The sequence below is a fragment of the Acinetobacter genomosp. 15BJ genome (assembly GCF_000400715.1).
Taxonomy (GTDB): Bacteria; Pseudomonadota; Gammaproteobacteria; order Pseudomonadales; family Moraxellaceae; genus Acinetobacter.
Genome location: NZ_KE007351.1, coordinates 57,672 through 115,342, shown reverse-complemented (window position 1 = coordinate 115,342; position 57,671 = coordinate 57,672). Strand labels below are relative to the sequence as shown.

Annotated in this window: 56 protein-coding genes, 2 tRNA genes, 1 pseudogene and 1 riboswitch (1 of these 60 only partly in view); of the genes and pseudogenes, 28 read left to right on the top strand and 31 right to left on the bottom strand. The window is 41.9% G+C overall.

What is annotated here, in order from left to right; all coding sequences use genetic code 11:
• Positions 1-59: 59 nt before the first annotated feature.
• Both F896_RS01655 and F896_RS01660 read right to left on the bottom strand, forming a co-directional pair.
• A complete protein-coding gene (locus F896_RS01655) occupies positions 60-1,796 on the bottom strand; it encodes a hypothetical protein (protein ID WP_016165040.1) in 1,737 nt (578 codons plus the stop codon).
• A gap of 269 nt (positions 1,797-2,065) precedes the next feature.
• Positions 2,066-2,257, bottom strand: coding sequence for a DNA gyrase inhibitor YacG (locus tag F896_RS01660; protein ID WP_004802417.1), 192 nt, complete (start codon positions 2,255-2,257; stop codon positions 2,066-2,068).
• A 356-nt stretch (positions 2,258-2,613) separates the two neighbouring features.
• Here F896_RS01660 and F896_RS01665 point away from each other — a divergent pair, with 356 nt between their 5' ends.
• The 5 genes from F896_RS01665 to F896_RS01685 all read left to right on the top strand — a co-directional run bounded on the left by F896_RS01665 (position 2,614) and on the right by F896_RS01685 (position 6,305).
• Positions 2,614-3,258 (top strand): class I SAM-dependent methyltransferase, encoded by a 645-nt coding sequence (locus F896_RS01665; RefSeq protein WP_016165039.1) that lies wholly within the window; start codon positions 2,614-2,616, stop codon positions 3,256-3,258.
• Positions 3,251-4,438, top strand: a complete 1,188-nt coding sequence (locus tag F896_RS01670) for a TIGR03862 family flavoprotein (RefSeq protein WP_016165038.1) — start codon at positions 3,251-3,253, stop codon at positions 4,436-4,438. Before F896_RS01665 ends, F896_RS01670 begins: the two co-directional genes overlap by 8 nt.
• Before the next feature lie 58 nt (positions 4,439-4,496).
• Positions 4,497-5,156, top strand: coding sequence for a hypothetical protein (locus tag F896_RS01675; protein WP_016165037.1), 660 nt, complete (start codon positions 4,497-4,499; stop codon positions 5,154-5,156).
• A gap of 117 nt (positions 5,157-5,273) precedes the next feature.
• Positions 5,274-5,684, top strand: a complete 411-nt coding sequence (locus F896_RS01680) for a GFA family protein (protein WP_016165036.1) — start codon at positions 5,274-5,276, stop codon at positions 5,682-5,684.
• Between the two features lie 18 nt (positions 5,685-5,702).
• Positions 5,703-6,305, top strand: coding sequence for a flavin reductase family protein (locus F896_RS01685; RefSeq protein WP_016165035.1), 603 nt, complete (start codon positions 5,703-5,705; stop codon positions 6,303-6,305).
• 95 nt (positions 6,306-6,400) lie between these two features.
• Here the strand turns inward: F896_RS01685 and F896_RS01690 are convergent, their stop codons facing one another.
• The gene (locus F896_RS01690) at positions 6,401-7,015 is read right to left on the bottom strand and encodes a TetR/AcrR family transcriptional regulator (protein WP_016165034.1); all 615 of its coding nucleotides are present in this window, start codon (positions 7,013-7,015) and stop codon (positions 6,401-6,403) included.
• 209 nt (positions 7,016-7,224) lie between these two features.
• Between F896_RS01690 and F896_RS01695 the strand changes: the two genes are divergently transcribed.
• A complete protein-coding gene (locus tag F896_RS01695; protein WP_016165033.1) occupies positions 7,225-7,965 on the top strand; it encodes an SDR family NAD(P)-dependent oxidoreductase in 741 nt (246 codons plus the stop codon).
• A gap of 68 nt (positions 7,966-8,033) precedes the next feature.
• Here the strand turns inward: F896_RS01695 and F896_RS01700 are convergent, their stop codons facing one another.
• Positions 8,034-8,366: a HopJ type III effector protein gene (locus tag F896_RS01700; RefSeq protein ID WP_016165032.1), complete on the bottom strand. Its 333-nt coding sequence runs from the start codon at positions 8,364-8,366 to the stop codon at positions 8,034-8,036.
• 140 nt (positions 8,367-8,506) lie between these two features.
• On the opposite strand from F896_RS01700, the gene F896_RS21310 reads away from it, so the two are divergent.
• The 4 genes and pseudogenes from F896_RS21310 (at position 8,507) to F896_RS0120125 (ending at position 10,362) form a co-directional block, all read left to right on the top strand.
• Positions 8,507-8,662, top strand: coding sequence for a hypothetical protein (locus F896_RS21310; protein WP_228130630.1), 156 nt, complete (start codon positions 8,507-8,509; stop codon positions 8,660-8,662).
• Positions 8,663-9,358, top strand: a complete 696-nt coding sequence (locus F896_RS01705; protein WP_016165031.1) for a DUF2071 domain-containing protein — start codon at positions 8,663-8,665, stop codon at positions 9,356-9,358.
• A gap of 79 nt (positions 9,359-9,437) precedes the next feature.
• A riboswitch (Fluoride riboswitch) is annotated at positions 9,438-9,504 on the top strand.
• A gap of 132 nt (positions 9,505-9,636) precedes the next feature.
• Positions 9,637-10,017, top strand: coding sequence for a fluoride efflux transporter CrcB (gene crcB / locus F896_RS01710; RefSeq protein WP_004802433.1), 381 nt, complete (start codon positions 9,637-9,639; stop codon positions 10,015-10,017).
• A 16-nt stretch (positions 10,018-10,033) separates the two neighbouring features.
• A pseudogene (locus F896_RS0120125) lies at positions 10,034-10,362 on the top strand (DUF190 domain-containing protein).
• Positions 10,363-10,453: 91 nt separating this feature from the next.
• On the opposite strand, the gene F896_RS01715 reads toward F896_RS0120125, so the two are convergent.
• From F896_RS01715 to F896_RS01730, 4 genes are all read right to left on the bottom strand, one after another.
• On the bottom strand, positions 10,454-10,708 hold the full coding sequence (locus F896_RS01715; RefSeq protein ID WP_016165029.1) for a type B 50S ribosomal protein L31: 255 nt from the start codon (positions 10,706-10,708) through the stop codon (positions 10,454-10,456).
• Positions 10,709-10,917: 209 nt separating this feature from the next.
• A complete protein-coding gene (locus F896_RS01720) occupies positions 10,918-12,210 on the bottom strand; it encodes an ABC1 kinase family protein (protein WP_016165028.1) in 1,293 nt (430 codons plus the stop codon).
• 198 nt (positions 12,211-12,408) lie between these two features.
• Positions 12,409-13,770: an MATE family efflux transporter gene (locus tag F896_RS01725; RefSeq protein ID WP_016165027.1), complete on the bottom strand. Its 1,362-nt coding sequence runs from the start codon at positions 13,768-13,770 to the stop codon at positions 12,409-12,411.
• Positions 13,771-13,800: 30 nt separating this feature from the next.
• On the bottom strand, positions 13,801-14,262 hold the full coding sequence (locus tag F896_RS01730; RefSeq protein ID WP_016165026.1) for a DMT family transporter: 462 nt from the start codon (positions 14,260-14,262) through the stop codon (positions 13,801-13,803).
• Between the two features lie 139 nt (positions 14,263-14,401).
• On the opposite strand from F896_RS01730, the gene hemW reads away from it, so the two are divergent.
• The gene (gene hemW / locus F896_RS01735; protein ID WP_016165025.1) at positions 14,402-15,556 is read left to right on the top strand and encodes a radical SAM family heme chaperone HemW; all 1,155 of its coding nucleotides are present in this window, start codon (positions 14,402-14,404) and stop codon (positions 15,554-15,556) included.
• 125 nt (positions 15,557-15,681) lie between these two features.
• Here the strand turns inward: hemW and F896_RS01740 are convergent.
• The 4 genes from F896_RS01740 to F896_RS01755 all read right to left on the bottom strand — a co-directional run bounded on the left by F896_RS01740 (position 15,682) and on the right by F896_RS01755 (position 21,503).
• Positions 15,682-15,757 (bottom strand) — tRNA-Lys (locus tag F896_RS01740).
• A gap of 116 nt (positions 15,758-15,873) precedes the next feature.
• Positions 15,874-15,949: transfer RNA gene (locus F896_RS01745), tRNA-Lys, on the bottom strand.
• A 173-nt stretch (positions 15,950-16,122) separates the two neighbouring features.
• Positions 16,123-17,964 carry a long-chain-acyl-CoA synthetase gene (locus F896_RS01750; protein ID WP_016165024.1) on the bottom strand — a complete coding sequence of 614 codons (1,842 nt, stop codon included), beginning with the start codon at positions 17,962-17,964 and terminating at the stop codon, positions 16,123-16,125.
• Between the two features lie 194 nt (positions 17,965-18,158).
• Positions 18,159-21,503 carry an Rne/Rng family ribonuclease gene (locus tag F896_RS01755; RefSeq protein WP_016165023.1) on the bottom strand — a complete coding sequence of 1,115 codons (3,345 nt, stop codon included), beginning with the start codon at positions 21,501-21,503 and terminating at the stop codon, positions 18,159-18,161.
• Between the two features lie 788 nt (positions 21,504-22,291).
• Here F896_RS01755 and F896_RS01760 point away from each other — a divergent pair.
• The 4 genes from F896_RS01760 to F896_RS01775 all read left to right on the top strand — a co-directional run bounded on the left by F896_RS01760 (position 22,292) and on the right by F896_RS01775 (position 25,330).
• Positions 22,292-23,224 (top strand): RluA family pseudouridine synthase, encoded by a 933-nt coding sequence (locus F896_RS01760; protein ID WP_016165022.1) that lies wholly within the window; start codon positions 22,292-22,294, stop codon positions 23,222-23,224.
• Positions 23,221-23,895 carry an HAD-IA family hydrolase gene (locus tag F896_RS01765; RefSeq protein WP_016165021.1) on the top strand — a complete coding sequence of 225 codons (675 nt, stop codon included), beginning with the start codon at positions 23,221-23,223 and terminating at the stop codon, positions 23,893-23,895. The genes F896_RS01760 and F896_RS01765 overlap by 4 nt, the downstream gene beginning before the upstream one ends.
• Positions 23,896-23,970: 75 nt before the next feature.
• Positions 23,971-24,669 (top strand): helix-turn-helix transcriptional regulator, encoded by a 699-nt coding sequence (locus tag F896_RS01770; RefSeq protein ID WP_016165020.1) that lies wholly within the window; start codon positions 23,971-23,973, stop codon positions 24,667-24,669.
• A gap of 52 nt (positions 24,670-24,721) precedes the next feature.
• Positions 24,722-25,330: a glutathione S-transferase family protein gene (locus tag F896_RS01775; RefSeq protein WP_016165019.1), complete on the top strand. Its 609-nt coding sequence runs from the start codon at positions 24,722-24,724 to the stop codon at positions 25,328-25,330.
• A gap of 64 nt (positions 25,331-25,394) precedes the next feature.
• Here the strand turns inward: F896_RS01775 and F896_RS01780 are convergent, their stop codons facing one another.
• Complete coding sequence (locus F896_RS01780) at positions 25,395-26,303, bottom strand: LysR substrate-binding domain-containing protein (protein ID WP_016165018.1); 909 nt, start codon at positions 26,301-26,303, stop codon at positions 25,395-25,397.
• A 393-nt stretch (positions 26,304-26,696) separates the two neighbouring features.
• Here F896_RS01780 and F896_RS01785 point away from each other — a divergent pair, with 393 nt between their 5' ends.
• Positions 26,697-27,749 carry an MBL fold metallo-hydrolase gene (locus F896_RS01785; RefSeq protein ID WP_016165017.1) on the top strand — a complete coding sequence of 351 codons (1,053 nt, stop codon included), beginning with the start codon at positions 26,697-26,699 and terminating at the stop codon, positions 27,747-27,749.
• Here F896_RS01785 and F896_RS01790 read toward each other — a convergent pair.
• The 3 genes from F896_RS01790 to F896_RS01800 form a co-directional block, all read right to left on the bottom strand.
• Positions 27,736-28,143 (bottom strand): DoxX-like family protein, encoded by a 408-nt coding sequence (locus F896_RS01790; RefSeq protein WP_016165016.1) that lies wholly within the window; start codon positions 28,141-28,143, stop codon positions 27,736-27,738. The two genes, F896_RS01785 and F896_RS01790, sit on opposite strands and share 14 nt — an antisense overlap.
• A 2-nt stretch (positions 28,144-28,145) precedes the next feature.
• Positions 28,146-28,580 (bottom strand): thiol-disulfide oxidoreductase DCC family protein, encoded by a 435-nt coding sequence (locus F896_RS01795; protein WP_016165015.1) that lies wholly within the window; start codon positions 28,578-28,580, stop codon positions 28,146-28,148.
• Positions 28,581-28,672: 92 nt separating this feature from the next.
• Positions 28,673-30,193, bottom strand: a complete 1,521-nt coding sequence (locus F896_RS01800; RefSeq protein ID WP_016165014.1) for a catalase — start codon at positions 30,191-30,193, stop codon at positions 28,673-28,675.
• A gap of 631 nt (positions 30,194-30,824) precedes the next feature.
• Between F896_RS01800 and F896_RS01805 the strand changes: the two genes are divergently transcribed.
• A complete protein-coding gene (locus tag F896_RS01805; RefSeq protein ID WP_016165013.1) occupies positions 30,825-31,274 on the top strand; it encodes a hypothetical protein in 450 nt (149 codons plus the stop codon).
• A gap of 78 nt (positions 31,275-31,352) precedes the next feature.
• On the opposite strand, the gene ptsP is transcribed toward F896_RS01805, so the two are convergent.
• Together ptsP and F896_RS01815 are read right to left on the bottom strand one after the other, a co-directional pair.
• On the bottom strand, positions 31,353-33,647 hold the full coding sequence (gene ptsP, locus F896_RS01810) for a phosphoenolpyruvate--protein phosphotransferase (protein ID WP_016165012.1): 2,295 nt from the start codon (positions 33,645-33,647) through the stop codon (positions 31,353-31,355).
• Positions 33,648-33,740: 93 nt separating this feature from the next.
• On the bottom strand, positions 33,741-34,217 hold the full coding sequence (locus tag F896_RS01815; protein ID WP_004656060.1) for an RNA pyrophosphohydrolase: 477 nt from the start codon (positions 34,215-34,217) through the stop codon (positions 33,741-33,743).
• Between the two features lie 182 nt (positions 34,218-34,399).
• Between F896_RS01815 and F896_RS01820 the strand changes: the two genes are divergently transcribed.
• From F896_RS01820 to F896_RS01830, 3 genes are all read left to right on the top strand, one after another.
• On the top strand, positions 34,400-35,050 hold the full coding sequence (locus F896_RS01820) for an HAD family hydrolase (protein WP_016165011.1): 651 nt from the start codon (positions 34,400-34,402) through the stop codon (positions 35,048-35,050).
• Between the two features lie 140 nt (positions 35,051-35,190).
• Entirely contained in the window at positions 35,191-36,627 is a 1,437-nt protein-coding gene (locus F896_RS01825; RefSeq protein ID WP_016165010.1) for a DUF2252 domain-containing protein, read from the top strand.
• A gap of 120 nt (positions 36,628-36,747) precedes the next feature.
• On the top strand, positions 36,748-37,524 hold the full coding sequence (locus F896_RS01830; protein WP_016165009.1) for a glycine-rich domain-containing protein: 777 nt from the start codon (positions 36,748-36,750) through the stop codon (positions 37,522-37,524).
• A gap of 8 nt (positions 37,525-37,532) precedes the next feature.
• On the opposite strand, the gene F896_RS01835 is transcribed toward F896_RS01830, so the two are convergent.
• Both F896_RS01835 and F896_RS01840 read right to left on the bottom strand, forming a co-directional pair.
• Positions 37,533-38,396 carry a LysR family transcriptional regulator gene (locus tag F896_RS01835; RefSeq protein WP_016165008.1) on the bottom strand — a complete coding sequence of 288 codons (864 nt, stop codon included), beginning with the start codon at positions 38,394-38,396 and terminating at the stop codon, positions 37,533-37,535.
• A 53-nt stretch (positions 38,397-38,449) separates the two neighbouring features.
• Positions 38,450-38,656 (bottom strand): DUF2061 domain-containing protein, encoded by a 207-nt coding sequence (locus tag F896_RS01840; RefSeq protein ID WP_004656050.1) that lies wholly within the window; start codon positions 38,654-38,656, stop codon positions 38,450-38,452.
• A gap of 343 nt (positions 38,657-38,999) precedes the next feature.
• On the opposite strand from F896_RS01840, the gene leuC reads away from it, so the two are divergent.
• The 4 genes from leuC (at position 39,000) to leuB (ending at position 42,919) form a co-directional block, all read left to right on the top strand.
• A complete protein-coding gene (leuC, locus tag F896_RS01845; RefSeq protein WP_016165007.1) occupies positions 39,000-40,418 on the top strand; it encodes a 3-isopropylmalate dehydratase large subunit in 1,419 nt (472 codons plus the stop codon).
• Between the two features lie 12 nt (positions 40,419-40,430).
• Complete coding sequence (gene leuD / locus F896_RS01850; RefSeq protein WP_016165006.1) at positions 40,431-41,081, top strand: 3-isopropylmalate dehydratase small subunit; 651 nt, start codon at positions 40,431-40,433, stop codon at positions 41,079-41,081.
• A gap of 136 nt (positions 41,082-41,217) precedes the next feature.
• Positions 41,218-41,793 (top strand): hypothetical protein, encoded by a 576-nt coding sequence (locus tag F896_RS01855; RefSeq protein WP_032859189.1) that lies wholly within the window; start codon positions 41,218-41,220, stop codon positions 41,791-41,793.
• A 46-nt stretch (positions 41,794-41,839) separates the two neighbouring features.
• On the top strand, positions 41,840-42,919 hold the full coding sequence (gene leuB / locus F896_RS01860) for a 3-isopropylmalate dehydrogenase (protein ID WP_016165005.1): 1,080 nt from the start codon (positions 41,840-41,842) through the stop codon (positions 42,917-42,919).
• Between the two features lie 52 nt (positions 42,920-42,971).
• Here the strand turns inward: leuB and F896_RS01865 are convergent, their stop codons facing one another.
• Positions 42,972-43,370 (bottom strand): hypothetical protein, encoded by a 399-nt coding sequence (locus tag F896_RS01865; RefSeq protein WP_016165004.1) that lies wholly within the window; start codon positions 43,368-43,370, stop codon positions 42,972-42,974.
• A 175-nt stretch (positions 43,371-43,545) separates the two neighbouring features.
• Here F896_RS01865 and F896_RS01870 point away from each other — a divergent pair, with 175 nt between their 5' ends.
• Complete coding sequence (locus F896_RS01870) at positions 43,546-43,917, top strand: lysozyme inhibitor LprI family protein (RefSeq protein WP_004656039.1); 372 nt, start codon at positions 43,546-43,548, stop codon at positions 43,915-43,917.
• Positions 43,918-43,979: 62 nt separating this feature from the next.
• On the opposite strand, the gene infA is transcribed toward F896_RS01870, so the two are convergent.
• The gene (gene infA / locus F896_RS01875; RefSeq protein WP_001284370.1) at positions 43,980-44,201 is read right to left on the bottom strand and encodes a translation initiation factor IF-1; all 222 of its coding nucleotides are present in this window, start codon (positions 44,199-44,201) and stop codon (positions 43,980-43,982) included.
• Positions 44,202-44,430: 229 nt separating this feature from the next.
• Here infA and F896_RS01880 point away from each other — a divergent pair, with 229 nt between their 5' ends.
• Positions 44,431-45,438 carry an AraC family transcriptional regulator gene (locus tag F896_RS01880; protein ID WP_004656037.1) on the top strand — a complete coding sequence of 336 codons (1,008 nt, stop codon included), beginning with the start codon at positions 44,431-44,433 and terminating at the stop codon, positions 45,436-45,438.
• A 45-nt stretch (positions 45,439-45,483) separates the two neighbouring features.
• Here F896_RS01880 and truA read toward each other — a convergent pair whose 3' ends face one another.
• From truA to asd, 5 genes are all read right to left on the bottom strand, one after another.
• Positions 45,484-46,281 (bottom strand): tRNA pseudouridine(38-40) synthase TruA, encoded by a 798-nt coding sequence (truA, locus tag F896_RS01885; protein WP_016165003.1) that lies wholly within the window; start codon positions 46,279-46,281, stop codon positions 45,484-45,486.
• 15 nt (positions 46,282-46,296) lie between these two features.
• Positions 46,297-47,265: an asparaginase domain-containing protein gene (locus F896_RS01890; protein WP_016165002.1), complete on the bottom strand. Its 969-nt coding sequence runs from the start codon at positions 47,263-47,265 to the stop codon at positions 46,297-46,299.
• Between the two features lie 44 nt (positions 47,266-47,309).
• A complete protein-coding gene (locus F896_RS01895; protein WP_016165001.1) occupies positions 47,310-48,572 on the bottom strand; it encodes a hypothetical protein in 1,263 nt (420 codons plus the stop codon).
• 61 nt (positions 48,573-48,633) lie between these two features.
• Positions 48,634-50,100 (bottom strand): FimV/HubP-related protein, encoded by a 1,467-nt coding sequence (locus F896_RS01900; protein ID WP_016165000.1) that lies wholly within the window; start codon positions 50,098-50,100, stop codon positions 48,634-48,636.
• Positions 50,101-50,241: 141 nt separating this feature from the next.
• Complete coding sequence (asd, locus tag F896_RS01905; protein ID WP_016164999.1) at positions 50,242-51,360, bottom strand: aspartate-semialdehyde dehydrogenase; 1,119 nt, start codon at positions 51,358-51,360, stop codon at positions 50,242-50,244.
• A gap of 188 nt (positions 51,361-51,548) precedes the next feature.
• On the opposite strand from asd, the gene F896_RS01910 reads away from it, so the two are divergent.
• On the top strand, positions 51,549-52,673 hold the full coding sequence (locus F896_RS01910) for an endonuclease/exonuclease/phosphatase family protein (protein WP_016164998.1): 1,125 nt from the start codon (positions 51,549-51,551) through the stop codon (positions 52,671-52,673).
• Positions 52,674-52,980: 307 nt separating this feature from the next.
• On the opposite strand, the gene F896_RS01915 is transcribed toward F896_RS01910, so the two are convergent.
• Genes F896_RS01915 through F896_RS01925 form a run of 3 tightly spaced genes read right to left on the bottom strand, consistent with a single transcriptional unit; the run spans position 52,981 to position 55,884 of the window.
• A complete protein-coding gene (locus F896_RS01915; RefSeq protein WP_016164997.1) occupies positions 52,981-53,709 on the bottom strand; it encodes a hypothetical protein in 729 nt (242 codons plus the stop codon).
• 2 nt (positions 53,710-53,711) lie between these two features.
• Positions 53,712-54,593 carry a DUF6502 family protein gene (locus tag F896_RS01920; protein ID WP_016164996.1) on the bottom strand — a complete coding sequence of 294 codons (882 nt, stop codon included), beginning with the start codon at positions 54,591-54,593 and terminating at the stop codon, positions 53,712-53,714.
• 49 nt (positions 54,594-54,642) lie between these two features.
• A complete protein-coding gene (locus F896_RS01925) occupies positions 54,643-55,884 on the bottom strand; it encodes a cupin-like domain-containing protein (RefSeq protein WP_016164995.1) in 1,242 nt (413 codons plus the stop codon).
• Positions 55,885-56,019: 135 nt separating this feature from the next.
• On the opposite strand from F896_RS01925, the gene F896_RS01930 reads away from it, so the two are divergent.
• A complete protein-coding gene (locus tag F896_RS01930; RefSeq protein ID WP_016164994.1) occupies positions 56,020-57,582 on the top strand; it encodes a PT dipeptide repeat lipoprotein in 1,563 nt (520 codons plus the stop codon).
• Between the two features lie 59 nt (positions 57,583-57,641).
• On the opposite strand, the gene F896_RS01935 is transcribed toward F896_RS01930, so the two are convergent.
• Positions 57,642-57,671, bottom strand: partial view of an LpxL/LpxP family acyltransferase gene (locus F896_RS01935; protein WP_016164993.1) — the end only. 906 nt of this gene lie beyond the right edge of the window; the window shows 30 of its 936 coding nt (coding positions 907-936); its start codon lies off the right edge, out of view; it ends in the stop codon at positions 57,642-57,644.

Here is a 57,671-nt window from a genome sequence, read left to right as displayed (position 1 = left end):
ATTGTGGGCCTGTGTATAAATCAGTGTTTATACACAGGGCAAGCTTGTTTTATAACCGACTAAATGCTTTCTAGCCATTTTTGATTGGCTAAGTTCAAATCAAAATTCAAACTATTACAAATACTTTGTAAATCAAAAGACGCTTTATCTTCTGGAATCTGAATCAAAATCGGTAGGCGGGTAATACCATTGTCTCCTGTTGGGAAGGCATAATGCCGTTCTTTATGATTGATTGAAATCAGTGATTCAAATTCTAAATATACAATCAGTGATGGAAAGCGCCGTTGAATGCGAATAATTTCCTGATGCGCATGTCTTTTGATTCGTGAGGTTTTCTCTTTTAACTTAATAATATTATCTTTTATTTTCTGTGGTTTATTGAGCAGCTTACTGAGAAAAGACACGCTTTGTTTCAGTTGACGCTGATTCTCTTTTAACTCTGAAAATGCATCTTTATATTCTTGTAAACAACTAATACTTAAGTCTTTGAGGATATTGGTCGGCTCTAATGCTGCTGTATGATGCTTTTTCCAGTCATCATAAGAAAACACGGTAAATACATCGCTATGGCGTTTTTGCAATAAGGTGGCGTAGGATTTAAGTCGCGCGATAAATAGATTGACCTGCTTATTTAGGATAATTGAAGGTTGTGATTGAAAGGCAATAAAATGGCTAATCAGATCATCCAAAGTTTGTTTGACGCTAATGTAAAGATAATGACATTCATCACTATGATGCACTGCATGTTTTAAAGCATCTGCGATCGGTTCAAGAATATTGCGACAGAGTTTCTGTTCAAAATCAATTAGTCGTTGTTCAACCAGTTTTTCAATAAAGACGCCGTGGGGATTGAGCGGTTCCATCAAAAAGGGAATTAGAGTTTTATTGGCATAAAGCTCGATATGACGAACAATATCAGAGACATAGTGATTGACCTGTTTATCAATAGTAATGATGTGATCCATTTGCCATCGGAATTGCTGATGCTGTGATTCATCTTCGATTTGGTCTAAAGCTAAAAAAGCAGCATTGAAGTAAATATTTTCACAGGCTTCAAATTTTTCTTCTTGCAAAAAGCGTCGAATCGAAAAAGTATTTGCGATCCCTTCTTTGCTCGGTGCGAGTGCAAAAATATATTGAGACGTTTTAACAATATCGAGCTGTTTTGTTTTTTGCTGTTGGAATAAAAAATATTTAAGAATATGTGGCTTTTCTTCGCGTAACTGATGAGCACGAATAATGTTAAAGGAATATTTGAGCAGCTGTTGTTTCAAAAACACTTCAGTAATAAAGGTTTTGATGACACCCGTATTGATATGTCTTTGATTGGCAGGTAATTGAATAATTTCTTTCTGCAAAATGATTTGTGCAGAGGCATAGATGAACTCTTTTAACACCTGTTTTTTCTGTTCTTGTAGATCAAAGTCATCTTCTGTATTGATGCGGTTAATCTGACCGAGCATATTTTCTAAATAGTCGGAGATGGCATAAATATCTTGGTATTGTTTTAATTTTTCCAAAGAGTTGGCAATGGTTCTGACTAACACTTTCATCGGCGCATCTTGAATTTTTTCTGCCAATAGGTGGATGTCATGCTTGGCAAGATAAGAAAAGCTTTGCTCTTTTCGATTCCAGTGAATCTTTTTGAGTTGCAAAATCTGCTGACAGATATTTTCACGGTCTTCAGCAAGGCAGGTGGAAAAAAGTGTTTGTAAGCTTAGCTGCCAATTGGCATCTAGATTTGGATCAATTTGAGTGACTAAAACCCTGAGCTGATAAGGAATAGATTGATTCATTATTACATCCTAGTAAGTCTAAATATTTTTATTAAACAAACTGATCCCTATAAAATTTTGATTAAGGTTGGACCAGTATGAGATATAAGTTGTCGTGAGTTATTTGCTATTTTTATTCATTACAATGTTTGAATTAAGGGTTACACAAGGTCAAAAAAAAGTAAATTACTGTGATGTAATTCACATATCTAAAATATGTAAATTTTTATTAAAATGCATCAATCTGGATTGGGGAAAAACTTTCTAGTGATTGAAAAGAATGAAGATGATTAATCTTCATAATCATCTTCATTGCGTTTTTGATCTGCTTGTGGTGCATCCTGAGTCGGCAGTTTGTATTCATCACTGGCCCAAGCACCGAGATCAATCAACTTACAGCGTTCCGAACAGAAAGGACGAAATTGATTACCTTCCCAAGTGCTGGCTTCACCGCAACGCGGGCAGGGGAATGTACGTGGCATAGAAAATTCCTAAAACAAAGAGGGTTTGTTGACATTTCAACCATGCATTGCGTTATTAGCTAAAACGACATAAACAAGGCATGAAACGTAGACAATGGCGATTCCCTTGTCAAGTTTCATAACGAAGTTTAGGGAGGTTTTAGCCATAACCCTATGGGACAGGAGCATTTTTTGCTGCTACTGTGTTATGACTTATTCATTTAAAATAGCTAAACTTCATAAGTCATGCCTTGCATCAGCTAAAAAATGCTCTCTGTCGCAAGCATTTGTGAAATGTTAACAAACCCTAAATAGATTAGGCAAAAGTAAGGTGAGTTGTTAGACTTATGCCGATTTCTAGATAGTTTGATGAGATTATGTCGATTCGTCAATTTCAAGCACAACGTATGCAAGCCCCTCGTGATTTTATTGCCATTCCCAATACGCCGATCTGCGTTGAAATTGGGGCAGGAAAAGGCAAGCACGCCTTGTTGTTTACGGGGCAAAATCCGCACACCACGTTGTATGCAATTGAGCGAACCAAAGAAAAATTTGTGGCAATGCAGAAACAGCATCAATTAGAACCACGTGAACATTTAAATCCGATTCATGCGGATGCACTTCCTTGGGTGGTGCATGCCTTATTCCCTGCACAAGTCGAACAATTTTTCATTCTCTACCCGAATCCAGAACCGCATAATCCTGCGCAGCGTTGGCTGAATATGCCATTCTTTGAGTTTCTACTGTCTCGTCTTCAGCCGAATGGCACAATTACTTTGGCGAGTAACATTCCTGAATATATTGATGAAGCAGAACAGCAATTGATTGAATTGTGGAAACTGCCGTATCAAAAGCAAAAAATTGCAGCGGATTCTGCCCGAACGCATTTTGAAATTAAGTATTTAGAGCGCGGCGAGTTGTGCCAACAGTTGATCATTCGAAGACCAGAAGGCTATGCAACTCGCTTTGATGATTTTGGACCATTACAAGGTCAAAACGCTCAAGAGCAAGCTGATGCCTAAGCGTGTTGCAGTTATTGGTGCAGGTCCAGCAGGTTTGATGGCTGCTGAAGTTCTAAGCCAATATGACTATGAAATTGATGTGTTTGAACAGAAACCTTCTGCAGCACGCAAGTTTTTAATGGCGGGCAAAACAGGTTTAAACATTTCACATGCTGAGCCTGTCGATACGTTTATACAACGTTATGATCATGCAGAATGGCTGGGTCCATGGATTAAGCAATGGGACGCGCAGTGGATTCAAAACTGGATGCAAGGACTTGGGATCGAATCTTATATTGGTAGTTCTGGTCGAGTTTTTCCGATTGAAATGAAAGCTGCTCCCTTACTCCGTGCGTGGTTAAAACGATTAATGACTGATGGTGTGCGTTTTCATTATCGCCATCGTTGTGTGGATTTATCCAATAATCAACTCACGATTGAGAGCCAGACCCAGCGCTTTAGTGCAACTTATGATGCCATTATTTTGGCCTGTGGGGCGGTGTCATGGTCACAATTGGGCAGTGATGGTGCTTGGCAGCCATGGCTCTCAAAAAATGAAATTGAGCCTTTCCAAGCCAGTAATGCAGGTGTGCTGAAAACATGGTCGCCGTTCATGCAGGAGTGCTTCGGTCAGCCGCTGAAGCGTGTTAATGCATGGGTGCAATCCGAACAGCAAACTCATGGCGATATCATCATTAGTCATTACGGCTTTGAGAGTGGTGTGATTTATAAATTGGGTCGTGATCTCAGAGCACAGCTTGTCCAAGAACAGCGTTTACAATTACATCTGGACCTACTGCCTGATGTCAGCATTGATCAATTAGAAAAGAAATTACAGGGCAATAAAAAGCAGTCTCTTACCAATCTCTGGCGTAAAGCAGGTTTGGACACTGTCAAAATTAATCTACTTCGAGAAATTGTCGGAAAAAGCTTGTGGGCGGATGCCAAGCAAATGGCTCAGCAGATTAAGCAGCTGAGTATTCCTCTAGATGGCTTCCGTCCAATCGAAGAGGCCATTAGCTGTGCAGGTGGGGTAAAGCAAAGCGCTGTATCGCCACAACTGCAATTGCAATCTAATCCCTATGTCTTTTGTTGTGGTGAAATGCTGGACTGGGATGCGCCAACAGGGGGATATTTACTGACGGCTTGTTTCGCAACTGGGCGTGCGGCGGCAGAAGGCGTAAATACATTTATCAAATGATAAAATAAGCTAAAATACTGAAATAAAAATAATCTAAATTAATTTATGAAGAGGGTATATGAATATTGAGCCGACTGTGGAAACACAAAGCAATGAGATCATCAAACCATTTCAACTGAGCAACTTATTCCGCTTGTTTTTCCAACCGAAAAAGTTTTTTGCTCAGTCTAAAAATTATCATCATCAAAGTATCATTTTTGCAGCTTATCTGATTGGTATCGTTGCGGTCATGGATCGGGTTGATCAAAAATTATTAAGTGCTGAAACAGGTGAGATTAGACCACTGATCGACTGGATTACAGCATCCTGGTTGAGTTACTGGTTATGGGTGTTGGGCATAGGAATTATTTCAGCAGCGATTGCGTGGTTAGTACAAGGCTGGTGGTATAAAAAAAGATTACAGTTTTCAGGCGCAAAAGAGGCTGATCCACAACTTGCCCGACACGTGTATGTATTGCAATCCTTGGTCTTTGTATTGCCGATTGTGATTACAACGGTGATCCAAACGTTTTTATATCCAAATTATTTGGAAGCCTATAATTATTCTACCTTTTTGGGATTCATTCCAGTTCCATTTTTATTCTTATCGTGTTGGGTGAGTTACCGTGGGGCTACACAAGTGTTTCCTACCAATGGATGGGCAAAGTTTTGGTTTTTGGGATTACCTATCCTGTTCTATATTTTAATCATTGGCGTATTTACTGCCCTCATCAGTTGAGTTTAAAAGGGCTGTGTGATTTCTCTTAAATCTGGTCATATTTCTTGAGCAGATTTGCCTTGTGATCTAGCATTTAAAAATGCTAGTTTTGAGTAAATACGCATCAGGAATAGGGATATGTCTCAAGCTTCACCCGTGTATCGTGGCAGTTGTTTATGTGATGGGATTCATTATGAGATTCATGGTGAAATTGGTGAGATCATACAATGCCATTGTCAGCGCTGCCGTAAAGCCAATGGAACGGCCTATGCAACTAATGCGCCGATCCGTAGCCTAGATTTTAAAATTACTCAGGGTGAAGAACTAGTTAAAAAATTTGCTGCATCGGGCGTCTATCGCTGGTTCTGCGGCGAATGTGGTTCACCACTGATCAGTTCGCGGGATGCACAGCCAGAATTATATCGTTTAAGAATCGGGACTTTAGATACGCCATTACAACAAAAACCGAGCATGCATATTTTTGCGGCTTCTAAAGCAGAGTGGGATTGCATCGCTGATGATCTACCACAATATGCTGAACGTCCCTAAATTGGCCGTGTTGTTATCATGATTTTTGAAACGTCTGATTTAGATGCCAATGAAATCTATCGCTTGTTGGTCGGGGGAATTACCCCTCGGCCCATTGCATGGATCAGTACCCTGTCGGCAGATGGGGTTGCCAATATTGCCCCTTATTCCTTCTTTAATGTGGCCAGTTGTAATCCACCTATTCTGTGGTATTCACAAGTGAATCCAAGAAATGGTCAGGATAAAGACACCATCAGAAATTTAATTGCGACTAAAGAATGTGTGGTGCATATTGCCAATACGGCTTTATTGGAAAAGATGAATTTATCCTGTGCTTTATTGCCCCCAGAGCAAAGTGAATTTGATTTTGCTGAGATTGAGTCTGAACCCAGTCATACGGTTGCAGCGTTAGCGGTAAAGCATGCGCCTGTTCGATACGAATGCCAGTTAAGGGAAGTCATTCAACTGAGTACGCTTCCATTAGGTGGAACAGTGGCTTTGCTGGATGTCAAATCGATTTATGTTGATGATCGACTCTGGGATGGGCAGATGATTGATCAGCAGCAACTTCAGAGTGTGGGCAAAATGGGTGGAGATTTTTATAGTTTAACGACAGATTTGCGAAAATTGTCGCGCCCTTGAATCCTAAAACATTAAAGAAAAAAGGAGGTATTAAGCCTCCTTTTTATTTTTCAGTAATCGCTTTAGCTAAAGACTTAATCATGAAGTTGTCTGATTTATGATGTGGCAACGCGTGAGTCCCAGTGATGCATGATTTCTGTTACTGCTGCATCTAAAACAGCACCAGAAACTCCATCACGCGCTTGTACGGATATGCCGAGTAAAAAGCTATATATGCTAGTCGCATAAGCATCGATATTCGTATCAGCCGTTAATTCACCTGTTTCCACAGCACGTTGAACGCATTGTGTAAATCTATCGCGAGTTGTTAGGCGATGCTGGGTTAAGAATTGTTGAATGTGGAGATTTTCGGGGGAACAGGTCGCCGTTGAAAGAACCAATAAGCAGCCTTTTGGATGACTGGATTCAGTTTGCATTTTCACGGATTGGCGCAGGGTTCGTTCAATCGCTTCTCTCGGTGCAAGACTTTCATCCCAGAGACTGTTCGTGACCTGACCATGCGTTGCGATGTAATGCTCAATGACTTCTCGGAATAATTCTTCTTTGGAACCAAATGCAGCATAGAAGCTAGGAGCACTGATACCACTGCCGATATTGGCTTTGAGCAGCGATAAGGATGTCGAGTCATATCCGTATTGCCAAAATAGATGCATGGCCTGTTGAATTGCTTGCTCACGTTCAAAGGTCCTAGGGCGGCCCATTTGTGCCATTTGATGCTCCTTTTTAGATATATACTATTCGATACAAAAGTCGTTGACAACCAGAAATACTAAGCCTACATTTATATCGATCGATACATATATTGGTGCTCATCAAGACTCACTAACGATCATTATTGCTTCAGCCCATTAAGTAGGCTTAGCAGAGAGTTGGAACAGCACTGAATTTCTGACTATGTTTTAAAACAGGGATTTTTATAATGAATACACTTACAGGTAGGGTTGCTCTCGTGACTGGCGGAAGTCGAGGTATTGGTGCGGCCATTGCTCGTATGCTTGCGAAACACGGTGCAGATGTGGCGATTACGTATAGCCGTTCGGAGCAACAAGCTGAGGCTGTCGCTACAGAAATTCGTGCATTGGGCCGACGTGCTGAAATTATTTTGGCAGATGCTGTCGATGCCAGCCAAGTAATCACGGCGGTAGACACAACAGTCGACCGATTTGGACAACTGGATATTTTAGTCAACAATGCGGGTAATTTTTTGACTGGACGAATTGATCAACTCACATTAGACGATTATGACCACACCATGTCTGTCAATTTACGTGCAGTGTTTGCTGCGACCATGCAGGCAAGCAAGTATTTGCCTGATGATGGACGTATTATTTCGATTGGCAGTTGTCTTGCATCAAGAACAAGTCGTGAAGGGATCAGTTTATATGCAACCAGCAAAGCTGCCTTGGTGGGTTTGACTAAGGGGGTTGCGCGAGATCTGGGCAAGCGCGGCATTACAGTCAATCTTGTCCAGCCAGGACCAACCGATACCGATATGAATCCTGCTGATGGATCACATGCCGATGCCGCACGAGAAACGTTGGCATTGGCTGATTATGGGCATCCAGATGATATTGCTGCAACTGTGCTTCATCTGGCGGGTGAAAGCGGGCGTTATATCACGGGTGCAGTGATTGATGTGGATGGTGGTTTTAATGCCTGAACAGGCGACATAGAAAGAATTTTGATAAAGCAAAATAAGAAAAAAGGAGGCATTGCACCTCCTGTTTTTTATTTTGCAGTGAGTGCTTCACCTTCAAATTTGACACCATCCCAGCCATGCTGCATAAACTGGCGGATATTTTGATGGTCGGTGGCTTCTGGTGTTGCCAATACAGACGCATAATGCTCCGCAAATAAACTGAGCGTATCCGCTTGATTCAAGCCTTCAATTTTGGCAAAGCTGAGTACTTTGGCACTGCCTTGGTTTTCAGTCGCAGCATTCGATTGTGCGCCATTCTGAAAGGCGGTTGGGGTATATTGATAACGTGCTTCGATAAATGCCAATACATCTGCAAATTTTGCCGTGCCATCTTTCAGTTGTGCCAATAAGCTTTGAGCCATTTTTAAAATTCCATGTTGATTGAATCAATGGCAAGCATCATAACATTGAAAATGCAGAATAGAAGCTGGACACGATTTGAACTGGACGTAGTGGAGTCAGCGGTTTATGCTCAAACAGAGCGTTAATCTATTGAATAATAATGAATAGACATCGTTTAAAGTTATCACTAGCCAGCGCTTTGCTTCAACTTTTAGCGCCTATTTTAAGTTGTGGTTTGCTGTTACAACTCCGCCGTATGATGATGCGACGACTGCCTTTTATACGCTTGCAGAGTCAGGTCAGCAATGTGGTGTAATTGTCTTGGTTGGTCGATATTGAGCAGGTTCGGCAGCGTTATCCAAGCCCTGTTGTTTTATGGGAAAAGCAGGGAAAAACCATCTTTACCATTTTGACTTATCAGCATCAGCATTTTGGATTCAGTTTCTTGGGGAAATTACGTCAGTTCATGCCTTCACCTCGACAAAGTAACTGGCGCTTTTATCTGGATGGTTCACAGCCCAAGACGGTGATCTTTGAGCAGGTCGTGGTTGATCAAGCACTGTATGTGTTAGGCGGCCGTCTGGCCAGCGATGTGATGCCAGCACAATATGCATCGGCGTTTCAGCATCAACGGGCAGAGCACTTGATTCATACTGAAATTAATGTTGATGAGGATTATTCCTTAAGCAGTGATGTGCAGATGATCAAGGAAAAGCAATTACCTAATGCATGGCAGCAGTTATTTCCCTCTTGGGATGATGCAGTTGAGTTTTTGGTCGATCAAGACCATGCATGGGCGGAATGGGTTGACCAACCAGCTCGGATGTCGCAGGGGGATATTCAAATGCCTGTACAGTTTCAACACATTCAAGCTGCTGAGATTCTAAGCTTACAGGCCCCTCAATTGTTGCAACAATTCGGTTTAGATCATGATGCCGAAGCTTTTGCTTTTGTGATTCCAGCACTGGATTTTGAGGTGCTTGGCGAGCAAGTTTTATTTAAAACGACATAAGTTGTGGATAAGTTTATGTTTATACACAGTTGTTTGAAGCTTAAAAACGCAGTTGAGTTGTCTAAAAATTATGTTATTTTAGAATAAAGGAGATGGCATTCCTCCTATTACAAACCGCTATTGTGGCTAATGATGCCTACGTTACCCTGAACAGGGGGCGTAGGTTCGTGCGTGCTCTGTTCTCATTTTGGAGTTCGCAAATGAAAAATAATCAAAAAAACATTGATCTATCCATGTTAAATGTCGCTTTATCTCCTGCGCGATGTGTGGAGTAACCCATGTACTATCCTTTACTCTCAATCGCGCTTGGTTCGGTACTCGGCGCATGGTTGCGTTGGTTCTTGGGTTTAAAACTCAATCCAATTTTTCCCAATATTCCTTTAGGTACGGTCACAGTTAATTTTGTTGGTGGCTTTATTATTGGTTTTGCAATTTCCTATTTTTCTCAAAGCTCACTGAGTCCAAATTACAAACTGTTTGTGATTACAGGCTTCTGCGGTGCATTAACCACATTCTCGACCTTTTCTGCCGAGATTATTGCTTTATTACAAAGTGGTAAGTTGGGGTATGCCTGCGCAGCAATTTTGATTCATGTGATTGGATCATTGCTGTTTACCATTTTAGGTATGAGCTTGCATCAATGGCTGAGTGCTGCATAGCTTTGGAGTGATGACAATGAATGGATTTTTACTGAGTTTTTATACGGCACAGAATCGGACTTATCAGGGACAAATGATAAGTGAATGGTTATTGTCTGTGGCGAAACAAATGAATTTGCGTGGAGCAACAGTGCTGGCAGGGATGGAAGGTGTGGATCATCAAGGCTTATTTCATTCGGCCAGTTTTTTGAGTTGGCCGATCGACCCATACAAATTCAGTTTGCGCTAAGCAATCAACAGGCGATGGAATTATTAGACTATTTGAATGACAAAGAAATTTCTTTGTTTTATGTCAAAACACCGATTGAATTTGGTGTGGTGGGGCAGGCCAAGCTGGATTCTTGAAAGATAGTTATAAAAAAAGAAGTCTAAGTGGAGGAGAGATAGCCTTAGACTTCTAATGCTTACAGCCTAATGTGTGAAACTTAAATGAAAATTAAGCTTTGCGGTTAAAACGTGAAAAGCGTTTGTTAAAGCTTGCGACACGACCTTCATTGCTTGCTTGGCGAACTTCGCCGGTATAAAACGGGTGTGAAGCACTGGAAATATCAAGCGTTACATAGGGATAGACCTGACCTTGATATTCTTTGGTTTGTTTGGTCTGTAGCGTGCTGCCAATTAAAAAATAGGCATCGGCATTGGTATCGTGAAACAACACTTGTTGATAAGCAGGATGGATATCTTTACGCATTTTGAATGACTCCTATTGTTGATAGAAATGTTATAACATAACAATATATGCCGTCAATCTTATTCATTTCAAGTTTTTTTGAAATTTATTTGTAAACAATGAATCCGCGAGCATGAGATATGGAACTTTGCTCAAGCCATTTGATTTGTTAAAAGTTTGAATATGAATGAAATAAAAAAGCCAATCATCTGATTGGCTTTTTATGAAGTTTAGTTCGGGACCAATTCTTCAAATAAATCATTGAGATTGTCATGCACTTTGAGGTGAATCAGGTTCCAGTAATGGCCTGAAATGGTTCGATTGACCATCAAGGTGTCTGGAGAGGGTTTAAATACATCCCAGTATTTCAGGGATTTTTTCACTAACAGCATGCCATCGTGATGCGATGAGTTCTTGGCAAAGTCATAATGGGTACTTAATGGGCGCAACAGGATTTCAATCCATTGCGTATACAGTTCGCTTGGGAATTTCTGTTTCTCAGCAATCGAATGTAGTTCAACCAGTAGGTCTTCAACCTGAGCAATATTCTCTTGGCGGGCTGCATTTACCAGTGCTTTGAAGTGCTGGATGATTTCAGGTGAAAGGGTTTTAACGCTGCCGTAATCATAAATAATCACGCTGCCATCTTCACGAAAAGCAAAATTTCCAGGATGTGGATCACAATGGAAACGTTTCAAGAAAAACATTTCCTGTCCTAAAGCACGAATCAGACGACGCCCAATTTGGTTACGGGTTTCAACCGACCATGTGCTGGCGGTTTCGATGGATTCACCTTGTTCAAGACTGAGCGTTAGCACCCGACGCGATGAATAGTCTTTATACACGGTTGGGATGATGATTTGACCATCCAGCTTTTCATGGAAGGTTTTAAAGACTTCTAAGTTTTGTGCTTCAATTTCATAATTCAGTTCGGCAGATAAACTGTCTTGGATTTCCTGAAACAGTTGATCTTGCAACTTTTTATCAATTTTTAACACGCCCATTAAGCGTAAAGCCAGACGCACCTGTTTTAAATCACTTTCACAGGCTTGATCCACCCCAGGATATTGCACTTTCACCACAACAGATTGCCCATTTGGCAGCACTGCACGATGGACTTGACCAATTGAGGCAGCAGCAAAAGGTTCTGCTTCAAAGGAACTAAAAATCTGGTTTAAAGGTTTGCCTAACTCTTTTTCAACTTGTTGCTGGATCGCTGCAAAAGGCATGGCAGGGGCTTGGCGTTGTAGTTTGGCAATGGCTTTCGCGACTTCTGGTGGGAAGATATCTTTATATTGCGAGGCAATTTGCCCGACTTTCATCACCGCACCTTTCATTTCGCCTAAGGTATCGGCAATTTGTAAGCCGATGTCTTGGAACAGTTTGCTGCGTGCAGCATTTTTTTGTTCTTCGTCTGCGGTGAGATTGCGAATGGAGTTGGCAACGCTTTTGCTGGCAATACTTGCGGTCATGCCAGCCAGTTTAAAAAAACGCTTACTGGGAGAGCTTGCATGTTTTGCCATATGGACTTGACCTCGGGTGATCCAGTTTCAAAGTGATGCTTTGATCATAGGCGACAAAACTTAAATTGCCTATACCAAAATGTTAAGTGATGTAAGTATGCGGTGAAGGGGGCAAAAATGGAGGTATTGATGAGCGCATAAATTCAAGAGCAGCATCCGTACTGCCCTGAATCTATAATGCTAAATGCGGTTTTATTTTTATGGATTGAGATTTACGCGCTGAGCCAAACGTTTATTGTTTAAATATAAACGGCCGATCAGCAACACACAGGCAATCGTTAAACCGATAATCAGGCCGAGCCAGACACCAGCAGCGCCCCACACTGTATAGCGCGCAAGGTATAGGCCGATCGGGAAGGCCACCACCCAATACGCCATTAAGGTGATCCACATTGGCGCTTGAGTGTCCTGCATGCCACGTAAGCACCCAGCGGCACTGACCTGCCATGCATCCATCAACTGATAAGCCATCGCGAACCAGAGCAGGTACATTGCCACAGGAATGACATTGATATCCGTGGTATAGATCGCCACGATATAGGGGCGCGCAAGCGCAATCAGTGTCATGGTCAAGGCAGCAAAGATCGTGGCCGTAATCAATCCCACAATTTGTACTTGACGCATTGCATGCCAGTTTTGTTCGCCGTAATACATGCCAACACGAATCGTCAAGGCAATGGCTAAGGACAGCGGGATCATAAACAGCTGAGAAGTGACTGAAATCGCAATCTGATGGGCTGCAATGGCATTTTCACCCAGTGGCCCCAATACAATCGCACCTGTACTGAAAATACTGACTTCAAAAAATACAGCAAGCCCAATGGGTAAACCCAGTTTTAAAATGCGTTTAATCCAAACTGGATCAATTCTTTCCCATTTGGTGAAGATCGGTGCCTGTTGATAGGCTTTGGCTTTGGAAATATAAATGGCTAAAGTGATAAACATCAGCCATTGCAAGATCGCCGTTGCAAAACCACAACCTGCGCTGCCTAATGCCGGAATTGGCCCAAAGCCATACATAAAGATAAAGTTCAGGGGAATTAATACCAGTAAGGCAATCAAGCTAATGGCCGTCACTGGGCGTGGATGTCCCAGCGCTTCAGAATAACTGCGTAGTGCGGCATACATCATCACTGCAGGCATACCAAAGCCAATTGCATGTAAGAACAGGCTTGCTTTGGGTATTAAGCTTTCAGGCACACCTAACAGTGGCAGAAACATTGGCATACATTGCAGAATCAACATGGCAACGATACCGAGAATGACAGCAACCCATAAGGATTGACGAGCAATGGTTGGAATTTTCTCGGGTGTTCTTGCACCACGCGCCTCAGCCACTAGAGGTGTTGTTGCCAACATAATCCCTGCAAAAAGCAGCATGACAGGAATCCATAGACCAACACCCACGGCAATCGCGGCCAAGTCCGTGGCAGACAGATGTCCCGCCATAATGGTATCAATTAAACCTAATCCAGCTTGCGCAAACTGTGTAATCAGGATTGGAAACATCAAATGAAATAGCTGTTTGAGTTCAAAGCGTTTGGTTGTGGCATGGGACACAAAAAATACTCTTATTAAAATGAGGGAGAATTAACGTTGTAGTGTTAATAGCACACCAATAAAAATTACAATACTACCGAGTAGGCGTTGCCAGTTGATCGGTGTTTTTTCTGTTCCTAACCAGCCAAAGTGGTCGATGAGCATGGAAATCATCAATTGCCCAAAAATTACTAAACCTGAGAAAGTTAGAAAACCAAGTTTAGGTGCAGTATAAATGCTCATACTGATTGCATAAACCCCAAGGCATCCACCTAACCAGAGAAACCATGGAATTTGTGAAAGTTCACTTAAATTGGGTTTATCTGCACCTTGGAAATAAACCAATAGGGCTAGAATAATCGTCCCAATCAAAAAGGAAAGTAATGCGGCTTGTAAGGGGGAGTTCAGATACTCTCGGAGTTGTGCATTGATTGCCGTTTGAAAGGCCATTGCAATTCCAATCCCTAAAGCTAGGGGCAGAATAAATAGCAATTGGCTGGAAATTTTCATCATATTATCGGTCTAATTGTTCTTTATGCTTTCAGTCTAACTGAATACGTAGGGGATGATAAGTTGTATACCGTATTGAAGCTGCAACTGTACTGAGTCGACTCATGTTAAAATAGTCAGGTTCTGTCATTGAGCTTGTATTTTGAGTCTGTTAAATCCTGCAAATATCCCACTGTCTTTGTATATCCATATGCCGTGGTGTGTACGTAAATGTCCTTATTGTGACTTTAACTCACACGCTGTCCCTGATGGGCAATTGTCACTGGATTTGGAACAGCAATATCTTGCTGCATTGGTGGCTGACTTTGAGACTCAGATTGAAATGGCGCAAGGTCGATCGATTCATAGTGTGTTTATTGGTGGTGGTACGCCGTCACTGATTTCTGCACAAGGTTATCAATGGTTGTTTGATCAACTCAAAGCACGTTTAGACTTCGAAGACGACTGTGAAATTACACTGGAAGCCAATCCTGGGACAGTTGAGCATGATCCATTTGCTGATTATCTGGCGGTGGGGATTAATCGTTTATCACTGGGCGTGCAAAGTTTTGATCCTGAACATTTACAGCGCTTAGGTCGTATCCACTCAGCCAATAATGCATTGGATGCAATTCAGCAGGCGCGTCAGGCAGGCTTTGAGCGCGTTAATGTTGATCTTATGCATGGTTTACCACAACAGACTGAGGAACAGGCCTTAACCGACCTAAAATTAGCTGTGGAGCAGGGTGCAACACATATTAGTTGGTACCAACTTACCATTGAGCCAAATACTGTTTTTTTCCGCACTCAGCCGGTATTACCACAAGACGAAGTTTTAGAACATATTCAAGAACAAGGTGAGGCGTATTTAAAAGCCAATGGTTATGTGAATTATGAAGTTTCAGCATGGCGTAAAGAACAGCCATCTGCACATAACTTAAATTATTGGCAATTTGGTGATTATCTGGCGATTGGTGCAGGTGCACATGGCAAAGTCACCCGACCAGATGGAATTTATCGTTTTCAGAAAACTCGTTTGCCAAAAGACTATTTAGCCAAAGTTCCTGCTGAACATGTACAGATGAAACGGATTGAAGCCGATGAATTGCCATTTGAGTTTATGATGAACGCTTTGCGCTTAAATGAAGGCGTTGCTGCTGAATTTTATCCGCAGCGTACTGGGTTAGATTTGAATGAACTGAATGAAACACTGAATCAGTTACGTGAGAAAAAACTATTACTGGCCGATATGAATCGAATTGCATGTACAGAGCAGGGACATATTTTTTTAAATTCAGTCCTAGAAAAATTTTTATAATTAAATGTCCGTAATGCTTTAAGCATGGATGCTTAAAGCAATTCAAATAGGTCTGTCATTTTTTTGAAAGAAATTGGGCAGACAATAAAAAAGCCTCATCAATCGTGATGAGGCTTTTTAGAATTTGGTGGGTCGTCCGCGATTCGAACGCGGGACCAACGGATTAAAAGTCCGCTGCTCTACCAGCTGAGCTAACGACCCTGAAAGAATTTTAGAGTAACACTCTAAAATTGTTGCAAGACAAGCAAAGCGCGTAGTCTTACAAATCTTGATAACTTTCGGTTATCAATCCTTTTCAGGATTATCAAAACATAAGATGGTGGGTCGTCCGCGATTCGAACGCGGGACCAACGGATTAAAAGTCCGCTGCTCTACCAGCTGAGCTAACGACCCTAAGCAAGTGTTTAAACAAGCTTCGCAAGAAAAACTAATTCGTTCTAAATGCGTCTTCGTTTTGATGTTGCGTATTCTAGCAACTTATTCAGCTAACACAAGAGGAAATTTAAAAACATGTGCATGATTGTTTATAAAAAGCACGATTTCCTCTTGTTTAGCTAAAAAATAAACTAGAAACGGTATTGATAGCTTTGAATATTATCAAAGATTTCAGTATTTACATCACTATAGCTGCTTGCACCTGGTAATAAAACAAGTAAACGTTCAGAAGTTTTGCTTGGATTAAAGCCGTCTTCTTTCAGTTTATTCTTCTGGTATTTAAATGTACCTGTGGTTTCAACTTTCTCTTGAACACGTAAGAAAACAGGAATGGCATAAGATGGTAAGCATTTTTTAAACACATTGACCATGTCGCTTAAATCCGCTTCATTGAGTTCTGCACCATCAACCAAAGTAATCGCTGCCATACCTGCGCGACCATTGGTATTTGGAATTTCCACGCCGTAGACCACGGCCTCTACGATCTTTTCATACTCGCAGACCATGTTTTCAACTTCTGTGGTTGAAACGTTTTCACCTTTCCAACGGAAAGTATCTCCCAGACGGTCCACAAACTGCGCATGGCGGAAACCAATATCACGAACCAAGTCACCAGTGTTGAAATATGAATCACCTTGAGTAAACACATCTTTCAAGATCACAGATTTATTCTTCTCAGGATCGGTATAGCCATCGAATGGTGAACGGCTGGTGATCTTACCAATCAGTAGACCGACTTCACCTGTTTTCACTTTCTTACAGTGACCTTTCTTATCGCGGACTAATTCATTCTTTTCTTTGTCGAATTCAACGATCGCATATGGCGTTGGAGAGAAGCCTACGGTGTTGTCAAAGTTGAAGATATTGCTAAAACCAACGTTACCCTCGCTAGATGCGTAAAGTTCAAGTACTTCTTCAACACCAAAGCGTTCTTTAAATTTGCCCCAGATATTCGGACGCATGCCATTACCGATCATCTTGGTCACGCGGTGTGCACGATCTTCTTCTGTTGCAGGCGCATCGATGAGATAACGACACAGTTCACCGACATAACCAATTGCAGAGGCATTGAATTTTTGTACATCTTTCCAGAATGCACTGGTTGAATATTTACGACGTACCGCAAGTGTTGCACTGCCAGCAATCACGCCACACCAGCACACGACTACACCTGTAGCATGGTAAAGCGGAAGGGTGACATACATCACATCATCTTTACCTAGATTAAGGATATGACCATAAGTGCCATATGCCAGCGTCCAGCGGCTATGTGTGAAAATAACGGCTTTTGGTAAACCTGTTGTACCTGAGGTATATATATAGAACAGTCCATCTTTACCTGTCACGGTACGTGTGGTTGATGGGTTGAATTTCGGGAACTGGTCAATTTGTAGCGCTAGATTGACGTAGCCTTCTGGTGCCGTTCCTGCATGTTTACGCGTTTCTTGGTCAGCAAACCAGTGGAAACGATCTTGAGCTACCTTTAAATCTTGGCGTGCTTCATCAATTGCAGCGCGGACTTCTTCCCCTGCAATTACGGCAATTGGATTGACCAAGTTAATACTGTGTGCGAGCACTTTCCCGACTTGTGAGGTATTCACAAGTGCAATTGTGACTCCAATTTTTGCTAAAGCAACGATGCTGACAATCAGCTCAGGACGGTTTTCAACCATCACTGCAATGACATCACCTTTCTTTGCCCCAAGCGATAAATAGTAATGGGCAATCTGGTTTGCCCATTCATTGAGTGCTTGATAGCTATAGCTTTGATCTTCAAATAACAGTGCGATGCCTTGAGGGTTACGCTTGACTGCTTTTTCAAAGGCAATACCTAAACCAGCAGGTGATGTTGGCGTTCGCAAATATGCTTGTTTAAGACCATTGAGGATATGAGGTACTTTAGTGATGAAGTTAGGAAGTCGAGTAGCGACATCACCAAGGGTAATAATATCGGTCTGCGTAGTTTGGCTCATATCAATCCTATTTATTTTTCGATCAATCCAAGAAATGGCTATCCGTTAGAACACAACCATTCACACCATTTTGTTAATGCTGTTTTGTAATGGTAAGTGCCTAGAGCAATCAACCTAATTTGACAAAATAACAAAAAAGCCTAGTCATCGAAATGACTAGGCTTCGCCTTATTGAGTGCAATTTAGCAAATTACTCACTCAGCTGTGGTCTTTTTTGGCGGACGTCCGCGTGGACGGCGAGGAGGGCGGTTCGATTTCTCTTTTTCCGCTTTCGCTGCTTCATCATCCAATTCTGCTTCTGTTGCAGTTGTCGCATCTTCAGCTTTTTCAACAGCTTGAGCAGGTTCAGTAACTTCTGCAACAGTTTCGGTCACGGTTTCAACTTCAGCAATTACAGCAGGTTCGACTGCTTCAGCCTCAACTGGTGCAACTTCAGCTACAGCCTCTGTACTGGCAAGTTCTAAAGGTTGTTGCTCTGGTGCAGTTGCTGCTGCTTCTGCGACAACCGCATCGTCTGCTTGTTTCACTTCTTCTTTCGACTCAGTCGTTTCTACAGCAGCTGGCGTCACATTTGAGGCAACATGTGCTTCTTTTGCCTGCTCCGCAGCCATTTTCGCTAAACGACGACGTTCACGCGGGTCATTGGCAACACGAACTGCCGCTGCATCCGGCGGTGTTAATGCTAACACTGGTGCTGGTTCAGCTTCTTCAGTTGGCTTCTGAGTTGGAAGTTCAGCATCACGTGTGACAGGACGTTTGTCTTCTTTAACTACGGTTTCAGTCACTAAACTACTTGCATATTGTTCAGCGAACTTTTGTAAAGCGCGGTTGAAGGTTGTCACTAAGCCAAATTGCTCAATCAGAATGGTGCAATCATCACCATAGACATGACGAATCAAGCTACCCAGCGTATATTGCCCCAACGTAGGTGTCTGCGATAGTGCAATTTTTACTGTAGCCGTTTTCGGTGCAGTTTGGTGATTACGCTGACGACGACGTGAACGTGGATCATTGCTGGCACGTTGCGCAGGTGCTTGTGCAGTTTCTTCAACTGGTGCCTTTTCAGTAGTCGCTTGTTCTACTTGAGCTGGCGCAGGTGTTTCAACTTTTTCTACAACAGGTTTTGCTTTTTCTGCTTTAGCAGCTGGCGCTGTTGCCTGTTGTGGATTTAATGCAACAATTTCACTTTGACCTTGATCAATATTCACAACGAGCGCTGTGTTCATTGGTTCGCTGCGAGGTGCGTCGACCACATCCACTTTGACTTGTTGTGGATTTGCCACAGCTTCAGGTGCAGCCGTCGGTGTTTCATTTAACACACTCTGGTCACGATGGCGGTTTGGTCGATTTGGACGTTGTTGGTTACGGTCACGACGTGGTAAAGGCGCAGACTCATTACCTTGAGCAGCATCATGATGCTGTTGCTGGTTTTGAGATTCTTGTGGCTGCTGACGTTTTTGTTGACGTTTTAGCTCACGTTGCTCATGGCGCTGTTCTTGACGTGACAGTTGAACGACTTCTTCATGCACTTGATTTTGTTGTTCATGCGCATGTGCATGTTGCTCACGTTGTTCTTTGTGCTTGCGTTTCTTCTGGTTTTGATTTGGACGATGCGATTTTTCGTCTTTCTCAAATGTTTCACGCGCTTCTTGTTTCACAGGGCTTTGTGAAATATAAGCATTGTTTGCAGTTGGCGCAGTAACTTCAGCGATTGCTGGTGTATTTACTTGACCAAACTGACCACGGCTCACTGCACCGTTATTCACCATTTGTTCAATCGCGGCTGCTGCATTTTGCGCAGAACGAGATTGATCAGTGGTTTGCGCTTGTTTTTGAACAAATAAGTTCTCTAACCAAGCACAAGGACTCGCTGACTTTTGTGCCGTTGCTTGAGTCTGTTTTGCTTGCGCAGCGTGTTGCTGGGTTACTTTCTTCTGTGGTGACGCTGCCTGATTTTGTGCAGGTGCAGCATGATGGTGCTCTGCATCTTCTAAATGCCAGTCAGAAGATTCATAACCCAATTCTTTTTCGCTTGAACGAGTTGCTTCTGTACGTTCATAACTAGAAGGGGCAAAACCATCTGGATTGAACTGGATCTGGTAATGTGGTGTTTCTAAGTGAGGGTGAGGCAATACCGTCACACGAACATTCGAAGTTTGCTCAAGGTAAACCAGGCTGTGACGCTTTTCATTCAATAAGAATGCCGCAATTTCCACAGGGACTTCGACTTGAACTTCACCTTGACGTTCACGTAAAGCAATTTCTTCAACCTTACGCATAATCGAAAGTGATAGTGAACGTAAGTCACGTACCATACCCGTGCCATGACAGCGTGGGCAAACGTAGCCAGTCGCTTCTTCTAACGAAGGACGTAAACGTTGACGGCTCATTTCCATCAGACCAAAACGTGAAAGTTGACCGAACTGAATACGTGCGCGATCGCTTTGCGTTGCTTCACGTAATTTCGCTTCAACCATACGCTGGTTACGGTCTTTGGTCATGTCGATGAAGTCGATTACCACTAAGCCACCAATATCGCGTAAACGAAGTTGACGTGCGATTTCTTCGGCTGCTTCTAAGTTGGTATTTAAAGCTGTTTCTTCAACATCATGACCGCGGGTTGATTTCGCCGAGTTAATATCGATTGAAACCAAAGCTTCAGTTTGGTCGATGACGATTGAACCACCAGAAGGAAGTTTTACTTCACGTTCATAAGCCGTTTGGATTTGGCTTTCAATCCCAAAATGAGCAAATAGTGGCTCATTTAAAGTATAGGTTTTGAGTTTGTCCAGTTGACGCGGCATCACTGCTTTTACGAAGTTATACGCTTCGTTATAGGCTTGCTCGCTATCAATCAGGATTTCAGCCACGTCATCACGTAAATAATCACGGATGGCGCGTGTCACTACACCAGCTTCTTGGTGAACCAGCATTGGTGATGGACCAGAACCTGCTGAACCTTGGATTTGAGCCCAAAGATCGAGTAAGTGTTGTAAGTCGAGTTGTAACTCTTCTTGTGTACGACCAATACCCGCAGTACGAACGATCACGCTCATGCCTCGCGGTACATTTAAAGAGGCTAAAATTTCTTTCAGCTCTTCACGGACTGAACCCGAAATTTGACGGCTGATACCACCACCTTTTGGATTATTTGGCATGAGGACCAAATAACGACCTGCAAGTGAGATAAAAGTAGAAAGGGCAGCACCTTTGTTGCCGCGTTCTTCTTTTTCAACTTGAACCAGTAATTCAGTGCCTTCAGTGATGAGTTCACGAATATTTGAGGTTTGACGAGGGTCAGCTTTGAAATACGAGTTTGCAATTTCTCGCATAGACAAAAAGCCTTGACGCTGTGCGCCGTACTCAACGAAAACCGCTTCTAAAGACGGTTCAACGCGAGTGACATGACCTTTATAGATATTTGATTTTTTTTGTTCGCGAGTACGATTCTCTAAATCGAAATCGTAAAGACGATTACCAGTGATAAGTGCAACGCGAACTTCTTCGGCGTGGGTTGCATTAATCAACATACGTTTCATGGGTGTGACACCTAATAGTGATGCACACAAACAACAAGCCCAATATTTTTGAGCAAACATCAAATTGGCGCGATCAAGACTCAGAAGCAACTTTGTGTAGGAAGCTCTGAAACCACTGACTGTAAATATCCAGCTGGGGTTTTGATACGGTTATTTCGATGTCGGCAATACTGCTTCAATCTTGAATCCGTTGATATTTCATGTATGTCTTACATCTGTGAAATATCACTAGATCCGACATAATCAAAGTTTCCTGTACGCTTCACTGGCGGGTGAGCGGTGCATTGGATGGTGACTTTCACTGTCATTAAGCATTGAAGTCGATCCATCTGGAAGTCTTGATACGGAATGATCATCGTATCTCTGCTTAGCAGTTCCAATGCATCAACGCTTTAGCCTGAATGCGACATCAGGGAGCAAATTGTCTGATGTGGATCAGTTTACGTTTAATAACCAGCAAATTGCTGGCGACATATTTTTTCTGAACAAACTGTATGTGCATATGCACAATTAAACGCAACAGTTTGCCATTTTGCCGATATAATAAGCCTTCGGCGTCGGCATAATTCTTTAGGACCTATCCGAGTTGTTGGTGAATATCTCATCGATTAAAAATTTTATCTAAATAAAATTTCTGATTTGATGCTCACTTACGGTGGTATCCGTGCGCTGAATATATCAAACCTTGCGGCATCTGCCTATGGGCTAAGTTTAGGTTTCTTGTGAAATAACTTAGCTAAATGATCATTTTTTAATCATATTTAACAAATCTTGGATTAATCGAGCGTATGAATTCTACACAACAATGGCAAAGTGTCACTTGGTTTGACGTGGATGAGCATCAAGACGGGCAGCGAATAGATAATTTTTTATTTACCCGATTAAAAGGTGTACCGAAGAGTCGAATCTACCGTTTGGTTCGTGAAGGACAAGTACGCGTTAATAAAAAAAGAATAAAAGCAGAGACACGTTTGAAGATAGGCGACCAGATTCGTGTCGCACCAATCCGCTATGAACAAAAGGATGAAACAGCGGTACCGGTGAGTGATGGCGTGGCACAAAGTCTACTCAGCCGTGTGGTGTATGAGGATGAAGGGCTATTGGTCGTTAATAAACCGTCAGGGATCGCGGTGCATGGCGGTAGTGGCGTGGCCTATGGCTTAATCGAAGCATTGCGTGCGGCGACAGGTAAAAAATACTTGGAATTGATCCACCGTATTGACCGTGATACTTCAGGCTTGGTCATGATCAGTAAAAAGCGCAGCACTTTAAAATTGCTACAGGATTTGCTGCGTGAGCATAAAATTCAAAAAACTTATGCGGCAATTGTCAAAGGTCAAGTTAGTCTGGATCAGCAACTGATTGATGCGCCGTTGTTACGTTATGAGCTAGCCAATGGTGAACGTCGTGTCCGTGTGACCAAAGACGGTAAGCCGAGTAAGACCGATTGGAAAGTGGTCGAACGCTATAAAACAGCAACTTTGGTGCATGCTTCTCCACTTTCGGGTCGTACCCATCAAATTCGTGTGCATGGTTTAAGTATTGGGCATCCTTTAGTTGGGGATGATAAATATGGACATAACACACCATATGCAGGCCCTGAAGCACGTCGTTTGTGTCTACATGCCATGCGTTTAGAGATTCCAAACTATCCAAGCATTGAAGCGCCAATGCCTGAAGATATGCAACAAGTGATCGATCAGTTGAGAAAGCAGAAATGAGTCAAAATATCGAACTGGTGATTTTTGATTGGGATGGCACTTTATTCGATTCGGTTGGGCAAATCGTAGCAAGCTTGCAATATGCAGCCCAGCAATTTGAACAACCTCTTACGGATGATGCGGCAAAAAGCATTATTGGCCTAGGCTTGCCCGAAGTCATGCAAATCCTGTTTCCACAAGTTCCGCATTTACAGCAAGATATTTTGCAATGTTATGCGGATCACTATGTGGCAAACTCCAAAGGTGATGAGTGGTTTAGCGGTGTTGCAGAGCTGCTCACTGATTTAAAACAGCAAGGTTTAAAGCTTGCTGTGGCAACAGGAAAAAGTCGTAAAGGTTTAGATCGGGTTTTGGCACAAACCAATAGCGATGAGATCTTTGATATTACTCGTGCAGCCAGTGAAACCAAATCCAAACCAGATCCATTGATGCTGCAGGAAATTTTGACTGAGTTGGATGTCGCTGCTGATCGTGCTGTTATGGTGGGTGATACCAGTTATGATCTAGAAATGGCTCGAAATCTGGATATGCCGCGTATTGGGGTGAGTTATGGTGTGCATAGCATCGAAACCTTGCAGCAATATCAACCCTTGGCCATCGCGCACAATGTGCAGGATCTACATGCTTATTTGCAAAGTGTGCTGAATGTGGCTGCCTTAACCGAGAGTTAATCAATTCAAATCATATGAAACGACAATGGTGGGAGTGTTCGCATTGCCATCATCCATAATAACAATAGGGACCATATGAGTCGTTCAATCCGTTTGCTCAATCTATTACAGCTACTTAGAGAATATCGCTATCCTGTGACCGCGCAGGTGTTGGCAGAGCGTTTACAGATTAGTCAGCGCAGTGTCTATCGTGATATCGAAACTTTGCGTGAGCAGGGTGTTTGCATTGATGCTGCCGCTGGATTAGGGTTTCAACTGAAACAAGATTTTCTGCTTCCACCGATGACATTAAATGAAACCGAGATCGAAGCAATTTTTTTAGCACTGAATTGGTTGAGCGATATTCCTGATTTGGCCTTGAAATCGGCGTCGACTTCGGTATTGGCAAAGCTCAATGCAGTACTGCCTGAGCATTGTCAGCATCAACTTGAACAAACCACTTTAAGATCTATCAATGTCTGGTTACCTGTCGATGAAACTTTGGTGGAGCAAGTGCGTTTGGCCATCCGTCAGCAGTTAAAAATTACCGTAGATTATGCCGATGAACAACAACGGGTAAGTTCTCGTATTTTGTGGCCATTTGCGCTAGGTTATTTTAATGATCGAATCGTATTGGCGGCATGGTGTGAGCTACGTAAAGGTTTTCGTCACTTCCGTATTGATCGGATTCGAGCGCTGAGCTTGAGTCAGGAGCTGTATCCGCAATTCAAACAACAATTATTTCAACAGTGGTGGGCACAGGAAATGTGCCGTGAGACTACTGACAAAAACTGACAATCAAAACTATTACATTGAAATAAGAATAACTCACCAAGGAAATATCAAAATGGCACTTAAACTTTATACCAATAGTTTTTCGCGTGGCGTCGTTGTTGACTGGCTGCTGATCGAGCTTGGCATTGAATGCGAACGTATCGAGGTTGCTTTTCAAACTGAGATGAAAGCGCCTGAGTATTTAAAAATCAATCCATTTGGCAAAGTACCTGTATTGGTCGATGGTGATATTGTGGTTTATGAACTTGATGCAATTTGTGCTTATCTGGCCGATAAATTTGCGGATAAAGGCTTGGCACCTGCACTGAATGATCCTAAACGTGGTGTGTATTATCGTTGGCTATTTTTTATCTCAGGGCCTTGGGAAGCTGCTTCAACCAATAAAATGCTGGGTGTTGAGGTGCAGCCTGATCAGAAAGGCTCTGTGGGGTATGGTGATTATCAAGATGCCTATAACGCTTTTGTGCAAGGTCTCAGCGAAGTAGATCCCTTTTTATGTGGTGAGCAGTTTACTGCCGCGGATGTCACGGTTGCTGCGATGTTATTTTGGCAACTTAAAATGGGGGAAGTACAGTCACATCCAGCCATTGAACGGTATTTAGAAAATATTAAGCAGCGACCAAGCTATCAAAAATTTGCTGAATTTTTTAGTAATGCCTAAACCAATAGGTTTTGCTTAAAGAATAAGGAAGCCGATTGATTCGGCTTTTTTATTTATGAGGAATTCAGTGCAAATTCAAATGGGAGTTATTTAAGTCAAATATATGCCGAATTTCTTCTAGGAATTGCTGTGTGGCAAGGTTCGATTCATTTTTTTGGTAACCCATAAAAACATCGAGGCAGGGCAGCGGATGATGCAATGATCTGACGACAATTTGGTCAGTAGCTAAGGCTTGGATATAGGCAGGTAAAATGGCACAACGATGCCCTGAATGGACCGCTTGAATAGCCTCTGCAATGTTGCTGGCTTCATCGATGCTTTGAAAATGAATCTGCTGCTGTTTAATGTACTGGGTAATGATTCGTGCCAAAGGCTGAGAAAGCTTGTGGGTTAAAATGGTCAGGGGTAAATCCTGTAATTGGGCAATGTTGATCTCTGTATGCTGTGCCAAAGGATGTTGTTTCGGTAGCATAAATACCAAGGGTTCTTTGAGTATCAATTGACTTGTAAATGCTTCATTTTCAAATTTTTGATTAATAAAGATCAGGTCTAAATCACCTTTTTTAAGCAGATTGATTTGATCGCTTTCTTTAAGATTAAGTGTACGAATTTGCAGTTTGGGCAGACGAACTCTTAAACGCGGCAAAATATAAGGGAAAATGCGAATTTCAGCAGAGGGGACAAAACCGATTTTTAAACATTGTACTTTGGCTGCAGCAACCTGTCGCGCCATGGTAATGGCTTTGTCTGCTTGAGTGAGGGTTAAACGTGCTTGTTCCAGAAAAACTTGGCCTTCATCAGTTAACTCCACTTTGCGCTTGGTACGATGCAATAGTTGCACGCCAACATCATCTTCGAGATCTTTAATTTGCTGGCTGAGCGAAGGTTGAGACGTGTGTAATTTAAGCGCTGCTTTACTGAAACTTAGCTCTTCAGCAACGGTAATGAAATAGCGTAAATGACGTAATTCCATAAGACTGATCCAAGAGTGTCTTACTGTTTTTCTCGTTATCATGATAAGAATATCATGTTGTTGGCGCATTATATCTGAGGTTGTTTTATATACAATATGGTTTTTTATAAAATAAAATAAATAGCGCAAAAGCTGAGGTTTAGCCCTTGGCTCGAATTGTCATTGTGCGTTATTAGTTCGGTAAAATTGTGTTGACTCTGCCAGAGAAAATCAGCATAACTAACAAGCTTATGTTAGGATCAAAGACCGATTATAGTGATTTGGAATAAGACGAGAATCCTAAAAAAAATCATTATGATTTGAAAGGCTGTCGCGTTAAAAAATAGTCCATGACCTAAACGGGATATCACACCATTCACCTCATGCGATGAGATTCCACCAAAGAAGACCTACATGAAAGATAAGCCGACATTAACCTACCAATTGCCGACACAATCTTGCTTGAGCCATACTTGGGGGAAACCTCCTTTTCCACATGAGGCTTCTGATCATTGTGGCATTGACCGTTTTTATAATTTACAGAAACCCTTAACATCATTTGATCGTAAAGGTTTACTCAAATGGCTGGCGACACGTAAATCATCGACGTGGACGGTAGATCGTTCGCATGAATGGAATATGCGGAATCACATGTTGGAACTTCCACAGAACCGTCCGCATGCAGATATGAATGATTGGCAAATCTGGTTTGTGGGTCATGCAACGGTTCTCATTCAAATCGGTCCTTATAACTTTTTAACCGATCCAGTTTGGTGTGAATATGTCAGTCCCAAACAGGGCAATGGTCCACAACGTGTTTGTCCTGCTGGCATTGCCCTAGAACATCTTCCAACCATTCATGGGGTCTTGTTAAGCCACAATCATTATGATCATATGGATTTGGCGACTTTAGAATGGTTACATCAGAAATTCGAAATGCCAATTTATACGGGCTTAGGCAATGGCTATTATCTGCCAAAGCACTTACATGTGATTGAAATGGATTGGTGGCAGGAGATTCCATTTCATGATGAGTTGAAGATCGCTTATACACCTGCACAGCATACTTCTGGGCGTGGAGTGCGTGATCAAAATAGAGCACTGTGGGGTGGTTTTTCCTTGCTTGCTAAAACAGGGCATTGTTTCTTTGCTGGGGATACGGGCTATTCCACACACTTTAAACAGATCCATGAGCGTTATGGTGATGCACGTGTGGCGTTATTGCCGATAGGTGCTTACGAACCACGCATGCTGATGCGCTATGTGCATATGAACCCACAGGACGCATTTCATGCTCATTTAGATTTACATGCTCACCGTTCTTTGGCGATTCATTATCGAACCTTTCAACTGACCGATGAAGATCGTGATGCGCCTGAGCATGAACTGCAGCAAGCCATGAAATCATCTTCGAAATTGGTGAACCCGTTTTATTGCATTCGTGAAGGGCACTTTATTCGTGCTTAGCATTTTGTAGTGCGTTGATACACCACAGTGAAATCACAGAAAGGCTCGCAAGAGCAATATTCATGACCACAGGATTAAAGGCTTGATAGATCTGATTGGGATAAATACACAAAACGAAAATAAATAGCCCAATCAGGCTGATCATGTTGAGCCAATGCAAAGACTTGTAAGTTAAAAATAAAAACAAACTACCAAAAATGATTTCGGCAATGCCCGACAGTGAAATCATCCATGCAATATAAGACGTAGGCACATTGAGTTGCTGCCAAACATATTGCTCATCTTGTACCTGAAAAATTAACTTGGGAATCAACCCCTGATAAATCCAAAGTACTGCAATAATTAACTGACAAAACCTTAAGATCTGTTGAATCGTCTGATTCAGGCTATTCATGTTCAGATCTCATCCAATAGAAAGTGCTGCTGAGTTTCAGGTGTCACTCGGTAGCATTGTTCGGTTTTACCAAATAGGCGATAACGATTGAACGCAATACGACGATAAGCAAAATCACGTATCAGTTTAGGAATAATACGCGCATATTTTAAACTGGCGTAAGGGGAATCTAGACGTTGAACGATGCGTAGAAAGGCGGTCGATTCGGTATAACATTGACCATTTTCCAGTAAGACCATTGTTTCAAAATGATCAGTAGGGAGATGGCAATAGGCGAGGAGTTGCTGTCCAATATTGGATTGAACAGAGACCAGTTTGAACAGATACTCAACATCATGTTTAATCATAAAATCAGCCCAAGCTGAGCACAGCACACACTCTGCATCAAACAAGATGATGTTATTGGTTTGAATCAGTTGCTGTAATGGTTTTGGCATGGTTATTTTTCTGATGTTGTTTTGAATAAATTGTCACCCAATTCCATAAAAAAAGCCATCCTCGGATGGCTTTTTATTTCAATATTTAAGGTTTACAGAAAGCTTGGTAAATGACGGGCTGGATCGGTTTCACGTGCTGCCTGAGCATCTGCAACAGTAAGCCCTAGTGCAGTAGCAACACCTTCACCATAAGCTGGATGGCAAGCATAGCAGTTACGGATGTGGCGATACTTGATGAAGTCTAAAGCATCACCCATCGCACGTGCAGTATTACCAAACAGTGCTTGTTGTTGTTCAGGTGTCATCAATTCAAACAACGCACGTGGTTGGCTGAAATAGTCATTGTCATCTTCACGATAATCCCAAAAATCGGCATCGCCATTAATTTTCAATGGAGGCTCTTTGTACTGAGGCTGCTCTTGCCATTGACCGAAGCTGTTTGGCTCATAATGTGGTAAGCCACCATAGTTGGCATCGGTACGGCCTTGGCCATCACGGTGATTACTGTGTACAGGGCAACGTGCGGCATTGACTGGAATTTGTTGGTAGTTCACACCGAGACGGTAGCGTTGAGCATCCGCGTAGTTAAACAAACGCGCTTGTAACATACGGTCTGGTGAAACACTGATACCTGGTACCAAGTTGCTTGGTGCGAAAGCAGATTGTTCAACATCCAAGAAGAAGTTTTCTGAATTGCGATTTAGTTCAAATTCACCAACTTCAATCAATGGGTAGTCGCCGTGAGGCCACACTTTGGTTAAATCGAATGGGTGGTACGGAACTTTCTCTGCATCTTGCTCTGGCATGATTTGTACAAAAAGCGTCCATTTTGGGTAGTCTTGACGTTCAATCGCATCAAATAAATCACGCTGATGACTTTCACGATCTTGACCCACCAATTCGCCAGCTTCTGCATCGGTTAAGTTTTTAATCCCTTGTTGCGTTCTAAAGTGGAATTTCACCCAGAAACGCTCATTGGCAGCATTAATAAAACTATAAGTATGGCTACTAAAACCATGCATATGGCGGTAGCTTGAAGGGATACCACGATCAGACATGACGATGGTCACTTGATGTAATGCTTCTGGAAGTAATGTCCAGAAATCCCAGTTGTTGGTTGCACTACGCATGTTGGTTTTAGGATCGCGTTTTACCGCTTTGTTTAAATCTGGGAATTTACGTGGATCACGTAAGAAGAACACAGGGGTATTGTTCCCGACCATGTCCCAGTTACCCTCTTCAGTATAAAATTTTAAAGCAAAACCACGGATGTCTCGTTCGGCATCTGCTGCACCACGTTCACCTGCAACTGTGGTAAAGCGTGCAAACATTTCAGTTTTTTTACCGATTTCGCTAAAAATTTTAGCGCGGGTATATTGAGTAATATCATGGGTTACGGTGAATGTACCAAATGCACCTGAGCCTTTAGCATGCATACGGCGCTCAGGAATCACTTCACGGACAAAGTTGGCAAGTTTTTCATTCAGCCATAAATCTTGGGCTAATAATGGTCCTCTAGCACCTGCGGTCATACTATTTTGGTTGTCGACGACAGGTGCGCCGAAGTCAGTAGTTAAGTGGCTATAAGGACATTTTTTATCGTCTTGGCTCATGTTCTATCTCCATCAAGATGACCCGTGAGTGAGGTCACCTCAACTGTTTGACCGTTCAAAGATATGAATGTTTAACTGTCTCATGCGCAAATTGGGTATCGAAACTTCGGATGCCTAAGTGCGATTTATAATGATCAAGTTCACATCCTTTGTATTTTTACTCTAGGTTGATGAAAGCTTTTTTTCCAATGGATTAAAGTTGATGTCATAAATGCTTTATTCGATTGAAGCTGTCTAAATCTTAAACATGAACTGCGCTTTTTTGAATGTTAGATTTGTTAAAAAAAGATAAAAGATAACGAAAAAATAAAGACTTACTGCTTTACTTGGTTTTAGTTGAAATTGAATCTAGTGTTTGTTTTGAAAAGTGAGGAAGATATTAGTTCTTGTATAAAAGGGACTGTTTTACCTGTTGGAGTTATGTAAAAAGTCCTAGATTGATTTCTTTCATGGTTTTTGATGTGTCTTAAAATTGATTAATTTACTCAGTGAGCACTGTTAAAACGACTGAATTTATTCAGTATAGTTTTCTTGTTATCTAAAAGCAGATGCTCAGTAGTAAATATGTAAACCCTTAATATTTTTACGCTTGCTATGTTATTTTGTGCTTATCTTTGAAGAGATTAAAAAAATGAAAAAGTTAGCATTGAGTTTCGGGTTGTCTTTAACTGTTTTAGCAGGTTGTACTTCCATGCCACAAAAAGATGAGACTAAAGCAAATTCCTTGAAGGTTGAGTTTGTTGGACAAGGAAATTATGCGGTAACGCAACAACAGGGTACAGTAAGCTTATATGCAGTGGACAGTCAGATCGCAGATGTTCCAGCGACTTTGATTCAGCAGAAGAAAGTTCAAATCTCTCAGGTCCCATTTGCGGTTGATTTTACTGTGCCTGCGGATCACCGTAAGCTTCTTCAACCCTCAGTTCGGGATGATGCTAAAATCAAATACTACGTGACTTGGGAATCAGATGCCAAGAATTTAACTGGCAAAGATGCGATTGTGATTGATTATGATCGTAAATTTCCGAACGTGACATTGAATGGCGGTAAACAGCAGATTTACCTGCGCTCAGTAAAATAAGCATATGTATTGAAAAAGGGCGATCTTGTTGAAAGTATCGCCCTTTTTTATGCTTGGTCTTATATTGAAATGTCTAGTTTAGACATTGAGCATACGATTGGATTTGACCATATCGGCAAGACCATGCGTTTTGAAATAATGTTCAAGCCAACTTTTAATAACCAGTGGGTTGTTCATTTGCAGCACATCATCCAACAGTTTTTTTGCATCAGTCATTGGGACATGACAAATCGCTTTGCGTACTCTGAGAATATTGCTTGAACTCATTGAAAGGGTGTTAAAACCCATCGCCATCAATAAAATTGCAGACAGTGGATCGCCCGCCATTTCACCACAGACGCTGACTGGTTTTTGATGGATATGACAGTCTTGAACCAAACGTTTTAGCGCACGTAGTACCGATGGATGGAAATGCGAATAGACGTTGGCCACATGCGGGTTATTCCGATCTACAGCCAGTAAATACTGAGTTAAGTCGTTTGAGCCCACCGAGAAGAAATCAACCAGTTCAGCAAATTCATCGATCTGTAAAAGTACACTTGGTACTTCAACCATAATCCCGATTTTAGGTTTGGTGATTTTGACTTGCTCTTCTTCTTGTACCGCAATCCAGTCACGTTCTAACAGATACAGTACTTCTTCCACTTCACTGACACTGGTCACCATTGGTAATAAGATATGCAAATTATTTAAACCAATACTGGCTTTGAGCATGGCACGAATTTGTGCAGAGAAAATTTCAGGATGATCAAGGGTAAAGCGTATGCCACGCCAACCCAAGGCTGAATTTTCTTCTTCAATACTGAAATACGGTAAGTCTTTATCCGCACCAATATCGAGGGTGCGCATAATCACAGGCTTGTTGGCAAAATGGCTTAATTGTTGGCGATAGATGGCGCGTTGTTCTTCTTCGCCAGGGAAGCGCTCACGTAACATGAATGGAATTTCACTACGATATAAACCAACACCTTTGGCACCTCGTTGTACACCACGCACCACATCAATCATTAAACCGGTATTGACGAATAAAGGAATCGACACGCCATCAGGGGTAATGGCATCTTTGGTTTCGTATTGCTTCAAATCTTTGGCGATTTGCTCTTCTTCTTTTTGCACTTCTTTATAACGTTGACGTAGACGACGCGGTGGATTGACGAAGACACGTCCTTGATAGGCATCCACAATCATTTCGATATCATCTAGTGTGGTGATGGGTAACTCGGTTACCCCCACCACAGTTGGAATGCCCAAGGCACGTGCAACAATCACCATATGTGAGTTGGCGGCGCCTTCAGACGTCACAATCGCTGCAATATTATCCACGGGCAATTCCACCAAGGCTGCCGTGCTGATCTCTTCGCCAATCAGAATACTGTCTGGGCTGAGTTCACGATGACTGGTATCGTTTTCTTGCAAGCAAGCCAAGATTCGGCGCCCAAGATCTTTCAGATCAGAAACACGTTCACGCAGGTAGTCATCTTCCATTTGTGCAAATAACGCGACATGTTTGTCGATGACTTTGCGTACTGCACCCTGTGCCCAACTGCCAGCACGAATATGGTCTTTGATTTCACTCGGTAGCGCATTTTCATCTAACATACGTAAAAACACGCTAAATAAGGCACGTTCTTCCGACATGAGTGAATCTTGCATTTTTTCATCTAGGGATTGAATCTCAAGACGAACTGCTGCAATGGCTTGATCGAGTAATTCTAATTCATCACTGATGTTTTCGGCTTCGCGATCTGGAATCGCAGCAAGGTCAGCAGGAGGGTAGAGTACAATGGCACGACCTAGGGCCACACCACCTGCACCTGATACCCCTTGGAAGGTTTTATAGCTCGGGCCATTGCTGGGTTTACGGAACACATCAATATTTCCCACAGCATGTGCATGGGCAATCACACCTGAGAGCTGTGCACAAAGTGTGACCAAGAATGATTCAGCGGCTTCGCTAAAGTCTTGAGACTCTTTATTTTGAACAACCAACACACCCATTACCTTGCGGCGATACATCACTGGAACGCCAAGGAAGGAGTTGAACAGCTCTTCACCTGTTTCAGGTAAATAGGCGAATCGCTCATGTTTAGGTGCATTGTCTAAGTTGACGATTTCTTCACGTTGACCGACCAAGCCAACCAAACCCTCGCCAACACTGAGCGATACAGTGCCAACCGCCTCTGGTTTTAATCCTTTAGACGCCATCAGCACATAACGACGATTACGCTCGTCCAATAAATAAATTGAACAGACATCCACATGCATGGCATCGGCCACATGATTGACCATAATGTCCAAGGAATCATGCAAACTGACGGACGCATTGATTTCTTGCACAATGCGTCTAAGCGTGTCGAGTTGCATGTTTGACATGGATGTTTACTCCAATTTATTGAATCGTTATAGGCCTAGTTATAACAGCTCTGTTGCCAAAAATCATTGCTTAAAATGATGATTTCATGACAATTAGCGCTGAGGTAGTTGTAAACATAATTCCATCATAGCTTTACGGTAAACATCGCGTTTGAAGTTGACCACTTGACCCAATGGGTACCAGTAACTCACCCATTGCCATTCATCGAATTCGGGTGGGTCTGATAGGTTTAACTGAATATGATGCGGCGAGGCCGTTAGCTTCAGTAAAAACCATTTCTGCTTTTGTCCAATACATACCGGATCTGAATCTGACCGAATGTACCGATGTGGCAAACGATAACGCAGCCAACCTTTTGTTTGCGCTATAATTTGGACGTGTTCGGGCAATAAACCGACTTCTTCTCTCAGTTCACGAAAAAGTGCCTGTTCAGGGGTTTCTCCAAATTGGATTCCTCCTTGTGGAAATTGCCAAGCATTGTGACCAATGCGTTTTGCCCATAAAACTTGTCCGTCATCGTTTGCCAAAATGATCCCGACGTTGGGTCGGAAACCTTCTGAGTCGATCATTTGGCTACCTAAATTTTGTCTATATCGTTGACTTTGATCTCGGGGACAGTCACTCTTTTGCCCAACTCGAGAAAGGTCAAAGTAAAATGTTTAAAATTGCTATGATCTTAACGAATTTCTATCGACTAGCGGTGATAGATTTACATTTTTTTTCTTAATTTTCAGTTTAAACGAGAAATTCTATGCAATTGGCTTTGTTTGATTTAGATCATACCCTGTTAAATACTGACTCTGACCACTCTTGGGGGGAGTTTTTGGTCAATGAAGGTTTGGTTGATCCAGTTCATCATCGTCAAATGAATGATAAGTTTTATGAAGACTATAAGGCAGGACAACTTGATCCAATTGCCTATAATGAGTTTGTCTTTCAATTTCTGACCAAACACGATAATCATTATTTAACTGAGTTACATCAGTTATTTATGCAGAAAGTTATCCGTCCGCAGATGCGACCTAAAGGCTTTGAGGCGATTAAAAGACATCAGGATCTTGGACATGCGCTGGTTGGGATTACGGCGACCAGCGATTTTATTACTGCACCGATTTTCCGTGAATTTGGCATTACTGAAATTATTGCCACCAATGCGGAAGTGGTTGATGGACAATATACGGGCAAGGTGAAAGGCATTCCTTGCTATCAAAAAGGCAAGCTCGCGCGTCTGGATCAATGGTTGGCTGGCCGATCAGTGACCGAGTCATGGGCGTATTCTGATTCAATTAATGATCGTTTCTTGCTTGAATATGCCACCCATGCGATCGCAGTCAATCCAGATGCCCGTTTAGAAAAGCTAGCGCAGGAACAAGCTTGGGACATTCAAGACTGGTCAATATAAGATTCATGTAGAACGGCCAAATACTTCAGCTTAGGATTAGGAGTATTTAGCCTTTGATCAAGAAGAATTAAAAAACAAAAATACTAAGCTGATCGCTTCAGTTTATTGCTATAACACTACAGAAGTGATTCGGGGGTGTTATGTCAAAACCACATATTAAATTACCAAAACAACTGTGGGCAGAACAAAGTATTGATCTGACACGACACCGCTATCAGGGCAAGTTGCTGACCAAAAGCGAAGGCGTTGCATTGGGGAAAGCACAACGGAAAAAAATTCCACGTGAACAACTGGCACAGTTATCAGAACGTCCAAAAGATATTACAGCTTTAACCCTTTACGATTGGAGTAATGAGGGGCGCTTGGAACGGCTAAAACCAATTCGTGCTAAGCGTATGAGTGTATCTCCGTTTACCTTCTATCGTGGCATGCCAGCCCTGATGTTATTTGATCAAGTTTGGGAGCAGTGCAATTCAGGTCTATTCCAACAGATTTGTGGCGATTGCCATTTGAGTAACTTTGGCGGATTTGCCAGCCCAGAACGTAATCTGTTATTTGGTATCAACGACTTTGATGAAACGCTGGTTGCACCATTTGAATGGGATCTCAAGCGTTTGGTCACGAGTTTTGTGATTGCCGCGAAAGACATTGATTTGGGTGAGGAAGTTGGTTTAAAAGCAATTCAGCGTATGCTGACTGCCTATGTTACTCATTTAGAACAACAAATCATATTGTCTCCTTTGCAAACTTGGTATGAAAAAATTGATGCCAGTACACTATTGGAAAAAACTGAAAATCAAAAAGTCCGTAAAAAATTAGAAAAAAAAGTCAGCACCGCATCACGTCGTGATAGTTCTTCGATTTTACCGAAATTGACTCAACAGGATGAAGCAACAGGGTTTCGCCATTTTATTGAGGATGAACCTTTACTTTGGCACCCTCAAACAGGTGAGCCATTTAGTGAAGGAATCGATACATTTTTTGAGAGTTATCGCAGCACACTGAAATATGATCGCCAAGTTTTATTTGATCGTTATCAATGTACTGACGTGGCTTTAAAAGTAGTTGGTGTAGGCAGTGTCGGGACTCGTTCTGCAATCGCTTTGTTTGAAGATGCAGATCGTGAACCTTTGATTTTACAAATGAAGGAGGCTAATCCTTCGATTTTAAGTCCACTGTTTTTACAGAAAGCCCGACATGAAGGTGAGCGAGTGGTCTATGGTCAGCAACTCATGCAAGCAGCCAGTGATATTTTCTTGGGATATTCAAGTGCGCAACAACAACACTATTTGGTCCGTCAATTACGTGATATGAAAGTATCTATTGATTTGGCAGGCATGGATGATACGTTCTTCGAGGGGTACGCAGATAGTTGTGGTTTGGCTTTGGCACATGCACACGCCAAAGCAGGTAATGCAGATGTTTTAAGAGGATATTTAGGTGAGGGTGATACCATTATCAAGGTGCTGCAGGAGTATGCGCTACAGTATGAGGCTCGTAATTTAGATGATTATCAGCAATTTATGCATGCCATTGCAGATACTAAAATTCAGCTCGCTGGAGATGAGGTACTCTAATAAGCAGGCACCACTGTACATAAAATAAATCGCTACATCACTTGCTTAATTTGAAGAGAAGCTCCCAATGGGAAGGTTTTTTGTCATATTAATGTCATCATTTATTTTTAAGATTAGCCTATGAAAATAAAAATAAATCAGGAAGCGACGACTTCCATCTTGCTCGATACATTATTGCAATTAAAACGACAACAACCCATGATCAAAATGCGATGGATCGCGCTCCCAATCTTCGTTTTGACCTTGATGTACAGTTGGCAGCAACAGTTTTTTACCGCATGGGTGATATTGCCCTTTATGTGGACAGTGATTGTGTTGAATCTTGCCTTGCTTGCGCATTCTAAATCTAAAAAATTACATAAGATTGAGCAATTCAAATTCGATCCGATTTTTTGGAATAAATTCAGATTCTATTATCCAGAACTGGGTCTAAAACAACGGCAATTGATCGAAGCTGGATTTAAGGATTATTTGGCTTTGCATGTCATGCAAAAACAGGCCTATGCCATGCCTTCGCATGCAGTTGATTCATTATGGCATGTCATGCTGGAATTTCCGAAACAATATCAAGACTTATGTGAACAGCTTATCGGTCGGCAGTTACATCATAGCCCCTATGATGCGAGCACAACGTCCACGCAGCAAACGCAACAGTTATTTGCGACGTGGCGAAACAGTTGTGGTCTACATGCCTATCAGCCAAGAAATACCACGCTATTACCTAGACTGTTTGCAATTGACCAAGCTTTAAATTGGCAGGAAGGGCAATATTTTAATTTAGAGTTGATGACCAAGGATTATGCACAATATTTGCAAGCTCAGTCTTCGTCATCCTCTTCAAGCTGCAGCAGTAGCAGCAATAGTTGTAGCAGTTGTGGGGGCGGTGGGGGAGATTAATCCTAAGATTAACCAACATGCATCATACGAATCAGTTCTTCAGCCGCTTTAGACTGAATTCGTGCAGGATGCCAAACCATACCGAGTTGACGCTGCATATCCAGTTTTAAATCGAGTTGTTTTAAATCCTGATTGACCAAGGTTTTTGGTAACACTGACCAGCCAAGACCAATCGATACCAACATTCGAATGGATTCTAAGGGATTATTGCTCATGGTGATTTTCGGTTTTAAGTTATTTTTCTCAAACTCTGAAAGGGTAATTTGACTGGTATAAGTTTGTGCTGCTGGTAATAGGCTTGGATAGGCAATCAAGTCTTCTAATTTAAGCTGCGTCTGTTGAGCCAAGGGATGGAAGGGTGCAGCCACAAACACCAATGGATCATTCCAGATGGTCACATAATTCAGGCGATCATGCCCAACTGGCGGCAAGGTTAAAAATGCCAGTTCCAGTTCACCTGCCAAAACCTGTTCATGTGCTTGTTCTGAATCAACAAAATGTACATCTAAGGTGACTTGAGGATAGTGTTGGACAAAGTTTTTGAGTGGTTCAGCTAAATGATGTAAGCCAATATGATGACTAGTACCAATCTTTAAGCGGCCTTGGACCTGTGCTTGTTCATGACTCAAAGTATGGTGAATTTCCCCTAATTCATTTAGCCAAGTACGGACTTTAGGCAATAGAGAATGTGCGGCATGAGTAGGTTGAATGCCCCGACCTGCAGATTCAAACAGCTTGACCCCAAAGTAGTCTTCCAAGCTGTGAATCCGTTTAGTGACTGCGGGTTGGGTAATAAATAATTGTTCTGCTGCGATGGAAATTGAACCGGTTTCCATCACTTTTACAAATGCTTCAAAAGCAGCGAGGTTCATACAAGCTTGTCCAAGGAGATTTTAAAATTAGTTTTATAAGCAGTATGTTTGAATTAGAAATAATTCCATACTTTTTCATGAAAGAAAAAAGCAAAGGCTTGTACCGTTGGTTCAATTAAACTTAAGGTTGCTGCCATGAGCCAATTGCCTGTAATAAGGTAAGCAACGATCATCGCAACACTAATATGCATGATGTAATAACTCAAGGTTTTTTTCAAAGTCCGACTATTGTTCATGACAAATTGTTGAATATTTGACATCTGTTTCACCCTACAAAATCTCTATTTAATTAAATAATAATCATTATCATTTAAAATGTAAAAAGGAAATTTCAATTCAGGACGATTGGATTTATAAATCGTGAGGTGATTCACTTAACATAAGCTGCTCAAAGCCAGAGTGCGTATGAAATGTGCTCAGTGAAGATGATTTAAATTTTTTTTAATTTAATGAGATGATCAAGATATAAAATTTAAATTTATCATTCCTAAAAGTTTGTTAATTTATAAAAATGATAAATTAGATTTATGTGATGCGATTGCTATAATCAATTCAAGATGAAAAATACCCAGACCAATGGCAAGCACGATGGAGGGCGACGACATGGCAGGCAAAACCTTATATGACAAATTATGGGATGACCATTTAGTAAAACAACGTGATGATGGTTCGAGCTTAATTTATATTGACCGCCATTTATTACATGAAGTGACCAGCCCTCAGGCTTTCGAAGGCTTACAGCTTGCCGATCGCCAACCTTGGCGTTTAAGTGCTAACGTCGCAACACCTGACCATAACGTGCCAACTTCTAAAAAAGAACGTGAACAGGGCATCGCAGGGATTGAAGACGATACTTCTCGGATTCAGGTACAGACCTTAGATGACAATTGTAAAACCTTTAATATCGTTGAGTTTGGGATTAATGATATCCGTCAAGGCATTGCCCATGTTGTTGGCCCAGAACAAGGTTTGACTTTACCAGGTATGACTGTGGTCTGTGGTGATTCGCATACCGCAACGCATGGTGCTTTTGGCTGTTTGGCGCACGGGATTGGGACGTCGGAAGTAGAACATGTGTTAGCAACACAGTGCTTGGTACAGAAAAAATCGAAAAACATGTTGGTGCGTGTTGATGGTGTATTGGGCAAAGGCGTGACTTCTAAAGATGTCGTGTTAGCCATTATCGGCAAAATTGGTACTGCAGGCGGTACAGGTTATGCCATTGAGTTTGGCGGGCAAGTGTTCCGTGATATGTCAATCGAAGGTCGTATGACTGTTTGTAATATGGCAATCGAAGCAGGTGCCCGTGTCGGTATGGTTGCTGTTGATGACAAAACCATTGCGTATGTGAAAGACCGTAACTATGCACCGAAAGGTGAACAGTGGGATCAAGCAGTCGAATACTGGGATACCTTACATTCGGATGAAGATGCCGTATTTGATGCTGTAGTGGTATTGAATGGCGCAGAGATTGAACCTCAAGTGTCTTGGGGAACTTCTCCTGAAATGGTGATTCCTGTTTCACAGGCAGTACCAACCTTAGAACAAGCTAAAGATGATGTACAACGCAATGATTGGACCCGTGCTTATCAATACATGGGCTTAACGGCTGGTCAAGCTTTGGCTGATATCCAGTTAGATCGTGTTTTCATTGGCTCATGTACTAACTCGCGTATTGAAGATATCCGAGCTGCCGCAGATGTGGTGAAGGGGCGTACAGTCGCTTCAAGTATTAAGCAAGCGATGATTGTTCCAGGTTCTGGTTTGGTGAAACAGCAAGCCGAACAAGAAGGCTTAGATCAAATTTTCTTGGCGGCAGGTTTTGAATGGCGTGAACCAGGCTGTTCAATGTGTTTGGCGATGAATGCAGACAAGTTACAACCAGGTGAACATTGTGCTTCAACCTCGAATCGTAACTTTGAAGGTCGTCAGGGCAATGGTGGGCGGACGCATTTAGTGAGTCCAGCGATGGCAGCGGCAGCTGCAATTGCAGGCCATTTTGTTGACGTTCGTTCATTCTAAGGGAGCAATATCATGGAAAAATACACTGTAGAGCAAGGTGTTGTTGCACCTTTAGACCGAGCCAATGTCGATACAGATTTAATCATTCCAAAGCAGTTTTTGAAATCGATTAAACGCACAGGTTTCGGCGATAACTTATTTGATGAGTTACGTTATTTAGATGAAGGCTTCTTAGGTCAAGACATTAGCAAGCGCCCAAAGAATCCTGATTTCGTGTTAAATCAACCGCGCTATCAAGGTTCAAGTATCTTATTGGCACGCACTAACTTTGGTTGTGGTTCAAGTCGTGAGCATGCGCCATGGGCATTGAATGAATATGGCTTCCGTACCGTCATTGCGCCTAGCTTTGCCGATATTTTCTTTAATAACTGCTTTAAAAATGGCATGTTGCCTGTGATTTTATCTGAACAGATTGTGGATCAATTATTCAAAGAATGTGCTGAGAGTGAAGGTTATCAACTGACGATTGATTTAGAAGCTCAGGAAGTACGTACGCCCGCAGGTGAAGCATTTAAATTTGAAATCGATCCATTCCGTAAACATTGCTTATTGAATGGTTTGGATGATATTGGCTTAACTTTACAAGTGGCAGATGATATCCGTGCTTTTGAAGCCAAGGCGAAACAAGCGCGTCCGTGGGTGTTTCAAGACATCCAAGCTTAAGTTTGGGTGCAAGAAACAAGATTGGGTTTTAGACATTTTTAACATAGGCATAGCGCAGAGATTGAACTCTTGTTAACATGCTAGCGGATAATATTTTGCTTACATGTTAACAAGACATGAGGACTGGGCTTGAATAATGAAAAGAAGACTCGCTCGCAGTATTTTACTGTGTCTAGGCGCTACGATGACTTTGACTGCGTGTCAAAATGCACCCAATGTGGTGGATCAGGTTCGTATTGCACAGAACACATTGGAAAGTAAGGCGGACAACACAACTTTATATTGTTCAGGTGTTGAGAATTGTGAGTTTGAACGAATTGGTGATATTGCGGTCATTGATGCAAAAACTCATCGGATTAGCCAACAGGCGATGGAACGCGGCATTGTACGCTTACATGGTTCAGTATTTAGCCGCAAGCAGCAGGTCTATTTAAGTGTGCCAGCCAAGCAGTATGAAGTCGTCATTCGTTTTTATCCGATTTCTCCTGATCGTTCCGAAACTTTCCATGTGATTCATGCATTTAAACCGCATGTGCGCTATACCTTTAAAATGTACCGAGACCGAACACGTCGTTCAGGCAGTTTACTTAATGTTTCTGTACCTGATCCGTTGTGTGTAGATTTGCAGCAAGAGCAACACACCATTCGCCGTTTCTGTCGTCCATTTGACGTCAGTACAGGTCTTGGTGAGTTTGTTGAGAAAAAGGTTTAATTGGCTCGCAGTGTTATCGCTGCACATAGGAAAATTGGAAAAATAAATGTCGAAGCATATTTTAATTTTAGCGGGTGATGGCATTGGTCCTGAAATCGTAGCAGCTGCTGAAAAGGTTTTAACCAAGGTCAATGATAAATTTAATTTAGGTTTGACATGGGAACATGGTTTGCTCGGTGGTTCTGCAATTGATGCACATGGCGAACCGTACCCAACAGTGACCAGTGAACAGGCGAAAAAAGCCGATGCAATTTTATTAGGCGCAGTCGGTGGTCCGAAGTGGGATAGCATTGAGCGTTCAATTCGCCCTGAACGTGGCTTGTTAAAAATTCGAAGTGAACTCAATTTATTCGCCAACTTACGCCCTGCGATTTTGTATCCACAATTGGCGGATGCGTCTAGCTTAAAACCTGAAATCGTTGCTGGCCTTGATATTCTGATTGTTCGTGAATTAACGGGGGGGATCTATTTTGGTCAACCACGTGGTATTCGTGAACTCGAAAATGGTGAAAAGCAGGGTTATAACACTGACGTCTATTCAGAAAGTGAAATCAAACGCATTGCCAAAGTTGCTTTTGAGTTAGCTGGATTGCGTGGTGGCAAGGTCTGTTCAGTGGATAAAGCCAACGTTCTTGAAGTAACGGAGTTGTGGAAGCAAACCGTCACAGACTTACAGCAAGCACAGTATTCAAATATTCAGTTGTCGCATATGTATGTGGATAATGCGGCAATGCAGTTGGTACGCGCACCCAAGCAATTTGACGTGATCGTTACCGGTAATTTGTTCGGTGATATTCTCTCTGACGAAGCCGCGATGTTGACAGGTTCAATCGGCATGTTGCCATCTGCGTCTTTAGATGAAAATGGCAAAGGCATGTATGAACCATGTCATGGTTCTGCACCAGATATTGCAGGTCAGAACATTGCTAACCCATTGGCGACGGTACTTTCAGTGGCGATGATGTTGCGCTATACCTTCCGTGAAGAAGCTGCTGCGAAGGCAATTGAAGATGCGGTCGGTCAGGTTTTAGACCAAGGTTTACGTACTGCCGATATTATGTCGGAAGGTATGAGCAAGGTTGGTACAGATGCAATGGGTGAGGCTGTAGTTGCAGCATTAAGCTAAGCATTGACGTCTATAAAAAACGCAGCTTTAGCTGCGTTTTTTATTTAATGAATTAGCAGGCTTTGCCTTCATAACGAATTGATTGCGCAATTTGTTGTTGATCCAACTCAAAAATAATATGGCATTTTAAGTTCAGATCATAAGCACTGCCTGCATTGCCAGCACTTTGAATCGGAATATTCTGAGCACCAAGTTCGGTTGATTGTGCTATTGGAATCGGGATACGGACGGGACGAATCACGGTATAAATCAGCTGATTATTTTGCTTAACCGGTTGGGCCAGTGTTTGGAAACCTAAGGGTTTTAAGTCGAGTTGTTGCTGGATGGTGCTCGCTGATTGCCCAATAAACGGTTTTAGATAGTCGGGTAGGCTAATATTTGGCTGGTTTGATGTCGCACAAGCTTGTAAACCGACAAGCGTACAGAACAACAGGTACTTATAATTTTTCATTATGATCATCCTTTATCTTTTTGATCTTTTTTTATTCAATGGCAAAAGTGCAGGAGTGTCGAGAGCATTTATGTGAATTGCTAAAAAGATACAATCTTGTCTACTTTTGGACAATGTTCAAGCCCAGTAAAATATGCTTAGATAATGATGATAATTAAGCGATTTGGACAACTTCATGCGCAAAATAATATTTGGCTTGATCTGTGGGGCAATGGCGACATTGAGCTATGCGGATAACTGCGAAAATGCCCGTAATACTTATGATGATATCTACTGTACCAATAAAATTTTTGCCAGTGCAGATGCTGACTTAAATAAAAACTATCAGCAATTACGTAAACAGCTGAGCGATACACAACAAAAAATCTTGAAAAAATCACAACTGGCGTGGATTCGCCATCGTGATGCAGAATGTAGTGATGATTCCAAGAGCACGGTTTATGTGCAATGCCAATTGAATGCAACGCAAGAACGCAATAATTGGCTGCAAGAGCGTATCCGTGAATGTCAGACGGTGGGCTGTAAAACGACACGCCTCAGTGAATAAACTTTCACATGAGCTATAAAAAAAGCCACATGATGTGGCTTTTTTGCATTCACTAATCTGACTTAGCGTGCACGATAAGTGATACGACCCTTAGTTAAATCATAAGGTGTCATTTCTACTTTAACACTGTCACCTGTCAAAATACGGATATAGTGTTTACGCATTTTACCAGAAATGTGAGCAATAACTTCGTGACCGTTTTCTAAACGTACACGGAACATCGTATTAGGAAGCGTTTCGGTGACAACGCCTTCGAACTCAATGAGTTCCTCTTTATTGGCCATAGCCTACCTGAGATCAAATTGGGAAGGCGCAAATTATAGTCAATTTATTTAAAATTTACAAGATCAAGTCTGTTAGAGGCTGTCAGATATTAACCGAAAGGAACTGTCAGACAATTCGCGATTTTTTTTAACAAAATAAGCAGAATATTGTTGTCAGTTTGGTCAATCAACGTTAATCTAAAATTGTTGTTCATTGTCATAATAACGTATCTACAGGGAAGGGCACAGCGTGGGTCAGCTAACAGATGCATCAGTTGTATTGCGCTTTGGTTATCAGGCAATTCGTAAAGCAGGATTACCAACTGAAGAGATTTTAACAAAGGCCGGCGTGGCATTAAATCAAGTGGATACCAATGCAAGAACGCCGCTAAGTGCACAAAATGCGTTTTGGATCGCTGCACAGGATGTGAGTAACGATCCTGATATCGGACTTCATCTTGGTGAACATTTACCACTTTATCGTGGTCAAGTGATTGAACATTTATTTATTAGTAGTGAAACCTTTGGTGAAGGCTTAAAGCGCGCCTTGGCTTATCAACGCCTGATTAGCGACGCTTTCGATGCCAAACTGGTGATTGAAGATGGTCGTTGTTACTTGAGCAATGGCGAACAGTATTGGCCAGATAATCTGGTCAACCGTCACTTCTCTGAATGTGCCATGTCAGGCATTTTACGGTTCTTTAAATTTATTACCGAAGGTCAGTTTCACCCGATCTATATTGATTTTAACTTCAATGAGGGCGCTGCTGATGACGAATACTTTAGAGTCTATGGTTGCCCAGTGAGTTTGGGGCAAAAAGAAACCCGTCTTTATTTTGATGCGGCCGTACTGGATTACCCTTTATGGCAAGCAGAACCTGAATTACTGCAATTGCATGAGCAATTGGCGATTGAAAAATTACAAGAATTGGCACGTTATGATCTAGTGGGTGAAGTCCGCCGTGCCATTGGCTCAACCCTTGAAAGTGGCGAAACGACTCTGGAGACGGTGGCGGCACAGTTGAATATCACCCCGCGTCGTTTAAGAACCCAACTCAGTGAAGCCAATACCAGCTTCCAGCAAATTCTTTCTGACTATCGTTGCCGTTTAGCGAAAAAGCTGTTGGCAAATACCAATGAAAGTGTAGAGCGTATTGTGTATTTAACGGGTTTTTCTGAACCAAGTACTTTCTATCGTGCCTTTAAGCGTTGGACCAATGAAACGCCAGTTGAATATCGCAAGCGTAAACAACGTTAATTGATTCCAAATAAAAAGCCTTATCACTGTGATAAGGCTTTTTTGTTATTCAGCTAAATTTAACCAGTGTGGACCTAAAGGCAGCTGCGGTAAGTCAAACTCATCTGGGTAATAAGACTGAATAAAGTATAGACCATCCGGTGGGGCGGTAATCCCAGCAGCGGTGCGATCTTCTGCGGCAAACATGGTATCAATATGATCGATTTCATATTGACCTTGCCCAATTTCAAGCAGGCAGCCCATGATATTACGCACCATATGGTGTAAGAAACCATCCGCTTGAATATCTAAGACTAGATAACGCCCATGTTCGAATAAGCGACAGTGTTTAACATGACGTACAGGTTGATTCGATTGACAGGCTGCAGCGCGAAAGGTTTCAAAATTATGTGTACCTTCGAATTTTGCTGCCGCCGCAATCATCTTTTGCACATCAAGCATTTGATAAAGATGGGTGACCTGTTTATATAACAAGGCAGGACGAGTCGGAGCGTTATACACAACATAGCGATAACGACGAGCCACAGCTTTAAAACGTGCATGGAAATTTTCATCCATACATTTAATCCACTGGATTGAAATGTCTTTGGGCAATTGGCTATTGGCACCACGAATCCAACCTTGTTCTGGGCGAACGGCTTCGGTGTCGAAATGCGCCACCATATTGGTCGCATGTACGCCTGCGTCAGTTCGTCCAGCACCATGCAAAATAATCGGCTGATTGGCAATACGACTCAGCACTTTTTCTATCGTTTCCTGAACAGTGACAACGCCAGCCTGTTGGGTTTGCCAACCACGGTATTGAGTACCGCAAAATTCAATACCGATTGCATAACGTTGCATGTTCTAACCTCAGAATTAATGTTGATGCCAATGTTCGAACCATTGTTCGTGGGTCGGATATTTTAAATACATTTGCAAGACTTTTGCATATAAATCGGCATGGCTATGGCAGTCATTGACTAAAACTTTGGCAGATTGAATCCATGAACTGACAGCATAGCGTTGATCGAGTTGCCCAAAGGTCACTTGAGTGCTGATAATCGGCAAACATTGTTTTTGATAAAGTTGTTCAAACAGGGTCAGAATTTCATCATTGACCGCGATATTACCTGTGCCAAAGCCTTGTAAAACCAAAAAGTTAGGTGGGCTAAGCAGAAGATTTTTTAATTGTAAAATGAGTTGTTCTTTCGCAATCGGCTGTAACATCAAATTCAAGACACTGAGTTGAGCGGCTTGCTCAATGTATTCATTTGGGACAATAAGAGCATCTGCTGTAGTGTCACAGCTTTGGTCTGCTTTGATACCAACAAAGGCATCTAATTCAGTGGTATGGGCTTTTAAAGTGCTTTGTGCATGAAAGACTTGCTCATGGAAGGCAAGATAAACACCACTTGGCAAAGCAAGCACTTGTTCCAGTGCTAAATACAGATTGCCGATCGCATCGGTGAATTCACGGGTATCGTTGCCTTCAATATTCAATAATGGGTATTGGCTGCCCGTAATGATGGCGTGGCAAGAATGGCCTAAAAAACGTGCCAGTGTTGCAGCGGCGTAGCTTAAGGTGTCCGTCCCATGAATGATGACAAAATGCTGAAAGCCATTGAGTTGTAATTGTTGAATTTGTTGTACCAATTTCAACCAATCGGTTGCGGTGCAGGCACTGCTGTCTTTAATGCTAGGGGCAGCGAAACATTCAACCTGTAAATGTGGTGGAATCACCTTCGCTAATAAAGGTAAAAAATCCTGTTCAGGCATTGGCATTAAGGGTTCGCCAATACAACCAAACGTCCCACCCATATAAATTAAAGCGATTGTTTTCATCATAAAAAAAGCAGCCTGAGAGACTGCTTATATTAGACTGATCAAATTCAGGAAGCTATTTTATTCAGTAAATTTTCTGAACGTTGTTGTTGTTCTGCATTGAATGCCTGATTATTTTTTAACAACTCACGTGCAGAATCATAGGCACCTAGTTCAATATACTGCTCTGCAAGCTCTAAATTCAGCTGTGCTTCATCAAGTTGTTGCAGATCAGGGAAAGACTGGGCCAATGGGTCATGAATTGTAATCGCTGCTGCAGGTGTTGCAGCAGGAGTGATCAATTCAGGTTGTGTTTCGACTGCAGCTGGTTCTGCAATATCAAATGAAAATGCTGTGGTTTCAAGTGGTGCAGGTTGTTCAGTCTTTTCTACGCTAGGTTCAAAATTAAAATCTAAGCTTGGTGCCGCTTCTTCAACAGGTGCTTTTTCTTCAACGGGCTGAGATGCAACCTCTAAATGATTAAAGTTAAAGTCAAGCTCAGGTTTTAGGTCTTCAGTTTTTGCTTCTTCAATACTTGGTGGCGTTGGTTCTAAGTTAAACGAAAACTCAAGCGGTGGCTGTTGTTCTTTGCTCTCAGGTGTTGCAACTGGGGCAGGAGACGGTACCGCTTCATCCGTAGGTTTTTGTTCAAAGGAGAAATTAAAGTCTAAAGGCTGAACTTCAGGTGCAGCTTCTACAGGCTTTGCTTCTTCTGTAGGTGCAGCATATTCTGATTGCAAGTCATCAAATGATTGTGCCGCTGGTGTTTGGACTAAAGCATCAAAGTCAGCAGTATTGCTTTGAACCTGTGGCTCAGATGTTGGTGTTTGCTGAAAACTATGTGATGCTAAATTAAATTCAATCGAATCAGGCTGTTTATTCTGCTCGTATTCACGATGCTTCGCTTCAGCTGCTTGTGCAATATCTTCCAGTTTTAAGGCATGAATATGTTTGATCAATTGATCAATCGCCAAATCATCTTTTTGCTTTAAATGGATATCCAGTAAAAACAAATACAATTCATGTTGAGAATTGTCTTGTTTTAAGGCTTGATTGATTTGTGCCTCGGCAGACTGAAAGTTACCACTTTGAATTTGTTGTTCAAGTTTTTGACGTAAACTTTCAGAAATTGCTGTAGTCGTTGGCGGTGCTGCTGGCTCTTGTTCTTCGCGTACGAGCGTGGTTCGTGAAGCAGATCGTGTCGCTGCTTTTTTTGTCGTTTTGCTTGCACCTTTTTTAGGTGCAGTATTGGCTTGATTGCTTTCACGTTTTTTTAAAACGATAGCTACAATCAGTACAATGACGAGCAGTACAATGATTATAGTTGACATGATCTATACCCCTTAAAGATAGAGCCGCTTTTATGCAAATTTATGAGAATATTCTCGTAACCTAGCGTGTTGGCTTTTTAGTGTCCTGTTGCGCTTTCAACTGATCTTGCAGTTCAGCAAGCCGAGCATTTAACAGCTGAATACGTTGTTCCTTCTGACGTAGTGCCAATTCTAACTGTGTTACGTTTCTTTGTAATGTAACGGTTTTTTCTCGTGCTGTCATAACTTTTAATGATAAATCGGCACTGGTTTTTTGCTGTAATGTGTCTTTTTTGGCACTTCCAGTACTGGAATCTTGATTACTCTCAGCTACCAGAGACATTTCAGCTTGTTGTAACCGATATTTGGCTTTTCCTGTGGCTGGACGCTGTGTTTGTGCCGCAATTTGATTGGTGTTTTTATTCTGCTGTGTAGATGTGGCAGCAAGATTAAAGTTTAAATGTGAACCCTGTCTAAGGCGGTTGGCATTCCCCCCAATAAAGGCATGTTCATTTTGTGCTTTAATTTGATTCATGACTTGAGCAACAGGCTGCTGCGTTTGCCCTGCAATCTGTTGTGCAATACTCCATAAGGATTCATTACGTTGCACCACATGCTGTTGGGCTTTGTCATCGTTTGCTGCTGCTCTTGTCGGGAGTTTCTTTTTGACCGCTTGGGCTGTTTCTCTCACTGGATCAGGTGTTTTCGCTTTTTCTTTGGTTTCAATTGGTTTAAGTTCAGCTACTTTTAGTTCCTCATCCAATGCAGTACTTTGCTTGGTGGTAGCTGTATTCATAGTTTGAGTGGTTTCCTGTTTGACAGGCATTGTTTTTGGCTGCTGTGGTACTTTTTCTGCGATAGGCGTTGCTGGCTGTGGCACTGGGGTTGTCGCTGCCGCTGTTGTTGTTTCTACTTTCACGGGTGGAGCGATTGAAACTGCACTGGCAGCTGTTGTTGTCGTATTTGGGTTTGATGTTTCTAATACGGGTGGAAGGGTAAATGGTGCATTCAGGAGTGTTTCTTGTTTTAAGTTTTGCCCTTGTGAATTTGCATTTGCAGCATTAAAGCGTGTACTTTCAGGTAGGTTTAAAGCGATATCTTTTTCACTGACAATAAATTTGGGTGTCAATGATTGTTCATTGGCCGTCTTGGTGATCGGTGCTTTTGCAATTTGACGCATTGGCTGACGAATATGTTTTAAATGAGATGCACCATCTTCCTGAATTTTTAAAATAATATTCAGCTCAGCATCCGTCATTGGACGTGATGAAGTGATGACGATAACCCCTTCACCTTGATTATTTCGGCGGGTAAAAAAATTCAGGCTGGATGGCGGCTGATGCGCAGCGCCAAGCATCAATAAATCTTCAGGTGTCGCTAAGCTGACGTCTATTTTGGAGTTGGCATCGGCTTGGTGGAAACTCATTTCTGCATAGAGCAGTTCACCAGGCGCAGACTGGATTTGAATTGGATCAAGCGTAATTGCATAAAGGTGTTGCGAAGAAATGATGGCTAAAATGGCAATTTTTAATTTGTTATAAACAGTCATCTCGATCCATGAAAAAGTGATGTTATCGTCTGGAAAAAGTATACATTACCGTGATGTAAATGAATTGTAAATTATTCATCGTTCATCGCAATAAAAAAGCCGATCAAATGTGATCGGCTTTTGATTTTTAGGGATTTTTGCTTAAGCGTTCTTGTATTCGACCAGAATGCGAAGCATACGACGTAACGGCTCAGCAGCGCCCCAAAGCAATTGGTCACCCACAGTGAATGCACCAAGATATTCTTTACCCATATTGAGCTTGCGTAAACGGCCCACAGGAACAGTTAAAGTACCTGTGACTGCAACAGGGGTAAGATCTGTCATAGATGCTTCGCGAGTATTCGGAACTACTTTTGCCCATTGGCTCGAGTTACGAATCATGTCTTCGATTTCATCAAGTGGCACATCTTTTTTCAATTTCAATGTGATTGCTTGAGAGTGGCAACGCATTGCACCAATACGCACACAGTGACCATCAATTGGAACGATTTGTTGATTACCTAAAATCTTGTTGGTTTCAACCTGACCTTTCCATTCTTCTTTCGATTGACCGCTTTCGAGTTGTTTGTCGATATACGGAATCAATGAACCCGCCAATGGCACGCCAAAGTTTGCTTTCGGGAAGCCTTCGCCACGTTGTAATTCTGCGATTTGACGGTCAATATCAAGAATTGCAGATTTAGGGTCATCCAATAAGGTTTTAGTATTGTTATACAAATAACCCATGCCAGTGATCAGTTCACGCATGTTCTGCGCACCCGCACCAGACGCTGCCTGATAAGTCATTGAAGTCGCCCATTCCACTAAATTATTTTGGAACAGTGAACCTAAGCCCATCAACATCAATGAAACGGTACAGTTACCGCCAACAAACGTTTTAGTGCCGTTGACCAAACCATCTTTGATTACGTTTAAGTTGACTGGATCAAGCACGATGATTGCGTCATCTGCCATACGCAGCGTAGATGCAGCATCAATCCAATAGCCATCCCAACCTTCAGCTTTAAGCTTTGGGAAAATTTCAGAGGTATAATCACCACCTTGGCAGGTTAAAATGACATCCATTTGCTTCAGACTGTTAATGTCTGTTGCATCCATAAGTGCTGGGGCAGTCTTACCACCAAATGAAGGTGCTTCGCCACCTGCATTACTGGTAGAGAAATAGAATGGCTCGATATGAGCAAAATCATTCTCTTCAACCATACGTTGCATCAGGACAGAACCAACCATCCCACGCCAACCGACCAGACCTACTTTCATGTCATTGTGCCTCGGTATGTAAAAAATTTTAAAGGGGTTTGAGTGTATCAAAAGTGCCCACAACTGCAAGCTTTACTGAAATAAAACAGTGCGTTTATTGAGTGGAATATCTTGTTTATATTAGATAGAAAATTGATAAAGCGAAAACTTTATTGTAAATCTATGCTACCCCAAAGAGAAAAATGAACATGATATGGATTCAGATTTGCGCAGCACTGGTGATATGGCTTTCATTTTGGTCTTTGATCCCCAGAGATGAATGGTGGTTTCGGGGGGCAGACTTTCCGAGATTACAAATATTGGCACTCGGGATCATCACATTTTTTGCGATGTTATTTGTGCTTTCCGATTGGACCTTGAGTACTGAACTGCTCTTTATTGGGTTGGTTGCAGCGATTGCCTATCAGCTTAAAATGGTGTTGCCTTATACGCCGTTATGGCGCAAGCAAGTAAAAAAAGTCAAAAAGGCGCAATTGAATCCTGAGCAACAAATTTCTTTATTGGTTGCGAATGTGCTCACCCCCAATCATCAATATCACCTGTTACTTGAACAGATTGAAATTTTAAAGCCAGATTTGGTGCTTACGCTGGAATCGAATGCTGAATGGCAGCAAGCGCTGAGTCCAATTGAAGTAGATTATCCCTTTTGTGTGGCTGTACCCTTAGAAAATCTATATGGCATGCATCTTTATAGCCGTTTACCCTTAAACGACACCGAAGTTAAATTTATTTTGAGTGATGAAATTCCATCGATTCATACAGCAGTGACTTTGCCGTCAGGCGTGCAAGTGCAGTTGTATTGTTTGCATCCTAAACCACCGAGTCCAACGGAGGCCAAAGATTCGACCTTAAGAGATGCAGAATTACTAATTGTGGGTGATCAGATTGAAGATATTGATCAGAGCTGTATCGTGATGGGGGATTTGAATGACGTGGCATGGTCAAGAACAACGCGTTTATTTCAACGTATCAGTGGCTTGCTTGATCCTCGAGTAGGGCGCTATTTTATGAATACTTTCCATGCAGATTATCCGCTGTTACGCTGGTCATTGGATCATATCTTTCACAGTACTGATTTTGGTTTGGTGGAAATGAAACGTGTATCGCATATAGGTTCTGATCATTTTCCAATTTATGTTGTTCTCCAAACAGGGCGTATTTTTGAGCAACAACAACAGGCTTTAGAACAGACGGTTGAGGATGAGCAAGAAGCACAAGAAGCGATACAGGATGGCATTGAGAAGGCGGAGCAAGAGGAGAAGCAGGTGACTGATCCTTTAGCTCAACCACATAAACAACAAATGGAAAACTGATTCAGCGAGAGGAGGTGTGCGCAATTGGCCGATTTTAAAGTTTACCTAATCAATGTACGTTATTTCGTACATAGATTTAAGTCTACAACGAATAGTGCTACATCGTTAAAAGGTTTATTCTAAATACATCAGCACAAGGATGCAGGAATGGATTTCCGCTTAAGGATAGCAACGCTGAGATGGAAAAGTCATCATGGATATGATGCATGCGATGGACGCAGGATAATAAAAGTAGTTTGAAAGCACAACCTCATTTGCCCGAGTTTTGCAGGATGCAGAACTCGGGCTTTAATTTTTTAATATCCCATTATTGCTGTGGCTTTTCACCAGACGAGTGGTCTGGAGAAGTTGGTTTCTGCGGCGGTATTTTATTACCTGTTTTCGGGACAAGCTGTTTGCTGACAGGAAGATGAATGTCTAAAGTTGGGCAACTGCTCCAATGGGTTTGGGCATCGGGCAAATTAGATGAATATTGTGTTGGATAACGAAGCAATAAAATGTCATCACCTTGTGGAATTTTAAAGTCAAACTCATAGGTTTTAACTTCGTAAGGTTGTAAAACCTGCACAGTATATTGCTCTGCCGAACATCTTAAATATTGATCAGGAAGGAAATGTAATTTCCCTGACATTGCCCAAAATTCTACTTGATGACATTGAGGAATTTTTTCAAATATATAATTTGGCGTTGTATTTTTAATGTTGATTTGAACGGTTTGTGAGGGACTACTTTGCTGAGATCCAGCAATCTGAGGATGCTTAGTCCCAGCATCAATGAAATATATACTACGTTGTATTCCAGTACATTCATCATTTACGGTATCAGGGAAGGTAACAAAATAATCGTATTGATCTTCCTCCTCATCATCTTTACCTTTATCGCCAGTGACAGGGGGATTTCCTCCACCAGGTAGTGGTTTTTGGGTACCTGAGCCACTACCACCTAAACTCACGTTGGCAACAGAAAAGTTTTCTCCACAGGCAGTTAAGACAACCACTGAAATGAAAGAAACTGTCGCGAGTAATAAGCTTCTCATTATTATTTATCCTTAAAAATATAAGGCACTTGTAATTTTATCTGAGTATCGTATTGGTAGACACCAAAGCGAAATTGATAATGTGCATCATCTTTTTCTTGGTCTTGATCACAATGTTGAATTGCGGCATTTAAGAGTTGTTTTGCCATGTCTTGCCACAGTTCGATACTCAACTGCCGAAGTGCCTCAACAGATTGTGCTGTTAATTTTTCGGCATGTACAGCTTGTTCGAGATGGGTAAAGGGTTTTTCACTGATAAAGTTATCAATCCCTGCAGCCAAATGGTCACTGAGATTGGCAGAAAAGAGCGCTTTACTTTCTTGCATCTGGTTATCAGGGGTAAAGCTATGTTGTTGTAACACGACCTCTTGATCGATTTGCACAACCACACCTAAGCGCTGTAGTTCAAATAAAATCGAGCGTGGATGCTTTTCTGTTGAAATATGTTTGACCAAGGCTTCAAAACTGTTTTCTTCACCAGAGACAGGAATTTGATGGGGGAGGTCAAGTGCAATCCAGCGGGCAATGACACGAGCAGGCACGCTAATGGCAAAATTAGGAGCTTCATTACTAATTTGATTGGCCTGTTGTCGAAAAGCACTGACATCTTTACGATGCAGTCCAGAGAGTAAACTGACCGCTGAATCGGTTTTATTCTGTTTGATTCGCTCTAATTCAACCAAGGCTTGCTCATAAAAAATCGGCTTCAGCGCAGCCACAAAATCGGTATAGCCCACACCTGAATGAATCAACCAACGTGCAATGTGCTGCATCATTGGATAAATGCTGTCCAATGTCGTTTCTGCATCTTGTGGAATCACGCCTTGTGTATTCAGTGCAGATGAAGCTGTGTTGATGATGACTTGGTCTGTTGGTTTTACCATTAGAGCACCTTAAGAACGGATTCGGTTAAGCCATTGGCTGACACAATTTTTAATGCCCGCTTAGTGAAGGAAAGGATTCAGCACCCGCATTGTCGATACTGAAATGAGTAAAGGAAACACTCATAGAAATGTCTAAACTTTCGACACAATGCCACCAGCCTAGCGGAATGAATAAGGCCTCGCCCTCATTCAGGATACATTCGATTTTGCTGCTATGGGCAAAATCTGGAAATGATTTCACTATATCAGGATGATGGGGATCGGCAATTTTACTAAATACGGCGACATCATTATAGAGGTGTGGCGTTTGCATTGCAGGAATCAGGGTGACTTTTTTCCGTCCATAAATTTGTACTAAAAAGTTATTGGTCAAATCATGGTGTAAGGGGGTAAAGGCACCTTTAGGGCCAAACCAGATGAAGCTACGATCATAGACTTGGGCGTGATCCGTATAGTCATGAAAATGATCAATATCTTGAAACAATGCAGCCAGACTAGATTGGCTAGCTTTGGCATTGTTCGCTGTCATATAAAAATTATTGGAATGTGGGGTTTGTTCGATTAAATCAACAAAATCACTCATCCGCATTTTAGTTTTATGTTGAATCGAGTTGCGTTCAAATAAAGGGTCTTGTTCACGATTGAGCTGAACTTCAATTTCTTGTGTACCGACAGCCTGTTTGAAATATTGTGGTGACCATTTCTGTAAAGCAGGCCAATGCTGGATAGCATCAGTCAAAATCACAGGTAAATTTCGGCTGTAATACTGTTGGATAAAATCTGCAAAATCAGGTTTTGAAATTCGCTTAATCTGCTGATATTCAGTATTTAAACGGGCAAAACGATCTAAAGTCTGTAGCAGCCAATTACGTTTTTTGAGCAGGAAGTGCTGCTCTTCGGCGACTTGAAAATAAGGATGCTGCTTTAACTGTACCCATTCGAATGCAATATCGATTTCATTCAATCCTTGCTTCATCAATGACTGATAAATCTCAGCTTTGCTTAAACCATCCAGTAGCATCTGAGCCAACCATTTTTTTTGTTCTGGTGTAAATGTACTGCTGAGTTGAGTTTGTTTTGCAGTTGCTGCCTGTTCAAGTTCTCGGTAGTGTTGCTCTTCAACGTATATCGGAGCAGAAAAATCTTTATTTAGATCAATTAAACCTTCACGCAACAGAATATTGGCTAAGTCAATTGGAGCACAACCGCGCTCTAAATTTTCCTCTAACCATGCCTGCCATTCTTTCGGTAAAGCACTGAATTGTCTTGCTAAGTTTTCTTGAGCATCCATACCTTCCAACCATCAATAAAAAATGATTTTGACCTTTCGTTATTAATTTACGCATAAACATATTTGCACTCAAGAATAAAAGTGTTAAATTTTCACATACACAATATGTGAAAAAATCACACAGAGGGTGATGCAATGAAAAATATATGGACTCAACTAGCACTTAGCGTAACTTGCGCAATCTTGGTGGGCTGTGGATCAGATAATGATCGGGATCCAACCCCAACCCCAACGCCTACGCCGACACCACCAACCCCAACACCACCTACACCTACGCCGCCAACTCCAACACCACCGACCCCAACACCGCCTACGCCAACACCACCCACTCCAACCCCAGTTGTGGCTGATCGTTTTGTGGGTTCATGGTTGGGTGGCTTCTGCCATAAGGGAGCACGAACCAATTTAACGGTACACAAAGCGTCCGAAAACAGTGCTCGCTTTACCATTGAAACCCGTCAATTTGAAAAAGAGGATTGTACCGGTGCTGTGATTAAAAATTACGATGTTGCATCGGATGATGCACTGATTAGCGAGATTGCAGCGACTGAAACCAGCGGTACAACCACGGCAAACCGAGTGAAATATAGCGATCGCTATCGACCAAATGGGATTGCTTCAGCATATGCCTTTAAAGGCGATGGCATGTGTGCTGTGAGTGAAACAGCGAGTATTAAAGATATTCAAACGTATATGGATTCAGTCGATCCATCTAAAGTTGTCACTTGTTATACCCGTACTAATGTCGAAGGCTATAGCTTATTGAAACCGACTGTGAGTAAAGCAACGGCAAGTTATCGTCTACTCGATAATCAAACGTCTTGGGCCAATTTCTTGGCGCAAGCCAATGAGCAGGGTAGTCAAGGTTTTGCCTTAGCGGGCAGTTCTTTGGATGTGAAAAAAGCCAACAGCGATTTCCCTGAACCTAAAAACTTATATGTAAAAAATAATGCTTCAACCGATACCTATAGCTATAAAATTGCTGATATCACCACCAATGTGATTGCAAATAGATATGTGCTCAAATTAGCTGAAATGAAAAAGCAAGGTGAGTCTGGCTTTATTTATAAGTCGTTCTTGAGAGAGGATCCAAGCAATACCTATAAATATTTATTTGTGAAAAATGATAAGAAACCCGCAACCTATACTTATGACAATCGCTTCTTAACCAATAAAACCAGAGCAAGTATTCTTGCTGCATTCAATGAGCTCGGTGCACAAGGTTGTAAATTAATCTTTGCGGGTGAAGACTTCACAACCAATGGCACCAAGAATGACATGTATTACATCCCAACTTGTGTAAATAGCAGCACCCATAATGGGACCTATAGCTATCGTTATTTTGATATGCCAAAAACGGAAGCAGGATTCTTTGAGGATAATCCAACCAAACTAGATGCGTTGCTGAAACAGCAAGCTGCTGAAGGTTATCATTTGATTGATAAAGATAATTCGATTGGATTCGGTGTGCTACAACAAGGTTATTTATTTGAACGTGATAGTGAAAGTACAGCCAGCATCGAATCAAAAGTCTTTAAAGAAGATGCGATTTATAAGCTTGATCTGCCAGGCGAGATTCAAAACCGTTTACAAGATCAGGGCAATTTAGGCTGGTTCATTAATGTTAAATTGGGTTCAGTGTATAGCAACACCCCAACTTATTTTGATTTAAGTACAGGTGTGATTTTCCCGAACTAATGGTTGTTATTGCTTTAGAAAAAAGCCGCTTTATTGATGAATAAGGCGGCTTTTTTAGCTTAATAGATTTTGTCGTAACCTTCGGCACG

Coding starts and splice junctions, on each gene's coding strand:
- F896_RS01655 (WP_016165040.1), bottom strand. CDS start 1,796: ATGAATCAATCTATTCCTTATCAGCTCAGGGTTTTAGTCACTCAAATT.
- F896_RS01660 (WP_004802417.1), bottom strand. CDS start 2,257: ATGCCACGTACATTCCCCTGCCCGCGTTGCGGTGAAGCCAGCACTTGG.
- F896_RS01665 (WP_016165039.1), top strand. CDS start 2,614: ATGTCGATTCGTCAATTTCAAGCACAACGTATGCAAGCCCCTCGTGAT.
- F896_RS01670 (WP_016165038.1), top strand. CDS start 3,251: ATGCCTAAGCGTGTTGCAGTTATTGGTGCAGGTCCAGCAGGTTTGATG.
- F896_RS01675 (WP_016165037.1), top strand. CDS start 4,497: ATGAATATTGAGCCGACTGTGGAAACACAAAGCAATGAGATCATCAAA.
- F896_RS01680 (WP_016165036.1), top strand. CDS start 5,274: ATGTCTCAAGCTTCACCCGTGTATCGTGGCAGTTGTTTATGTGATGGG.
- F896_RS01685 (WP_016165035.1), top strand. CDS start 5,703: ATGATTTTTGAAACGTCTGATTTAGATGCCAATGAAATCTATCGCTTG.
- F896_RS01690 (WP_016165034.1), bottom strand. CDS start 7,015: ATGGCACAAATGGGCCGCCCTAGGACCTTTGAACGTGAGCAAGCAATT.
- F896_RS01695 (WP_016165033.1), top strand. CDS start 7,225: ATGAATACACTTACAGGTAGGGTTGCTCTCGTGACTGGCGGAAGTCGA.
- F896_RS01700 (WP_016165032.1), bottom strand. CDS start 8,366: ATGGCTCAAAGCTTATTGGCACAACTGAAAGATGGCACGGCAAAATTT.
- F896_RS21310 (WP_228130630.1), top strand. CDS start 8,507: ATGAATAGACATCGTTTAAAGTTATCACTAGCCAGCGCTTTGCTTCAA.
- crcB (WP_004802433.1), top strand. CDS start 9,637: ATGTACTATCCTTTACTCTCAATCGCGCTTGGTTCGGTACTCGGCGCA.
- F896_RS01715 (WP_016165029.1), bottom strand. CDS start 10,708: ATGCGTAAAGATATCCATCCTGCTTATCAACAAGTGTTGTTTCACGAT.
- F896_RS01720 (WP_016165028.1), bottom strand. CDS start 12,210: ATGGCAAAACATGCAAGCTCTCCCAGTAAGCGTTTTTTTAAACTGGCT.
- F896_RS01730 (WP_016165026.1), bottom strand. CDS start 14,262: ATGATGAAAATTTCCAGCCAATTGCTATTTATTCTGCCCCTAGCTTTA.
- F896_RS01750 (WP_016165024.1), bottom strand. CDS start 17,964: ATGAGCCAAACTACGCAGACCGATATTATTACCCTTGGTGATGTCGCT.
- F896_RS01755 (WP_016165023.1), bottom strand. CDS start 21,503: ATGAAACGTATGTTGATTAATGCAACCCACGCCGAAGAAGTTCGCGTT.
- F896_RS01760 (WP_016165022.1), top strand. CDS start 22,292: ATGAATTCTACACAACAATGGCAAAGTGTCACTTGGTTTGACGTGGAT.
- F896_RS01765 (WP_016165021.1), top strand. CDS start 23,221: ATGAGTCAAAATATCGAACTGGTGATTTTTGATTGGGATGGCACTTTA.
- F896_RS01770 (WP_016165020.1), top strand. CDS start 23,971: ATGAGTCGTTCAATCCGTTTGCTCAATCTATTACAGCTACTTAGAGAA.
- F896_RS01775 (WP_016165019.1), top strand. CDS start 24,722: ATGGCACTTAAACTTTATACCAATAGTTTTTCGCGTGGCGTCGTTGTT.
- F896_RS01780 (WP_016165018.1), bottom strand. CDS start 26,303: ATGGAATTACGTCATTTACGCTATTTCATTACCGTTGCTGAAGAGCTA.
- F896_RS01785 (WP_016165017.1), top strand. CDS start 26,697: ATGAAAGATAAGCCGACATTAACCTACCAATTGCCGACACAATCTTGC.
- F896_RS01790 (WP_016165016.1), bottom strand. CDS start 28,143: ATGAATAGCCTGAATCAGACGATTCAACAGATCTTAAGGTTTTGTCAG.
- F896_RS01795 (WP_016165015.1), bottom strand. CDS start 28,580: ATGCCAAAACCATTACAGCAACTGATTCAAACCAATAACATCATCTTG.
- F896_RS01800 (WP_016165014.1), bottom strand. CDS start 30,193: ATGAGCCAAGACGATAAAAAATGTCCTTATAGCCACTTAACTACTGAC.
- F896_RS01805 (WP_016165013.1), top strand. CDS start 30,825: ATGAAAAAGTTAGCATTGAGTTTCGGGTTGTCTTTAACTGTTTTAGCA.
- ptsP (WP_016165012.1), bottom strand. CDS start 33,647: ATGTCAAACATGCAACTCGACACGCTTAGACGCATTGTGCAAGAAATC.
- F896_RS01815 (WP_004656060.1), bottom strand. CDS start 34,217: ATGATCGACTCAGAAGGTTTCCGACCCAACGTCGGGATCATTTTGGCA.
- F896_RS01820 (WP_016165011.1), top strand. CDS start 34,400: ATGCAATTGGCTTTGTTTGATTTAGATCATACCCTGTTAAATACTGAC.
- F896_RS01825 (WP_016165010.1), top strand. CDS start 35,191: ATGTCAAAACCACATATTAAATTACCAAAACAACTGTGGGCAGAACAA.
- F896_RS01830 (WP_016165009.1), top strand. CDS start 36,748: ATGAAAATAAAAATAAATCAGGAAGCGACGACTTCCATCTTGCTCGAT.
- F896_RS01835 (WP_016165008.1), bottom strand. CDS start 38,396: ATGAACCTCGCTGCTTTTGAAGCATTTGTAAAAGTGATGGAAACCGGT.
- F896_RS01840 (WP_004656050.1), bottom strand. CDS start 38,656: ATGTCAAATATTCAACAATTTGTCATGAACAATAGTCGGACTTTGAAA.
- leuC (WP_016165007.1), top strand. CDS start 39,000: ATGGCAGGCAAAACCTTATATGACAAATTATGGGATGACCATTTAGTA.
- leuD (WP_016165006.1), top strand. CDS start 40,431: ATGGAAAAATACACTGTAGAGCAAGGTGTTGTTGCACCTTTAGACCGA.
- F896_RS01855 (WP_032859189.1), top strand. CDS start 41,218: ATGAAAAGAAGACTCGCTCGCAGTATTTTACTGTGTCTAGGCGCTACG.
- leuB (WP_016165005.1), top strand. CDS start 41,840: ATGTCGAAGCATATTTTAATTTTAGCGGGTGATGGCATTGGTCCTGAA.
- F896_RS01865 (WP_016165004.1), bottom strand. CDS start 43,370: ATGAAAAATTATAAGTACCTGTTGTTCTGTACGCTTGTCGGTTTACAA.
- F896_RS01870 (WP_004656039.1), top strand. CDS start 43,546: ATGCGCAAAATAATATTTGGCTTGATCTGTGGGGCAATGGCGACATTG.
- infA (WP_001284370.1), bottom strand. CDS start 44,201: ATGGCCAATAAAGAGGAACTCATTGAGTTCGAAGGCGTTGTCACCGAA.
- truA (WP_016165003.1), bottom strand. CDS start 46,281: ATGCAACGTTATGCAATCGGTATTGAATTTTGCGGTACTCAATACCGT.
- F896_RS01890 (WP_016165002.1), bottom strand. CDS start 47,265: ATGATGAAAACAATCGCTTTAATTTATATGGGTGGGACGTTTGGTTGT.
- F896_RS01895 (WP_016165001.1), bottom strand. CDS start 48,572: ATGTCAACTATAATCATTGTACTGCTCGTCATTGTACTGATTGTAGCT.
- F896_RS01900 (WP_016165000.1), bottom strand. CDS start 50,100: ATGACTGTTTATAACAAATTAAAAATTGCCATTTTAGCCATCATTTCT.
- asd (WP_016164999.1), bottom strand. CDS start 51,360: ATGAAAGTAGGTCTGGTCGGTTGGCGTGGGATGGTTGGTTCTGTCCTG.
- F896_RS01910 (WP_016164998.1), top strand. CDS start 51,549: ATGATATGGATTCAGATTTGCGCAGCACTGGTGATATGGCTTTCATTT.
- F896_RS01915 (WP_016164997.1), bottom strand. CDS start 53,709: ATGAGAAGCTTATTACTCGCGACAGTTTCTTTCATTTCAGTGGTTGTC.
- F896_RS01920 (WP_016164996.1), bottom strand. CDS start 54,593: ATGGTAAAACCAACAGACCAAGTCATCATCAACACAGCTTCATCTGCA.
- F896_RS01925 (WP_016164995.1), bottom strand. CDS start 55,884: ATGGATGCTCAAGAAAACTTAGCAAGACAATTCAGTGCTTTACCGAAA.
- F896_RS01930 (WP_016164994.1), top strand. CDS start 56,020: ATGAAAAATATATGGACTCAACTAGCACTTAGCGTAACTTGCGCAATC.